At 65.3% G+C, this 55,219-nt stretch carries 56 protein-coding genes and 1 riboswitch (1 of these 57 cut by a window edge); of the genes, 29 read left to right on the top strand and 27 right to left on the bottom strand.

Features of this window, described 5'->3' with window-relative positions:
- Window positions 1-592, bottom strand: a 592-nt coding sequence (locus AO684_RS02510) for a peptidoglycan-binding protein (protein WP_161805978.1), incomplete at its 3' end; no start/stop codon positions are given.
- 87 nt (window positions 593-679) lie between these two features.
- On the opposite strand from AO684_RS02510, the gene lipB reads away from it, so the two are divergent.
- The 5 genes from lipB to AO684_RS02535 all read left to right on the top strand — a co-directional run bounded on the left by lipB (window position 680) and on the right by AO684_RS02535 (window position 4,818).
- A complete protein-coding gene (gene lipB / locus AO684_RS02515; RefSeq protein ID WP_082400678.1) occupies window positions 680-1,351 on the top strand; it encodes a lipoyl(octanoyl) transferase LipB in 672 nt (223 codons plus the stop codon).
- A gap of 138 nt (window positions 1,352-1,489) precedes the next feature.
- Complete coding sequence (locus AO684_RS02520) at window positions 1,490-1,921, top strand: cytochrome c family protein (protein ID WP_054301175.1); 432 nt, start codon at window positions 1,490-1,492, stop codon at window positions 1,919-1,921.
- Between the two features lie 142 nt (window positions 1,922-2,063).
- The gene (locus AO684_RS02525) at window positions 2,064-3,734 is read left to right on the top strand and encodes a cytochrome c oxidase subunit 1 (protein WP_054301176.1); all 1,671 of its coding nucleotides are present in this window, start codon (window positions 2,064-2,066) and stop codon (window positions 3,732-3,734) included.
- A gap of 148 nt (window positions 3,735-3,882) precedes the next feature.
- Window positions 3,883-4,368 (top strand): DUF2244 domain-containing protein, encoded by a 486-nt coding sequence (locus AO684_RS02530; protein ID WP_054301177.1) that lies wholly within the window; start codon window positions 3,883-3,885, stop codon window positions 4,366-4,368.
- Window positions 4,369-4,437: 69 nt separating this feature from the next.
- Entirely contained in the window at window positions 4,438-4,818 is a 381-nt protein-coding gene (locus AO684_RS02535; RefSeq protein ID WP_054301178.1) for a VOC family protein, read from the top strand.
- 4 nt (window positions 4,819-4,822) lie between these two features.
- On the opposite strand, the gene AO684_RS02540 is transcribed toward AO684_RS02535, so the two are convergent.
- Together AO684_RS02540 and AO684_RS02545 are read right to left on the bottom strand one after the other, a co-directional pair.
- Complete coding sequence (locus tag AO684_RS02540) at window positions 4,823-5,449, bottom strand: helix-turn-helix domain-containing protein (protein ID WP_054301179.1); 627 nt, start codon at window positions 5,447-5,449, stop codon at window positions 4,823-4,825.
- A 10-nt stretch (window positions 5,450-5,459) separates the two neighbouring features.
- Window positions 5,460-5,918 carry a GatB/YqeY domain-containing protein gene (locus AO684_RS02545; RefSeq protein ID WP_054301180.1) on the bottom strand — a complete coding sequence of 153 codons (459 nt, stop codon included), beginning with the start codon at window positions 5,916-5,918 and terminating at the stop codon, window positions 5,460-5,462.
- Between the two features lie 187 nt (window positions 5,919-6,105).
- On the opposite strand from AO684_RS02545, the gene carA reads away from it, so the two are divergent.
- Both carA and AO684_RS02555 read left to right on the top strand, forming a co-directional pair.
- Window positions 6,106-7,260 (top strand): glutamine-hydrolyzing carbamoyl-phosphate synthase small subunit, encoded by a 1,155-nt coding sequence (gene carA / locus AO684_RS02550; RefSeq protein WP_054301181.1) that lies wholly within the window; start codon window positions 6,106-6,108, stop codon window positions 7,258-7,260.
- Between the two features lie 73 nt (window positions 7,261-7,333).
- Window positions 7,334-9,187: a glycosyltransferase gene (locus tag AO684_RS02555; RefSeq protein ID WP_152968324.1), complete on the top strand. Its 1,854-nt coding sequence runs from the start codon at window positions 7,334-7,336 to the stop codon at window positions 9,185-9,187.
- Between the two features lie 2 nt (window positions 9,188-9,189).
- Here the strand turns inward: AO684_RS02555 and AO684_RS02560 are convergent, their stop codons facing one another.
- A complete protein-coding gene (locus AO684_RS02560) occupies window positions 9,190-9,825 on the bottom strand; it encodes a GntR family transcriptional regulator (RefSeq protein WP_054301182.1) in 636 nt (211 codons plus the stop codon).
- A gap of 95 nt (window positions 9,826-9,920) precedes the next feature.
- Here AO684_RS02560 and AO684_RS02565 point away from each other — a divergent pair, with 95 nt between their 5' ends.
- The 3 genes from AO684_RS02565 to AO684_RS02575 all read left to right on the top strand — a co-directional run bounded on the left by AO684_RS02565 (window position 9,921) and on the right by AO684_RS02575 (window position 12,141).
- A complete protein-coding gene (locus AO684_RS02565) occupies window positions 9,921-10,568 on the top strand; it encodes a pyrimidine 5'-nucleotidase (RefSeq protein ID WP_054301183.1) in 648 nt (215 codons plus the stop codon).
- Window positions 10,569-10,659: 91 nt separating this feature from the next.
- Entirely contained in the window at window positions 10,660-10,881 is a 222-nt protein-coding gene (locus AO684_RS02570) for a hypothetical protein (RefSeq protein WP_054301184.1), read from the top strand.
- Between the two features lie 63 nt (window positions 10,882-10,944).
- Complete coding sequence (locus tag AO684_RS02575; RefSeq protein WP_054301185.1) at window positions 10,945-12,141, top strand: UbiH/UbiF family hydroxylase; 1,197 nt, start codon at window positions 10,945-10,947, stop codon at window positions 12,139-12,141.
- Between the two features lie 68 nt (window positions 12,142-12,209).
- Here the strand turns inward: AO684_RS02575 and AO684_RS02580 are convergent, their stop codons facing one another.
- The 3 genes from AO684_RS02580 to AO684_RS02590 all read right to left on the bottom strand — a co-directional run bounded on the left by AO684_RS02580 (window position 12,210) and on the right by AO684_RS02590 (window position 14,371).
- Complete coding sequence (locus AO684_RS02580) at window positions 12,210-13,337, bottom strand: aminotransferase class V-fold PLP-dependent enzyme (protein ID WP_054301186.1); 1,128 nt, start codon at window positions 13,335-13,337, stop codon at window positions 12,210-12,212.
- Window positions 13,338-13,460: 123 nt separating this feature from the next.
- On the bottom strand, window positions 13,461-13,919 hold the full coding sequence (locus tag AO684_RS02585) for an Lrp/AsnC family transcriptional regulator (protein ID WP_054301187.1): 459 nt from the start codon (window positions 13,917-13,919) through the stop codon (window positions 13,461-13,463).
- Complete coding sequence (locus AO684_RS02590; protein ID WP_054301188.1) at window positions 13,916-14,371, bottom strand: Lrp/AsnC family transcriptional regulator; 456 nt, start codon at window positions 14,369-14,371, stop codon at window positions 13,916-13,918. The genes AO684_RS02585 and AO684_RS02590 overlap by 4 nt, the downstream gene beginning before the upstream one ends.
- A 211-nt stretch (window positions 14,372-14,582) precedes the next feature.
- Between AO684_RS02590 and AO684_RS02595 the strand changes: the two genes are divergently transcribed.
- From AO684_RS02595 to AO684_RS02605, 3 genes are all read left to right on the top strand, one after another.
- Window positions 14,583-15,749, top strand: a complete 1,167-nt coding sequence (locus tag AO684_RS02595; RefSeq protein WP_054301189.1) for a Hint domain-containing protein — start codon at window positions 14,583-14,585, stop codon at window positions 15,747-15,749.
- 135 nt (window positions 15,750-15,884) lie between these two features.
- Window positions 15,885-16,907, top strand: coding sequence for a ketol-acid reductoisomerase (gene ilvC / locus AO684_RS02600; protein WP_054301190.1), 1,023 nt, complete (start codon window positions 15,885-15,887; stop codon window positions 16,905-16,907).
- 82 nt (window positions 16,908-16,989) lie between these two features.
- Entirely contained in the window at window positions 16,990-17,379 is a 390-nt protein-coding gene (locus tag AO684_RS02605) for a hypothetical protein (protein WP_054301191.1), read from the top strand.
- Here AO684_RS02605 and glmM read toward each other — a convergent pair.
- From glmM to AO684_RS02645, 8 genes are all read right to left on the bottom strand, one after another.
- Window positions 17,376-18,719 carry a phosphoglucosamine mutase gene (gene glmM, locus AO684_RS02610; protein ID WP_054301192.1) on the bottom strand — a complete coding sequence of 448 codons (1,344 nt, stop codon included), beginning with the start codon at window positions 18,717-18,719 and terminating at the stop codon, window positions 17,376-17,378. The genes AO684_RS02605 and glmM overlap by 4 nt on opposite strands.
- Entirely contained in the window at window positions 18,716-19,729 is a 1,014-nt protein-coding gene (gene folP / locus AO684_RS02615) for a dihydropteroate synthase (protein WP_054301193.1), read from the bottom strand. Before folP ends, glmM begins: the two co-directional genes overlap by 4 nt.
- 44 nt (window positions 19,730-19,773) lie before the next feature.
- The gene (locus tag AO684_RS02620; RefSeq protein ID WP_054301194.1) at window positions 19,774-20,682 is read right to left on the bottom strand and encodes a dihydroneopterin aldolase; all 909 of its coding nucleotides are present in this window, start codon (window positions 20,680-20,682) and stop codon (window positions 19,774-19,776) included.
- 106 nt (window positions 20,683-20,788) lie between these two features.
- Window positions 20,789-21,478: a cell wall hydrolase gene (locus AO684_RS02625; protein WP_054301195.1), complete on the bottom strand. Its 690-nt coding sequence runs from the start codon at window positions 21,476-21,478 to the stop codon at window positions 20,789-20,791.
- Between the two features lie 228 nt (window positions 21,479-21,706).
- Window positions 21,707-24,247 carry a putative PEP-binding protein gene (locus AO684_RS02630; protein ID WP_054301196.1) on the bottom strand — a complete coding sequence of 847 codons (2,541 nt, stop codon included), beginning with the start codon at window positions 24,245-24,247 and terminating at the stop codon, window positions 21,707-21,709.
- 140 nt (window positions 24,248-24,387) lie between these two features.
- Complete coding sequence (gene glyS / locus AO684_RS02635; RefSeq protein WP_054301197.1) at window positions 24,388-26,472, bottom strand: glycine--tRNA ligase subunit beta; 2,085 nt, start codon at window positions 26,470-26,472, stop codon at window positions 24,388-24,390.
- A gap of 147 nt (window positions 26,473-26,619) precedes the next feature.
- On the bottom strand, window positions 26,620-27,117 hold the full coding sequence (locus AO684_RS02640) for a DUF6446 family protein (RefSeq protein ID WP_054301198.1): 498 nt from the start codon (window positions 27,115-27,117) through the stop codon (window positions 26,620-26,622).
- The gene (locus AO684_RS02645; protein ID WP_054301199.1) at window positions 27,114-28,049 is read right to left on the bottom strand and encodes a glycine--tRNA ligase subunit alpha; all 936 of its coding nucleotides are present in this window, start codon (window positions 28,047-28,049) and stop codon (window positions 27,114-27,116) included. The genes AO684_RS02640 and AO684_RS02645 overlap by 4 nt, the downstream gene beginning before the upstream one ends.
- Before the next feature lie 210 nt (window positions 28,050-28,259).
- Here AO684_RS02645 and AO684_RS02650 point away from each other — a divergent pair, with 210 nt between their 5' ends.
- Window positions 28,260-30,077 (top strand): trypsin-like peptidase domain-containing protein, encoded by a 1,818-nt coding sequence (locus tag AO684_RS02650; protein ID WP_054301200.1) that lies wholly within the window; start codon window positions 28,260-28,262, stop codon window positions 30,075-30,077.
- A 56-nt stretch (window positions 30,078-30,133) separates the two neighbouring features.
- Here the strand turns inward: AO684_RS02650 and AO684_RS02655 are convergent, their stop codons facing one another.
- From AO684_RS02655 to metZ, 4 genes are all read right to left on the bottom strand, one after another.
- Window positions 30,134-31,606 (bottom strand): TrkH family potassium uptake protein, encoded by a 1,473-nt coding sequence (locus AO684_RS02655; RefSeq protein WP_054301201.1) that lies wholly within the window; start codon window positions 31,604-31,606, stop codon window positions 30,134-30,136.
- Window positions 31,607-31,637: 31 nt separating this feature from the next.
- Window positions 31,638-33,086 (bottom strand): TrkH family potassium uptake protein, encoded by a 1,449-nt coding sequence (locus AO684_RS02660; protein WP_054301202.1) that lies wholly within the window; start codon window positions 33,084-33,086, stop codon window positions 31,638-31,640.
- A gap of 71 nt (window positions 33,087-33,157) precedes the next feature.
- Window positions 33,158-34,246, bottom strand: a complete 1,089-nt coding sequence (gene folE2 / locus AO684_RS02665) for a GTP cyclohydrolase FolE2 (RefSeq protein WP_054301203.1) — start codon at window positions 34,244-34,246, stop codon at window positions 33,158-33,160.
- A 206-nt stretch (window positions 34,247-34,452) separates the two neighbouring features.
- Window positions 34,453-35,637 (bottom strand): O-succinylhomoserine sulfhydrylase, encoded by a 1,185-nt coding sequence (gene metZ, locus AO684_RS02670; RefSeq protein ID WP_054301204.1) that lies wholly within the window; start codon window positions 35,635-35,637, stop codon window positions 34,453-34,455.
- A gap of 44 nt (window positions 35,638-35,681) precedes the next feature.
- A riboswitch (SAM riboswitch) is annotated at window positions 35,682-35,758 on the bottom strand.
- An 89-nt stretch (window positions 35,759-35,847) separates the two neighbouring features.
- Between metZ and AO684_RS02675 the strand changes: the two genes are divergently transcribed.
- Window positions 35,848-36,540 carry a glutathione S-transferase N-terminal domain-containing protein gene (locus AO684_RS02675; RefSeq protein ID WP_054301205.1) on the top strand — a complete coding sequence of 231 codons (693 nt, stop codon included), beginning with the start codon at window positions 35,848-35,850 and terminating at the stop codon, window positions 36,538-36,540.
- 14 nt (window positions 36,541-36,554) lie between these two features.
- Here AO684_RS02675 and AO684_RS02680 read toward each other — a convergent pair whose 3' ends face one another.
- From AO684_RS02680 to AO684_RS02695, 4 genes are read right to left on the bottom strand one after another with little or no spacing between them, the layout of a single operon-like run.
- Window positions 36,555-36,974, bottom strand: coding sequence for a secondary thiamine-phosphate synthase enzyme YjbQ (locus AO684_RS02680; protein WP_054301206.1), 420 nt, complete (start codon window positions 36,972-36,974; stop codon window positions 36,555-36,557).
- Window positions 36,971-37,495 (bottom strand): DUF4166 domain-containing protein, encoded by a 525-nt coding sequence (locus AO684_RS02685; RefSeq protein WP_054301207.1) that lies wholly within the window; start codon window positions 37,493-37,495, stop codon window positions 36,971-36,973. The genes AO684_RS02680 and AO684_RS02685 overlap by 4 nt, the downstream gene beginning before the upstream one ends.
- The gene (locus AO684_RS02690) at window positions 37,492-37,953 is read right to left on the bottom strand and encodes a thiol-disulfide oxidoreductase DCC family protein (RefSeq protein WP_054301208.1); all 462 of its coding nucleotides are present in this window, start codon (window positions 37,951-37,953) and stop codon (window positions 37,492-37,494) included. The genes AO684_RS02685 and AO684_RS02690 overlap by 4 nt, the downstream gene beginning before the upstream one ends.
- A gap of 41 nt (window positions 37,954-37,994) precedes the next feature.
- Window positions 37,995-39,569 carry a bifunctional ADP-dependent NAD(P)H-hydrate dehydratase/NAD(P)H-hydrate epimerase gene (locus tag AO684_RS02695; protein ID WP_054301209.1) on the bottom strand — a complete coding sequence of 525 codons (1,575 nt, stop codon included), beginning with the start codon at window positions 39,567-39,569 and terminating at the stop codon, window positions 37,995-37,997.
- A 176-nt stretch (window positions 39,570-39,745) separates the two neighbouring features.
- Here AO684_RS02695 and AO684_RS02700 point away from each other — a divergent pair, with 176 nt between their 5' ends.
- The 4 genes from AO684_RS02700 (at window position 39,746) to AO684_RS02715 (ending at window position 43,226) form a co-directional block, all read left to right on the top strand.
- Entirely contained in the window at window positions 39,746-40,084 is a 339-nt protein-coding gene (locus AO684_RS02700; protein WP_054301210.1) for a P-II family nitrogen regulator, read from the top strand.
- 93 nt (window positions 40,085-40,177) lie between these two features.
- Entirely contained in the window at window positions 40,178-41,587 is a 1,410-nt protein-coding gene (gene glnA / locus AO684_RS02705) for a type I glutamate--ammonia ligase (RefSeq protein ID WP_054301211.1), read from the top strand.
- 183 nt (window positions 41,588-41,770) lie between these two features.
- Window positions 41,771-42,607, top strand: coding sequence for a hypothetical protein (locus tag AO684_RS02710; RefSeq protein WP_152968325.1), 837 nt, complete (start codon window positions 41,771-41,773; stop codon window positions 42,605-42,607).
- 184 nt (window positions 42,608-42,791) lie between these two features.
- Entirely contained in the window at window positions 42,792-43,226 is a 435-nt protein-coding gene (locus tag AO684_RS02715) for a glyoxalase superfamily protein (protein ID WP_054301213.1), read from the top strand.
- Here AO684_RS02715 and AO684_RS02720 read toward each other — a convergent pair.
- Both AO684_RS02720 and AO684_RS02725 read right to left on the bottom strand, forming a co-directional pair.
- Window positions 43,208-43,819, bottom strand: a complete 612-nt coding sequence (locus tag AO684_RS02720; protein WP_054301214.1) for an NAD(P)H-dependent oxidoreductase — start codon at window positions 43,817-43,819, stop codon at window positions 43,208-43,210. The two genes, AO684_RS02715 and AO684_RS02720, sit on opposite strands and share 19 nt — an antisense overlap.
- The gene (locus AO684_RS02725) at window positions 43,819-44,601 is read right to left on the bottom strand and encodes a DUF3445 domain-containing protein (RefSeq protein ID WP_054301215.1); all 783 of its coding nucleotides are present in this window, start codon (window positions 44,599-44,601) and stop codon (window positions 43,819-43,821) included. The genes AO684_RS02720 and AO684_RS02725 overlap by 1 nt, the downstream gene beginning before the upstream one ends.
- 180 nt (window positions 44,602-44,781) lie before the next feature.
- On the opposite strand from AO684_RS02725, the gene AO684_RS02730 reads away from it, so the two are divergent.
- The 3 genes from AO684_RS02730 to AO684_RS21715 all read left to right on the top strand — a co-directional run bounded on the left by AO684_RS02730 (window position 44,782) and on the right by AO684_RS21715 (window position 48,102).
- Window positions 44,782-46,392 carry a phosphoethanolamine transferase gene (locus tag AO684_RS02730; protein WP_054301216.1) on the top strand — a complete coding sequence of 537 codons (1,611 nt, stop codon included), beginning with the start codon at window positions 44,782-44,784 and terminating at the stop codon, window positions 46,390-46,392.
- A gap of 92 nt (window positions 46,393-46,484) precedes the next feature.
- Window positions 46,485-47,828, top strand: coding sequence for a dimethylsulfonioproprionate lyase DddP (gene dddP / locus AO684_RS02735; RefSeq protein WP_054301227.1), 1,344 nt, complete (start codon window positions 46,485-46,487; stop codon window positions 47,826-47,828).
- Window positions 47,829-47,844: 16 nt separating this feature from the next.
- Window positions 47,845-48,102 carry a DUF333 domain-containing protein gene (locus AO684_RS21715; protein WP_054301217.1) on the top strand — a complete coding sequence of 86 codons (258 nt, stop codon included), beginning with the start codon at window positions 47,845-47,847 and terminating at the stop codon, window positions 48,100-48,102.
- A 4-nt stretch (window positions 48,103-48,106) separates the two neighbouring features.
- Here AO684_RS21715 and AO684_RS21720 read toward each other — a convergent pair whose 3' ends face one another.
- Window positions 48,107-48,679: a TetR/AcrR family transcriptional regulator gene (locus AO684_RS21720; RefSeq protein WP_161805979.1), complete on the bottom strand. Its 573-nt coding sequence runs from the start codon at window positions 48,677-48,679 to the stop codon at window positions 48,107-48,109.
- Window positions 48,680-48,757: 78 nt separating this feature from the next.
- Between AO684_RS21720 and AO684_RS21725 the strand changes: the two genes are divergently transcribed.
- The 7 genes from AO684_RS21725 (at window position 48,758) to AO684_RS02775 (ending at window position 54,546) form a co-directional block, all read left to right on the top strand.
- Window positions 48,758-49,342, top strand: a complete 585-nt coding sequence (locus AO684_RS21725; RefSeq protein WP_161805980.1) for a hypothetical protein — start codon at window positions 48,758-48,760, stop codon at window positions 49,340-49,342.
- 81 nt (window positions 49,343-49,423) lie between these two features.
- Window positions 49,424-50,728: an adenylosuccinate lyase gene (gene purB, locus AO684_RS02755; RefSeq protein ID WP_054301220.1), complete on the top strand. Its 1,305-nt coding sequence runs from the start codon at window positions 49,424-49,426 to the stop codon at window positions 50,726-50,728.
- Between the two features lie 184 nt (window positions 50,729-50,912).
- Window positions 50,913-51,437 carry a tetratricopeptide repeat protein gene (locus tag AO684_RS02760; protein WP_054301221.1) on the top strand — a complete coding sequence of 175 codons (525 nt, stop codon included), beginning with the start codon at window positions 50,913-50,915 and terminating at the stop codon, window positions 51,435-51,437.
- 10 nt (window positions 51,438-51,447) lie between these two features.
- Complete coding sequence (locus AO684_RS21730) at window positions 51,448-51,594, top strand: hypothetical protein (protein WP_158640443.1); 147 nt, start codon at window positions 51,448-51,450, stop codon at window positions 51,592-51,594.
- A 55-nt stretch (window positions 51,595-51,649) separates the two neighbouring features.
- Entirely contained in the window at window positions 51,650-52,720 is a 1,071-nt protein-coding gene (locus AO684_RS02765; RefSeq protein WP_054301222.1) for a flagellar motor switch protein FliG, read from the top strand.
- Window positions 52,721-52,792: 72 nt separating this feature from the next.
- Window positions 52,793-53,671, top strand: a complete 879-nt coding sequence (locus tag AO684_RS02770; RefSeq protein WP_054301223.1) for a DMT family transporter — start codon at window positions 52,793-52,795, stop codon at window positions 53,669-53,671.
- The gene (locus AO684_RS02775; protein WP_054301224.1) at window positions 53,668-54,546 is read left to right on the top strand and encodes a lysophospholipid acyltransferase family protein; all 879 of its coding nucleotides are present in this window, start codon (window positions 53,668-53,670) and stop codon (window positions 54,544-54,546) included. The genes AO684_RS02770 and AO684_RS02775 overlap by 4 nt, the downstream gene beginning before the upstream one ends.
- Here AO684_RS02775 and AO684_RS02780 read toward each other — a convergent pair.
- Window positions 54,543-55,219 carry the 3' portion of a thioredoxin family protein gene (locus AO684_RS02780; protein ID WP_054301228.1) on the bottom strand. It continues 31 nt past the right edge of the window, so 677 of the gene's 708 nt are visible here — the last part of the coding sequence; its start codon lies beyond the right edge, outside the window; it ends in the stop codon at window positions 54,543-54,545. The two genes, AO684_RS02775 and AO684_RS02780, sit on opposite strands and share 4 nt — an antisense overlap.

Consider the following 55,219-nt stretch of genomic DNA (forward strand, 5'->3'; position numbering starts at 1 on the left):
CCATCATCGCACCGGCCCCGGCCATCGCACCGGCAACGGCCATGCCCTGCCCCGTCATCTGGCCCGCCATCTGCGTTGGCAGACCCGCCATCTCGTCCCGTTGCAGCAGCAGCAGGCCCTTGATCCCCATGGGATGCGTGCCCATCACCTGCATGACCTGCGGACCGCCCGCGACGGCACGGTGATAGGCCGTCACCAGCAGCGTGCGTTCATAGTCGGTCAGCTGCCCGGTGGGCGGATAGCCCAGCGTCGCCTGATAGGACGAGATCGCCGACCGGCTCTTTGGCCCCAGCGAACCGTCCGGCGTACCGACCGGATAGCCGAAGTGATTGAGCGCGGTCTGCACCTCGCGGTTCTGTTCGCGCTGCGCAGCCGAGATGCCGGTGGATTTCGTTGATTTCGTGCTGGTCGACCGCCGGGTGGTCGTCGTCTGCTTGCGGCGCTGCTGATCCTTGGCAATGGCATGACCGATGATGCCGCCAATCAGTGCACCGGCAATCGCATCGCCCGCATCGGCCCGAACCGGGCTGGCAGGCGACAATGCCATGGCTGCCGCCACGGCACAGGTGGTTGCAACTGTCCTGACTTTCATCGAAAGACTCCTGAAGAAAGGCGTAAGCTATCCTGTCAGCGTAACACGCCATCGTTACATTGCGAGAAAAAACCGCGTCTGAGGAGGATGCCCATGGTCGAATGGCGCCACATGCCGGGCCTCAGCCCCTATGCCGAGACACTGGCCGCGATGGAGGCCCGCGCGGCAGCCATCGCCGCGGGCGAGGCGGAGGAGGCGATCTGGCTTCTGGAACATCCGCCGCTTTACACCGCCGGAACTTCGGCCCGGCCCGAGGATCTGGTGGAGCCGGACCGCTTCCCGGTTCATGCGGTCGGGCGCGGCGGTCAGTATACCTACCACGGCCCCGGCCAGCGCATCGTCTATGTCATGCTGGATGTGAAGAAGCGCGGCGGCGATGTGCGCTGCTTCGTGCGCCACCTGGAAAACTGGGTCATCGCCGCGCTGGCCGAATTCAACGTGAAAGGCGAAATCCGCCCCGGCCGCGTCGGCGTCTGGGTCGAACGGCCTGACCGGCCACGCAATGCCGATGGCTCGGTCGCCGAGGACAAGATCGCCGCGCTTGGCATCAAGATCCGCAAATGGGTCAGCTTCCACGGCATATCGATCAATGTGGAGCCGGACCTGAGCCACTTCGGCGGCATCGTGCCCTGCGGCATCCGCAACCATGGGGTGACCAGCCTCGTCGATCTGGGGCTGCCCGTTACCATGGCCGATCTGGATGCCGCGCTGATGGCCACCTTCGACGCCGCGCTGGAAGCGCCGTCCTGCCGGGCCTAGACATTTTGACAATTGTCAAAGCGCGACAAGCCGCCTCATGGTAAAGCCTCGTGGCACGGCACTATCCATCTGCCGAAGCCCTAGCCACCGGACGCGCCCGCCGCGCGCCGGGCCTGACGCCAGACAAGGACGATCACGATGAAACTGACACTCACCGCCGCCCTCGCCACCCTTGCGCTCGCCGCCCCGGCCTTTGCCGGAGACGCCGCCAAGGGCGAGGCCGATTTCAAGAAATGCAAGGCCTGCCACATGATCGTCGCCCCGGACGGGACCGAGATCCAGAAAGGCGGCAAGACCGGCCCGAACCTTTATGGCGTGGTCGGCCGCAAGGCGGGGTCGCTTGAGGGCTTCAATTACTCCAACGCCCTGGTCAAGCTGGGCGAGGCCGGTGAGGTCTGGACGGAAGAAGACATCGCGCATTACGTCGCCGATCCGAACAAATACGTCGATGAAAAGACCGGCGACAAGACGCTGAAGACCAAGATGACCTTCAAGCTGACCAAGGGCGGCGAGGACATGGCGGCCTATCTCGCCTCGGTCGCTCCGGCGCCCGAAGGTGCGTCGAACTGACGCACCATCTTGCGGAGTTTGCGCGGCTTTTCTTGATCTGCGTCAAAGTCTGCGATTGCCCGCAGGGCAGTGCCGCTCTAGTAATGGCTCATAATGCGGCCGGGATTCCCTTCCCGGCCGCTGGGACATAAGGGAGCAACGTATGGCAGACGCAGCCATTCATGGTCATGACCATGATACCCGCGGGTTCTTCACCCGCTGGTTCATGTCGACCAACCACAAGGACATCGGGATCCTCTACCTGTTCACCGCCGGCCTCGCCGGGCTGATCTCGGTGGGTTTCACCGTTTTCATGCGGCTCGAACTGATGGAGCCGGGCGTTCAGTACATGTGCCTCGAAGGCACCCGGCTTTTCGCGGATGCCACCCGCGAATGCACCCCGAACGGCCACCTCTGGAACGTGTCGATCACCGCGCACGGCATCCTGATGATGTTCTTCGTGGTCATTCCGGCGCTGTTCGGCGGCTTCGGCAACTACTTCATGCCGCTTCAGATCGGCGCGCCGGACATGGCGTTCCCGCGCATGAACAACCTGTCCTACTGGCTCTATGTCGCGGGCACCTCGCTCGCCGTGGCCTCGGTCTTCTCGCCGGGCGGCAATGACCAGCTGGGTTCCGGCATCGGCTGGGTGCTGTATCCGCCGCTCTCGACCTCGGAAGGCGGTTATTCGACCGACCTCGCCATTTTCGCCGTGCACCTCTCGGGCGCCTCGTCGATCCTCGGCGCGATCAACATCATCACCACCTTCCTGAACATGCGTGCCCCCGGCATGACCATGCACAAGGTGCCGCTGTTCGCCTGGTCGGTCTTCGTCACCGCCTGGCTGATCCTGCTGTCGCTGCCCGTGCTGGCTGGCGCCATCACCATGCTGCTGACCGACCGGAACTTCGGCACCACCTTCTTCCAGCCCTCGGGCGGCGGTGATCCGATCCTCTACCAGCACATCCTGTGGTTCTTCGGTCACCCGGAAGTGTATATCGTGATCGTGCCGGGCTTCGGCATCGCGTCGCAGGTCATCGCCACCTTCTCGCGCAAGCCGATCTTCGGCTATCTGCCGATGGTCTATGCGATGGTCGCCATCGGCGTGCTGGGCTTCGTCGTCTGGGCGCACCACATGTACACCGTCGGCATGTCGCTGACCCAGCAATCCTACTTCATGATGGCCACCATGGTGATCGCGGTGCCCACCGGCATCAAGATCTTCTCGTGGATCGCGACGATGTGGGGCGGCTCTATCGAGTTCAAGACGCCGATGCTGTTCGCGCTCGGTTTCCTGTTCCTGTTCACCATCGGCGGCGTGACCGGCATCGTTCTGAGCCAGGCCGGTGTGGACCGCGCCTATCACGACACCTATTATGTCGTGGCGCACTTCCACTACACCATGTCGCTGGGCGCTGCCTTCTGTATCTTCGCCGGGATCTACTTCTGGTTCGGCAAGATGTCGGGCCGCCAGTACCCGGAATGGGCGGGCAAGCTGCACTTCTTCATGTTCTTCATCGGTGCGAACCTGACCTTCTTCCCCCAGCACTTCCTCGGCCGTCAGGGGATGCCGCGCCGCTACATCGACTATCCCGTGGAATTCGCCTACTGGAACCACGTCTCGTCGATCGGCGCCTTCATCTCGTTCGCCTCGTTCCTGTTCTTCCTCGGCATCGTGTTCTACACGCTGTTCGCGGGTAAACGCGTGACCGAAAAGAACTACTGGAACGAATACGCCGACACGCTGGAATGGACGCTGCCCTCGCCGCCGCCGGAACACACCTTCGAGCAACTGCCGAAGCGTGAGGACTGGGACAAGGGCCACGCCCACTAAGCGCTGAAACCACAGAAGGCCCCGGCACCGCGCCGGGGCCTTTTGCATTCCGCCTCCCGCCCCTTCATCTGTTCGCAAATATCCCCGGGGGTGAATTGCCGCAGGCAAGAGGGGGCGGAAAGCCCCCTGTCGACAGCAGACATATCCCATGCCCTATGAATGGCTTCCCCCCTCGCCCGAAGGCGCACGGCTGCACCTCTGGCCCTATCGCTCGCTGCCGCGGCGCGGTTTCGTGTGGTTTGTCGGCGCCACTGCCGCGCTGATCGCCCTGCCGCTGATCGGGGTGCTGGGGTCGCCCGTGCTCTGGGCGCTGCTGCCCTTCCTGATCGCCGCCATCGCTGCGATCTGGTGGGCGCTGGACCGCTCATACCGCGATGCCGAGATCGTCGAGGATCTGCTTCTGACCCCGGCGCGGATGACGCTGACCCGCCACGGCCCGCGCGGCCGTCACCAGAGCTGGGAGGCGAACCCGCATTGGGTGCGGGTGGAGCGTCACGAAACCGGCGGGCCGGTGCCGCAATACCTTACCTTCTCCGGTGGTCCGCGCCCGGTGGAGATCGGCGCCTTCCTGACCCCCGAAGAGCGGCTGACGCTGGAGCATGAGCTGCGCCAGCATCTGCGCGCGCTGCGCTGAGACTGTCGCCTTTGTTCAATACGGCGGCGACCTGCATGCGCAATCTGGCCCGGTCGAAAGGAGCCAGACATGATTTTCCGCTATACGATCCTTTACGTTCAGGATGTGCCCGCCACCCTGGATTTCTATACCCGCGCCTTCGGGCTGGAGCGCAGCTTTCTGCATGACTCCGGCGATTATGGCGAGGTGCAGACCGGCGAGACTCGGCTTGCCTTCAGTTCGGTCGCGCTGATGCAACGGCTGGGCAAACGCATCGCGACCGGGGAGCCCGCCCTGCCCGCGTTCGAAATTGCCTTTGAAACCGCCGACGTCGCCGCCGCGCTGGAGAGGGCCGTCGCGGCCGGTGCCGAACAGGTGCAAGGGGTCGAGCGGATGGAGTGGGGCCAGACCACGGCCTATGTCCGCACCCCGGATGGCACGCTGGTCGAGCTTTGCACAAAAGTCGGCTGACCGCCTAAAGACCCGGCGCCAGCAGCGCCGCCATGGCCTCGGGATCGGCCAGAAGCCGGGCGGGCGGCGCGCCATGGAAGTGGCGCGCCTCGCGGGTGAAATGCGCCTGATCGGCATAGCCGGCACCGGCGGCGGCCATGGCCAGGGGCACGCCCTCGGCGGCTTCAGCCATCGCCCGGCGCAGGCGCGCCAGCCGAAGCCAGAACAGCGGCGGCTGGCCGGTTTCCGCACGGCTCAGTCGTTGCAGGCTGCGCAGGCTTTGCCCCAGTCTGCGGGCCAGCGCCCCGGCCCCGTCCGGTGGTTCCGCCAGCGCCGCAAGCATTTCGGTCAGGGCAGGATTGCCGGTGCAGATCGCACTGATCGCCGCCACCTCGTCCGGTTTCTCGGGGTCCAGCGCCGACCAGAGCGTCGCGGGCACACGAATTCCCGGCGCCAGACGAAAGCCCCGCATCGCTGTGCCGGTCAGTCCTCGCACCACCCGGACCCGAAGGTCCAGCGTGGAAACTTTCCAGACCGGCGCCTGTCCGGGCATATGTTGCCAGATCACATCCTGACAGCCATCTGGGAAGATCCGCACCGGGCCGGGACGCAACCGCGCCACCTGCCAGGTCTCAAGGACCCCCCCCGTCATGCGCGGTCCTTCAGGCCAGCTTGTCCTTCACCATCGGGCCGACTGCACCAAAATCCATCTGGCCGGTGTATTTGCCCTTCAGCACCGCCATGACCTTACCCATGTCGCGGATGCTGGTGGCGCCCGCCTCGGCAATAGCGGCCTCGATGGCGGCGGCGACTTCCGCTTCGGTCAGCTGCTTCGGCAAGAATTCGGAAATCACCGAGATTTCGGCCAGTTCCTTCTCGGCCAGTTCCAGCCGCCCGCCCTCTTCATAGGCGCGCGCGCTTTCCTGACGCTGTTTCACCATGCGGCCCAGAATGGCCAGAATGGCAGCATCATCGACCACGGCACCGTCGCTTTCGCCCCGCACCGCGATCTCGCGATCCTTGATTGCGGCGTTGATCAGCCGCAGCGTGGAGAGCCGGTCGGCCTCCTTCGCCTTCATGGCATCTTTCAGCGTGGCTTGAAGCCGGTCACGCAAGCTCATGAAACACCCATCCCCAGGTTGCCCGAAGTCGGCAGTCTAACCGTTCACGCTCTGTAACACAACCAGCCGAAAAATGTGTAAGATACTGATTTTTATGAAATAATAATTTCACGCTTCGTAAGGATCATCGGCCTTGACCCCGCCGCCTGTCGCCCTTAGGTTCCCCCCGTTTATCCGGAGAGTCGCCATGCCCCAGACGCAAGTCCCCACCGCCTGCCTCGCGCTTGCAGACGGAACGATCTTCTACGGCAAGGGTTTCGGCACCCCCGGCGAAACGGTGGCCGAACTGGTGTTCAACACCGCGATGACCGGCTATCAGGAAATCATGACCGATCCCTCCTATGCCGGGCAGATCGTCACCTTCACCTTCCCGCATATCGGCAATACCGGCGTCACCGTCGAGGATGACGAGACGGCCGAGCCTGTGGCCGCGGGCATGGTGGTGAAATGGGACCCGACGGAGCCGTCGAACTGGCGTGCCACCTCCGATCTGCAAGCGTGGATGGCGGCGAAGGGCCGTATCGGGATCGGCGGCATCGACACCCGCCGCCTGACCCGCGCAATCCGGCAGCAAGGCGCGCCGCATGTGGCGCTGGCCTTTGATCCCGAAGGCAAATTCGACCTTGAGGCGCTGGTCGCCAAGGCCCGCGCCTGGCAGGGTCTGGTCGGGCTGGATCTGGCGAAAGACGTGACCTGCGCGCAAAGCTACCGCTGGGACGAGATGCGTTGGGCCTGGCCCGAGGGTTACAGCCGCCGCGAAGGCCCCGGCCTGCGCGTGGTCGCCGTGGATTACGGCGCCAAGCGCAACATCCTGCGCTGCCTCGCCTCTGCGGGTTGCGAAGTGACCGTGCTGCCTGCCACCGCCACTGCGGAAGAGGTGCTGGCGCATGACCCCGAGGGCGTGTTCCTGTCGAACGGCCCCGGCGACCCAGCCGCGACCGGCGCCTATGCGGTGCCGATGATCCAAGAGGTGCTGAAGCGCGACCTGCCGGTGTTCGGGATCTGCCTTGGCCATCAGATGCTGGCGCTGGCGCTTGGGGCGCAGACGGTGAAGATGGGCCACGGCCATCACGGCGCCAACCATCCGGTGAAGGAGGTCGGCACCGGCAAGGTGGAAATCACCTCGATGAACCACGGCTTCACCGTGGATGCGCAGACCCTGCCCGCCGGTGTGGTGGAAACCCATGTCTCGCTGTTTGACGGCACCAATTGCGGTATCGCCGTTGAAGGCAAGCCGGTGTTCTCGGTCCAGCATCACCCCGAGGCCAGCCCCGGCCCGCAGGACAGCTTCTATCTGTTCGACCGTTTCGCCGAGGCGATGCGTGCCCGTCGCGCCGGCTGAGCCAGACCTCCGGCCGTTAACCCCGCGTTAACGGCTTTCCGCCGATCCTGCCGCCGGATAGCACGGGATCGGCATGACGGCACACAGACCCGAGTTGCGGCAGGACCGGACCGCGCCCGTTGCGGGCGGCGGCGGGCTTGGTGTTGCCCTGCTGCGCGAGGGTCTGGTTCCGCCGCATGAGATCGTCACAGCGCTTGCCGATGTTCAGGCCACGCAACACGACCTCGCCGATGCTCTGCGGGGCGGCGGGCCGCAGCGTCCCGCGGTTTACGACAGTATGGCACGGCACTGGCGCGTCGATATCGCCAACCTGTCGCGCCAGCCGCCCGATCCGCGCCTGATCGACCGGCTGGGCATTGCCGCCTGCCTGCGGGACCGGCTGGTGCCCTGGCGACAAAGCGGGGCGCTGACCATCATTGCCGTGTCTCACCCCGATGTCTTTCATCGCCAGCAATTCTCGCTGGAGGCGGTCTTCGGGCGGGTAGGCATGGCCATCGCCCCGCCTGAGGAGATCGAGGCTGCCCTGATCGCCGTGCGCGGGCCGCAGATGGATCGTGCCGCCCGGTTCAAGGTTGCGGCAGAGGAAAGCTGCCGTGACTGGGGCGGGCACCGCCATGCCAGTGTCGCCCGCACTGCGCTGGTTCTGGCAATCATCTGGCTGACGCTCGCGCCGGTCAGCCTCGCGGCGGCTCTCGCCTTCTGGGCAGTGCTGACGCTGCTGTTCGCGACGCTGATGAAGGCCGCCGCCATCCTTGCCGCGCTGCGCAAACCGCCACCGGAGCCACCCCTGCCGCATATCGCCCGTCAGCCTGTCATCTCGATCATGGTGGCACTTTACCGCGAGGCCGATATCGCCCCGCGTCTGGTGCGGCGGCTGGGCCGTCTGGATTATCCGCGGGACTGTCTTGAAATCCTGCTGGTGGTCGAAGAGGAGGACAGCCTGACCCGCGCCGCGCTGGCCAGCGCCCGCCTGCCCGACTGGATGCGCGTTGTCGTGGTGCCGGATGGACCGCTGAAAACCAAGCCACGCGCGCTGAACCACGCGCTGAGGGCCTGCCGGGGCACCATTATCGGCGTCTATGACGCAGAAGACTCGCCGGAGCCTGACCAGCTGCGCCGCGTGGTCGAGCGTTTCCATCGCCGCGGCCCCGAGGTCGCCTGTCTGCAAGGAGTGCTGGATTTCTACAACCCGCAGACCAACTGGCTCAGCCGCTGTTTCACCATGGAATATGCCACATGGTTCCGCATCATCCTGCCGGGACTGGAGCGGCTGCGGTTGGCCATCCCGCTGGGCGGCACAACCCTGTTCTTCCGCCGCGATGCGCTGGAGCGGCTGGGCGGCTGGGATGCCTATAATGTGACCGAGGACGCCGATCTGGGCATCCGCCTCGCCCGCCACGGCTTTCGCACCGAGCTGTTGCCGACCACCACCTTCGAGGAGGCGAACTGCCGCGCCCTGCCCTGGATCAGACAGCGCTCGCGCTGGCTGAAGGGCTACATGATGACCTATGCGGTGCATATGCGGTCACCCCGCCTGCTGCTGCGGCAGTTGGGCTGGTGGAAATTCGCGGGCTTTCAGGTCTTCTTCCTGACCACATTGTCGCAATTCCTGCTGGCGCCGGTGATGTGGTCGTTCTGGCTTGTGCCGCTGGGTGTGCCGCACCCGCTGGTCACCGCCATGCCCGGCTGGCTTTATGCGCTGACCGCCGGGATTTTCATGTTTACCGAGGTCATGCTGCTGGTCGTCACCCTGGTTTCACTGCGACTGACCCCGAACCGGATCAACCCACTCTGGGCGCCGGTGCTGCATTTCTATTTCCCGCTCGGGGCGCTGGCCTCCTACAAGGCAGCGTGGGAGCTGGTGACGCGCCCGTTCTGGTGGGACAAGACGCATCACGGTCTGTTCGACCCGCTGAACGACGGCTGAACTCAGCGCAGCCGCAACTCGCCCGCATCAACCCGCAGCCGGGTTTCGAATGCCTTGGAAATATGTGCCTTCAGCGCCGCATAGGCGGCATCGCCGTCCCGCGCGGCAATCGCCTGCACGATTTCGTCATGTTCGCAGATCGCCACCTCGTCGCGCCCTTCGGCCGCGAAAGAGGTATTGGCCATCAGCGCCATCGAGCGATGCACGAGATCGAGCTGCTGCACAAGAAAACGGTTGTGCGACGCAAGATGAATCTGCTTGTGGAACCGCTTGTTCGCCCGGCTCAGCGCACGAGGGTCGCCCCCCAGCAGCGCACGGTCTTCCTCGACCATCGAGCGCAGCACGCGGATTTCCTCATCCGTGGCATGGCGGGCGGCGAGCCGCGCGGCCAGCCCCTCCAGTTCCGTCCGCACGGTATAAAGCTCAGCCAGCTGGTTGTGATCCAGCGTCGCCACAATCAGGCTGCGGCCATCGCGGGTCAGCATCGACTGGGTCTCCAGACGCTGCAAGGCCTCGCGCACCGGGGTGCGGGATACGCCCAACCGCTCGGCCAGTTCGGATTCGACCAGCCGCGAGCCGGGCTTGTAATCCCCCGCCTCGATCGCTTCGAGGATCAGCGTATAGGCGTCTTTCTGCAAGGGGCACTCCTTTCGCATCGCGCGACACTAAGCCGGGCGCATCGCCCGGTGCAAGCGCCATTGCCGCCAGAAGCCCGATGCGATAGCTCTGGGACATGGTAGCCCAATCCTTCTCGCATGTCCGTCACTGGGTCTTCGACCTCGACAATACGCTTTACCCGCCCGAGGCGCGGCTGTTCGACCAGATCGAGCGCCGGATGACCGCCTGGGTGATGCAGGAGTTGAAGGTGGACCAGCCGGAGGCCGACCGGCTGCGCCGCCACTACTGGCAGCTTTACGGGACCACCCTAGCCGGGCTGATGGCAGAACACGGCATCGACCCGCATGGCTACATGCACGAGGTCCATGACATCGACTTCACGGTGCTGACGCCGGACGCCGGTCTGGCCGGACGCATCCGTGACCTGCCGGGGCGGCGGATCGTCTATACCAATGGCAGCGCGCCTTACGCAGAAAAAGTCCTGGCCGCGCGGGGGCTTGCCGGGGTGTTCGACGCCATCTACGGGGTGGAGCATGCCGGTTTTCGCCCGAAGCCGGAGCGCGCGGCCTTCGAGACGGTCTTTGGCCGCGACGGGATCGTGCCGGAAACCGGCGCCATGTTCGAGGATGATCCGCGCAACCTTGCCGCCCCGCATGACATGGGGATGCGCACGGTGCATGTGGCCCCCGCCCCTGCCCCGGCACCGCATATCCACCACCATACCGACGATCTGAGCGGTTTTCTCGCCCGGCTGCTGCCCTGACGGCCTGCGACAGCCTGTCGCGCGTCAAGTTGTATTCTGGAAACACCTTTGAGCGGCGGCGATAAACCGGCCACGCAAACAGGAGAGTTCCATGACCGCGCTTCCCGCCACCGGCCTTGGCCGTCTGCCGCTGATCGGCTTCATCGCCCGCGATATTGCCCGTGACATCAACGTCATTTTCTACATGCTGACCATTGTGGTGACGATGATCACGCTGGCGGTGATGACATGGGGCGTCGTCGCACTCGCCATGGTGGCGCTCGCCATGGTGCCGGTGATGTTCTGCATCCTCATCGCCATCACGCGGGGCTGACGCTTCGCCGCGTGGACGGCCCCTGCCTTCTGGTCTATCTGACAGGGGAACGGAGGGCTGGCCATGCGTGAGACGACCGACATCCTGATTTCCGGCGGCGGCGTGGCGGGGCTGGCGGCAGCCTGTGCCTTCGGCAGCGCGGGTTTTTCGGTGATCTGCGTAGAGCCGAACCCGCCGGTGACCGAGGCGGAGGCCGATGGCTCGGACCTGCGCACCACCGCCTTCCTGCATCCGTCAATTCCGGTGCTGGAGGCGGCGGGGCTGTGGCAGCGGCTGGAAGCCCATGCCGCTGCGCTTCAGATCATGCGGATCGTCGATGCGGGTGGCGAAAAACCCGAGCCGCGCGTCATCAAGGATTTCGACGCCGCCGACCTGTCGGACAAGCCCTTTGGCTGGAACCTGCCCAACTGGCTTTTGCGACGCGAGATGCTGGCCCGGATCGGGGAATTGCCTAGTGTGCGCTTCCTGCCCGGCGTCGGCACCGCCAGCGTGCTGACCCGCGAGACCGAGGCGCTTGTCGGCCTCAGCGACGGGCGGCGCATCGCGGCGCGGTTGCTGATCGGCGCCGACGGGCGCAACAGCACGGTCCGGCAGGCGCTGGACATCCCGGTGAAAACCCTGCGCTACGGCCAGAAGGCGCTGGCCTTCGCGGTCAGCCACCCGATACCGCATGGCAATATCTCGACCGAGATTCACCGCTCCGGCGGGCCCTTCACCTTCGTGCCCCTGCCTGACCGCGACGGGCTGCCGCGATCTGCCGTGGTCTGGATGGACCACTCGGCCGAAATCGACCGCCGCATGGCGCTGTCCGTGGCCGGTTTCGAGGCCGAGATGATGGAGCGCTCCTGCGGGCTGCTGGGGCCGCTGACGCTGGTAAGCCGCCTGACAAGCTGGCCGATCATCGCTCAGATCGCCGCCCGCATGTCGGGCGAGCGCGTGGCGCTGATGGCCGAGGCTGCGCATGTGATGCCACCCATCGGGGCGCAGGGCCTGAACATGAGCCTCGCCGACCTGACCGCACTGCTGGATCTGGCGCAGGCCGATCCCGCACATCTGGGAGACGCCGCAATGCTGGACGCCTATCACCGCAAGCGGCATCTGGATGTGGAAGCACGGGTGCGCGGCATCGACCTGTTGAACCGCGCCTCGCAGATCGGGGCGCAGCCGCTGCGTGATCTGCGGGCGGCAACGCTGGATGCGCTCTATTCCGTGGCGCCGGTCCGGCGCGGGCTGATGCGGGCGGGGATCGGGGTCCGGTAAGATACGGCTGAACCGGGGTCTGCCCCCGGTTCGCCACCCTATTTTCGGCAGAGTGAATGCTCTGCCCGTCAAAGCACCTTGTCGAGCACGGCTTTCAGGCGGGCCACGGTGCCATCCACATCCTTCAGCTTGTCGAGACCGAACAGACCGAGGCGGAAGGTGCGGAACTCCGGCCCTTCTCCCACCTGCAAGGGCACGCCCGCCGCGATCTGCATGCCTTCGGCGAGGAACTTCTTGCCATTCTGAATGTCGGGATCGTCGGTATAGCTGACCACCACGCCCGGCGCACCAAAGCCTTCAGCAGCCACCGATTGAACGCCCTTTTCCGCCAGCAGCGCGCGAACGGCGCGGCCCAGTTGCCATTGTGCGGCCTTTGCCGCCTCGAACCCCAGCGCGCGGGTTTCGGCCATGGCATCCCGGAAGCCGATCAGCGCGTCGGTCGGCATGGTGGCGTGGTAGGCATGGCCGCCACCCTCATAGGCCGCCATGATCGCGCGCCATTTCTTCAGGTCCAGCGCGAAGCTGCTGGAAGTTGTCGCCTCCAGCCGTTCCACCGCGCGCGGCGACAGCATCACAAGGCCGGCCGAGGGAGAGGCCGACCAGCCCTTTTGCGGCGCCGAAATCAGCACATCGACGCCGGTCGCCGCCATATCGACCCAGATCGTGCCCGAGGCGATGCAGTCGAGCACCATCAGCGCGCCGACCTCATGCGCGGCCTCCGCCATCGCGCGGATATAATCGTCGGGCAGGATCAGCCCCGCCGCGGTTTCCACATGCGGGGCAAAGACCACATCGGGGCGGGTGTCGCGGATCTTCGCCACCACCTCGTCAATCGGCGGCGGCGCAAAGGGGGCGCGGGCGCCATTGCCGGATTGCCGCGCCATGACGACCGTCGTGTCCGCGGCAAAACCGCCTGCCTCGAAAATCTGGCTCCAGCGGTAGGAGAACCAGCCGTTGCGCACGATCAGCGCATGGGCGCCGCTGGCGAACTGGCGCGCGACCGCCTCCATCGCATAGGTGCCGCCCCCGGGCACCAGCGCCACGGCGGCGGCGCCATAGACCTCGCGCAGGAGGCCGGAGATATCGCGCATCGCCTGTTGAAAACGGTGCGACATATGGTTCAGCGAGCGATCGGTGAAGACCACCGAAAATTCCTGCAAGCCTTCCGGGTCCACTTCGGGGCGCAATCCGGGCATGACGATCTCCTCTCATTCTTCCGGGGAACCCTAGCGCGAGATGGCACGGCTGCGCCCGCGAAATCCGACATGAATTCCGTCGGATTGCGCGAAAGCACTTGTTTCGGTTTGCGAAAGCCGCCCTCAGCCCAGCGGGCCGGGGCGCGGTTCTTCGGACAGGACCACATTCGCCTCGACCTGCCCCACCCCGGGCAGGGTCATGATCCGCCGCCGCAGCACGCGTTCGAAATCCGAAATGTCGCGGGCGACAACGCGCAGGCGGTAGTCGAACAGGCCAAGGACATGCTGCACCACCTGCACCTCGGGAATGGCGGTCACGGCGCGTTCGAAGTCCTCAAGACTGACGCGGCCCTTGGTGGCCAGCTTCACACCCAGAAACACCGTCACCCCGAAGCCAAGCGCCGCGCGATCCACCAGCACGCGCTGGCCCTTCAGCACACCGGCATCAGTCAGCCGCTTCACCCGACGCCAGGCGGCAGGCTGGCTCAGGCCATGCCGGCGGCCCAGTTCGCCTGCCGACAGCGTGCCGTCACGGGCAAGGTCGCGCAGCAGCGCACGGTCGGTGTCGTCCAGGTCGATCACAGCGGCAGCCCCGCGCTGTCCTTGATGGTGGCCACCAGCATCAGCGCCTCGATGTCATTGATATGCGGCAGGGTCAGGATGCGTTCGCGGTAGATCTGCTGATAATGCTGCAGATCGCGCGCGATCACGTTCAGACGCACGTCGACGCGGCCCAGAAAGGTTTCGAAACCAATGACCTCGGGCACCTCGCGCGCCGCTTGCAGGAATTCATCGAAAGCGCGGGGGTGGGTCTTGTCGAGCGTGAAGCGCAGCGAGACTTCCACCTCATACCCCAGCGCATGCCAGTCGATCACCGCCTGCCGGGCCTGAATGACCCCGCTGTCGGCCAGCCGCTCCAGCCGGCGCCAGCAGGTCGCGGTGGTCAGGCCCGCACGCTCTGCCAGAGTGGCGGTCGGCAGGCCCGGCTCGGCCAGCAGATGCCGCAAAAGCCGCCTGTCGCTGTCATCAAGCATGATGCTCACATGAATCCTCTATTTCGCGAATGAGATTTTCGCAGAAACCCTGTTCCGGGTCAAACCGGCGCCAGCCACCTTTCTGCCACAGTGCCGGATAAACCGCTGCCCCACCGCCGAATTCCGGCAACATCATGCAGCCGTGCGGGTAAGCTTGGCCAAAGCAGTGCGCCCTGCAACGACAGGGTACGAGAAGAACAGGCCCCATCGGATGACCGAACGCACCATCTATGTCTTCGCCAAAAGCGGGGTCTCGATCACCCGTATCAACGGCGCCGCCACCAACCAGAATGACATCATCGGCAATGCGCTGAACGGAGATGCCTTCAGCTGGGAAGTGCCTTATGATCTTGCGCTGACCTTCTCGGGGCCGACCACCGCCATTCATTTCGATGACAGCGACGGCTATCTGACGGATGATCCATTCTCCGGCGCCACCGTGATCGACCAACGACTGACGCAATCGTTGAACATCAACGGCACCACCTACAATCCGTCGAATGAAACGATCCGCTGGAAATACCCGCCGCCGGTGGGCGTGGAAAACGAATATGAGGTCACGCTTTACGATGCGGCGGGGCACAGCTACCGCATGGTGGGCGTGTCGATCACCCAGGGCTATACGACCCAGGTTGTCGGCGTCATGTTCGAGGGGGATCAGCCCCCCGCAGGCACCAAGCTTTATTACCTGCAGCGGATCTCCAGCTATTCGGGCTATGGCCAGTCCACGCCGATCATCGACCCGGTCACCTGTTTCCTCGCCGGAACCCGGATCGAAACCGGGGATGGTCCGCGCCCGATCGAAAGCCTGCGCGCGGGCGATATGGTGCGGACCCTGCATCACGGCATGCAGCCGCTGCGCTGGATCGGGCACAGCACCGTGCGCGGCATCGGGCTGAATGCGCCGGTGCAGATTGCCGCCGGGATCATGGGCAATACCGAGGCCCTGAGCGTTTCGCCCAATCACCGCATCCTGCTGCGCTGCGCCGAGGCCGAGCTGTTCTTTGGCAGCACCGAGGTACTGGTGCCCGCAAAATTCCTGATCGATGGCCAGAGCGTGCGCAGCATGCCCGCAAGGCAGGTCGATTACCTGCATATGCTGCTGGACCGGCACGAAACCGTGTTTTCCAACAACGTGGCAACCGAAAGCCTGTTTGCCGGTCAGGTGGCTCTGGATTCGCTCGATACCGCCGCGGTGGACGAGTTGCGTGACCTGATGCCCGGTCTGGATCTGCGGCACCACCGGCTCAGCCACCGCAGCCTGAACCGGGGAGAGGCAGCATTGCTGCTGTCGCATCTGCGGGCCGGTGGCACAGGGATGCGGCTGCCCGGGATCGTGCTGTCAGCCCCCCCCGCCCGCCCGCGCAAAGCGGCATGATGAATTGAAATCTGACTAATAGCTCATCTGGCGCATGATTTTTGCGGCGGACCGGATCAATCAGAGAATTTTGCACAGAACCGCGCAGGAATTTCCCTATTCTGCCCATCATCAAGGCAAGGAAAGGACCGCCTCATGCGCGTGTATTACGACCGCGATTGCGACATCAACCTGATCAAGGACAAGAAAGTGGCCATCCTGGGCTATGGCTCGCAAGGCCACGCCCATGCGCTGAACCTGCGCGACTCGGGTGCCAAGAACGTGGTCGTCGCGCTGCGCGCCGGTTCGGCCTCGGCCAAGAAAGCCGAAGGCGAAGGCCTGAAGGTCATGGAAATCGCGGAAGCCGCCGCCTGGTGTGACGTGATCATGTTCACCATGCCCGATGAGCTGCAAGCCGAAACCTACAAGAAATACGTCCGTGACAACCTCAAGCCCGGCTCGGCCATCGCCTTCGCCCACGGCCTGAACGTGCATTTCGGCCTGATCGAGGCGCCGGAAGGCGTGGACGTCATCATGATGGCGCCGAAAGGCCCGGGCCACACCGTGCGCGGTGAATACGTCAAAGGCGGCGGCGTGCCCTGCCTCGTGGCTGTCCATCAGGACGCGACCGGCAAAGCGCTGGAAATCGGCCTGAGCTACTGCTCTGCCATCGGTGGCGGCCGCTCGGGCATCATCGAGACCAACTTCCGCGAAGAATGCGAAACCGACCTGTTCGGCGAACAGGCCGTGCTGTGCGGCGGTCTGGTCGAGCTGATCCGCATGGGCTTCGAAACCCTGGTCGAAGCCGGTTACGCCCCGGAAATGGCCTATTTCGAGTGCCTGCACGAAGTGAAGCTGATCGTGGACCTGATCTACGAAGGCGGCATCGCCAACATGAACTACTCGATCTCGAACACCGCCGAATATGGCGAGTATGTCTCGGGCCCGCGCATCCTGCCGTATGAGCAGACCAAGAAAGCCATGAAGGAAGTCCTGACCGACATCCAGACCGGCAAGTTCGTGCGCGATTTCATGCAGGAAAACGCCGTGGGCCAGCCCTTCTTCAAGGGCACCCGCCGCCTGAACGACGAGCACCAGATCGAGCAGGTCGGCGAAAAGCTGCGCGCGATGATGCCCTGGATCTCCAAAGGCAAGATGGTCGACCGTTCGCGCAACTGAGCCGCGACCATTCGCACCAGAGGGGGCGCCTTGCGGGGCGCCCCTTTTTCGTTCAGGGTCAAGGCGTTGAAAGAGGTGCCCCATGCCCGATCTGCCACCTGACAAGATTGACGCCATTCTGGCGGAACGCGCGCGGTTCTTCACCGCCGGCTGGTTCCGCGAGTTGCTGGCGGGGCGGATGACGCCGGGCGAAACCTTTTGGGCGGGCACCTATGGGCCGCTGCTGTTTCTGGTGCCGGGGCTGGTGCTGCTGGCCATGCTGCTGGCGATCTTCGCGCCGGCCGCCAGCACGCCGGTGATGGCGCTGAGTTCGATCTTTTTCGGCATCTACCTGCTGGTGCTGCTGCGGGCGCTCGTCCGCAGCACGGCACGCGCGACGGGGCCAAAGGCCTGGCCCCGCGTCGGGATCATTGTCACGCTGCTGAATGCGGTGGCCAGTATCGGCACAGGCGTGGTGCTGCTTGTGGCCTAGACCGCCGCCTCCACCGCCGCGACGATGCCCTCGACCTCGGCACGCAGCAGCGCCTCGTCCTCGCATTCGGCCATGACGCGGATCAGCGGTTCGGTGCCAGACTTGCGGATCAGCACGCGGCCCCGGCCGGTCATCCGGGCCTCGGCCTCGGCGATGCGGGCTTTCACGGCATCGTCGGAAAGCGGTTCTTTTCCAGCTTCATAGCGGACGTTCTTCAGAAGCTGCGGCACGGTTTCGAACGTGTGCAGCAGGTCCGAGGCCGGACGCTCGGTACGGGCCATCTCGGCCAGGAATTGCAGTCCGGCCACCAGCCCGTCACCAGTGGTGGCGTAATCGGTCATCACGATATGGCCAGATTGCTCGCCGCCCAGGTTGAAACCACCGCGACGCATCGCCTCGACCACATAGCGGTCGCCAACGGCGGTGCGTTCCAGCCGCAGCCCGCGCCCTTGCAGAAAACGTTCCAGCCCGAGGTTCGACATCACCGTTGCGACCAGCGTGCCGCCGCGCAGCCGTCCCTCCTCGGCCCAGCGGGCAGCGAGAAGCGCCATGATCTGATCGCCGTCCGCCGTACGGCCGTTCTGATCGAGGATCATCACCCGGTCGGCATCGCCATCCAGCGCGATACCGACATGGGCGCCATGCGCCACCACGGCCTCGGCAGCGGTCTGGGTATGGGTCGAGCCGCACCTTTCGTTGATATTGGTACCGTTCGGGGACACGCCGATCGGGATGACCTCGGCCCCCAGCTCCCACAGCACCTCCGGCGCGGCCTTGTAGGCGGCCCCATTCGCGCAGTCGATCACCACTTTCAGCCCGTCCAGTCGCAGGCCCGCCGGGAAGGTGGTTTTGACGAATTCCTGATAGCGCCCGCGCCCGTCTTCGATCCGCCGGGCGCGGCCGATGTTCTGCGGCTGGGCGGGCGCAATTTCGCCCTCAAGGATCGCCTCGATCTCGGCCTCGGCCTCGTCGGACAGCTTGAACCCGTCGGGACCGAAAAACTTGATCCCGTTATCATGGTGCGGATTGTGGCTGGCCGAAATCATCACGCCCAGATCGGCGCGCATGCTGCGGGTCAGGAACCCGACCGCCGGTGTCGGCACCGGCCCCAGCAGCAACACATTCATGCCGGTCGAGGTCAGCCCGGCCGTCAGCGCGTTTTCCAGCATGTAGCCGGAAAGCCGGGTATCCTTGCCAATCACCACGCGATGCGCCGAACCGCCGTCACGGCGGAAGAACCGCCCGGCGGCTGCGCCAAGGCGCAGCGCCATCTCGGCAGTCATCGGATAGGTATTGGCGCGGCCCCGAACCCCGTCGGTGCCGAAAAGCTTGCGGCTCATGCCACATCTCCTGTCGTGACGGAGCGCCACAGGGTCAGGGCCTGCCGCGTCTCCCATACATCATGGACACGCAGAACCTGCGCGCCCTGCGCCACCCCGGCCAGCGCCACGGCAACCGAGCCGGGCGCCCGGCGCGCGGCTTCAGCCTCGCCGCCCAGCGTGCCGATGAACTTCTTGCGGCTGACCCCCAGCAAAATCGGACAGCCAAGGCCGTGAAACAGGCTCAGCCCCCGGATCAGCGTCAGGTTATGATCCAGCGTCTTGCCAAAGCCGATACCGGGATCGACCATGATCCGCGCGCGGGGAATGCCCGCAGCTTCCGCCTCGGCCACCTTGGCGGCGAGGAAGTCATAGACATCCAGCAGCACGTCATCATAGCACGGGTCCAGTTGCATGGTCTGCGGCGTGCCCTGCGCATGCATGAGGCAAACCGGCGCACCGGCATCAGCCGTCACCTGCTTCAGCGCCGGGTCATAAGTGAAGGCGGAAACATCGTTGACGAAGCTCGCCCCCGCCGCCAGCGCCGCCGAAGCCACGGCACCCTTGCGCGTGTCGATGGAAATGGCCGCCTCGATCCCGCCGGCGCGCAGGGCGGCGATCACCGGGGCAGTGCGCGCGGTTTCCTCCGCCACCGGCACCTCGACCGCACCGGGCCGCGTGCTTTCGCCCCCGATGTCGATGATATCGGCCCCCGCCCCGGCCATCATCTGCCCCTGGCTCAGGGCCGCTTCCGGCGCAAGGAACTGGCCGCCGTCGGAAAAGCTGTCGGGCGTGACGTTCAGGATACCCATGAGGCGCGGGCGGTCCATCGAAAGCCCGGCGAAATCGGCGCGCGGCGCCGTCAGTCGCGCGCGTGCCTCTTCCGGCAGGTCCGCAGCGGCGATGAGATGTGACGGGCGGTCGCGCTCCCGCACTTCGACGCGGTCAAACCACAGCCAGCCACCGGCCAGCGTCAGGGCGCCGTCGGGACGGCAGGGATCGGAGGAGGTGACAGGTCTGTAATATCGCATGCCTTCGGATAGGCCCTTGCTGCGATACAGGCAAGCCGCCCGTGTCAGCCGCGCTCCAGCCGCACGCGGCTTCCCGCCGGAACTGTTACATCGCCGTGAACGATCAGCGCCTCGGCCGCGGTCAGTTCCGCCAGCCAAAGCGCCAGCGCCTCGGGGGCGCGGGAATGCGGGCCATCGACAGCATCCAGCACCAGTTTCGAGGGTGCCCAGACAATCGTTTGCCCGTGCTTCATCGCCCAGTCGATTTCGGTACGGGTGGACACCACCACACAGCGGTCATCGCGCGCGGCAAGTGTCCAGGCGTTCTGTTCGATGGCCAGAAGGTCGATCCGGCGTTGCGTCGGCTTGTGGCCGGTCACCGGGCGCGGGAAATCGGGCAGACCTACCGTCAGGATCAGCGGCAGGCCCCGTGCCTGCCAGGCATCAAGGCGCTGCGGCAGATCGGGCGCCGCGATGGCGGCATTGTCGAGATGGATCACCAGCGGATGCAGCGCCTGCATCGCGCCTTCGCTGTCCAGCGCCTGTACCGGCGCCTCGGCCCGGCTGCGCACGATTTCCACCCCCAGCGCACCGGGGCCACGGTCCAGCTTTTCGACCCGCACGAAAACCCGCATCGCCTGCGGCTCGGCCAGCACGCGCTCCGCCACCTTTTCGGCCAGCGTTTCCAGCAGGTTCAGCCGCTCTTCCGCCAGTTCGGCGGCTATCGCCTCGGTGATCCGGTCGTAGGACAGGATGCGGTCGACATCATCTTCCAGCGGGGCAGGATGTGGGCGCACCTCGACCACCACATTGAAGCGCAGGCGCTGCTTGTGGCCACGTTCCTGCTGGAAGGCGCCAATATCGGCCTCAACCACATGGTCACGCAGGGAAATGCGATCCCGCGGGGCGGCCCCGGCCGATGCAAGGCTGCGCTCTTCCGGGTGGGCAAAGGCGAGACGGGTGTCGCTGGTCATATCGCCCTCCGGCGTTCGGGTCTTTCTGCGGGCAGTTTAGAGGCCCGAGACGGCTATGCCCTGCCCGCCAGCGGCAGGCAAGGCCCAAGACCCGACATCAACGCGGTTATTGCCGGTAGAAAAGATGCGCACCGATCGCGGCGGTCCGCTCGAAGCGGCGCGACCAGGACGGGCGGATATTGACCGTATGGAAATGCGTCGCCCCCGCTGTCAGCGCACGAGGCGCCCCATCCAGCATCAGCCGCGCGATCTTGCCGGCGCGATTCCACGCGCCCTTCTCGTTCGCGCGGTCGGATTTGCCATCACAGGTATAGGAGAACTGACACCCCTGATTGACGACACCGCAGATCGTTCCGGGATAAGAGGCACTGTCGACCCTGTTCAGAATGACCTCGGCCACTGCGAACTGGCCCCGGATCGTTTCGCCACGCGCCTCGTGATAAAGCGCGGTGGTCAGGCACTGCCATTGCTGATCGCCCGAGGTAACCGGCAGCGCATCAAGGAAACTGTTGTCATACCGGATGAGGTTTGGCGTCGAAATCTCTGGCAGGCCAGACTTTTTCGCCACGCGCTTCACCACCGGACGCTTGACCTGCACCCCGTCTGCCAGCGCAGCAAGCCGGGCGGGCGCCACCTGGCCCATGGCCGTGCGCTCCATACCCAGCAGCGACGTCATCTGACCTCCCAGCGTGATTGAGGGGTCATTCGACTGGCTCACCGTCACATCGGCGAAGGCCGCTCCACTGAGGACGACAGTAGCCGAAACGGCCATCGTCCAACCTTGTAGCAAGCGCATTAACTCTGTTCCCGGTCCTGTTCCAGCGCCGCGCGCAGCTGAGAAAATTTGTAAACAACGCGCAACAAGGGGCGCCCTTAGCCCAGGACAGCGGTCCGAGTCTACCCTAGTGGCAAAAAAACCACACAGAATCAGCGAATTTTGCGCAATTTGTTGCCGAAGCTCTTTTTGAAACCGCAAGAGGAAACAGCGGAAGCATCGCCGTTTCCGCTTGTTTTTCCACAGTTTTCATTGCTTCGGATCGGTCAGCGCCAGATGTGCCGCCGCAAGTCGCGCCAGAGGAACGCGGTAAGGCGAACAACTGACATAATCGAAGCCCGCCTTGCGGCAGAAGGCGATTGATTCGGGGTTTCCGCCATGTTCGCCGCAAATCGAAAGGGTGAGATTCGGCCGGGTCTGACGGCCCCGCTCCGCCCCGATCAGCAGCAGTTCCCCTACGCCATCCACATCGAGAATGTGGAACGGATCTTCGCTGAACACCCCCTCCTGCACATAGGTATTCATGAAGCGTCCGGCGTCATCGCGGCTGAGCCCGTAGGTCATCTGCGTCAGGTCATTGGTGCCGAAGGACAGGAAGGCCGCGTGCTGCGCGATCTCGCCCGCCCGCAGCGCGGCGCGCGGGGTTTCCACCATTACACCCAGCCGGTAGTCGAAGCTGACCCCGGTTTTCGTCCGCACCAGCGCCGCCACCGCGTCGATCCGGGTTTTCACCAGTTCGACCTCGCGCCGCGCCGATACGAGGGGGATCATGATTTCCGGCACCACCGGCTCGCCCGCGCGCACGGTTTCCACTGTCGCCTCGAAAATGGCACGCGCCTGCATGTCATAGATTTCGGGCAAGACAACGCCCAGCCGGACGCCCCGCATCCCCAGCATCGGGTTGAACTCGGCCAGCGCCTCGGCCCGACGCGTGACCTCGGAAAGCGGGCGATCCAGCGCCTCGGCCAGTTCGCGCATACCTTCGCGGGAATGCGGCAGGAACTCATGCAGCGGCGGGTCGAACAGGCGGATGCAGACTGGCAAACCCTTCATGATTTCAAAGAGTTGCACAAAGTCCGCACGCTGCATCGGCAAAAGCCGTGCCAGCGCCGCAGCCCGGTCGGGGGCGGTATCGGCGAAGATCATTTCGCGCATGGCCACCAGCCGCGCCTCTTCAAAGAACATGTGTTCCGTCCGGCACAGCCCGATGCCCTGCGCCATGAAGTCGCGCGCGGTCTGGGCATCCGACGGCGTGTCGGCATTGGCGCGGATGCCGATGTCGCGCAGCTCGTCCGCCCAGGCCAGAAGCTGCCGGAACGACTCCCCCTGCGCCGAGGGCAGCATGTCCGCCGCCCCCACCAGCGCCTCGCCCGAGGTGCCGTCGATGGTGATGATATCCCCCTCACGGAACACCCGGCCATCGCGGGCGGTCAGCTTGCGGTCTCGGGTATCCAGCCGGATATCGGAGGCGCCCACGATACAGGGCAGGCCAAGGCCGCGCCCGATCACCGCCGCGTGGCTGGTCATGCCGCCACGTTCCGTCAGCACGGCCGCCGCCGAATGCATGCCGCGAATGTCTTCCGGCGCGGTTTCCCGGCGCACGAGGATACAGGCCTCGCCCCGCGCGGCGCTGGCCTGTGCCGCCTGCGAGGAAAACACGATGCGCCCGGTTGCGGCACCGGGGCTGGCGGCGATGCCACGGGCGAAAACGTCGCGCGGCCCGCGCGGATCGACCTGCGGGTGCAGCAGTTCGGATAGCGCGCGGGGTTCGACCCGCAGCACCGCCTCGGCGGGGGTGATCACACCGTCGCGCGCCAGCGCCACGGCGATCTTGAGCCCTGCACGGGCCGACCGCTGCACCTTCACCGCATCCAGCACAGCCAGCTTGCCATCCTCGATGGTGAATTCGATCTGCATTTCCTCACGCAGACGCTGGCGGCAGATCGCGCCCTCGCGGATCAGCTCGGCGAAGATTTCAGGCGCCAGTTCCTCCAGCGAGGGGCCGCGCGGGTCACGGGTCAGATACAGCGCCTCGCCCTTTTTCAGCGCGTCGCGGCCCTGGCTTTGCCCCAGATAACGGCCGATCACCTTGGGATTGCCCGTCACCGGATCGACGAACTGTATCACGCCCGAGCCAGAGATCCCCTGCCCGATGCCTTGCGCCATCTGTTGCACCACCAGCCCCAGCGCCGCCTCCGCCGGGGCGCCCTTGGCCTGCCGCAACAGCCGCGCGGTCGTTCCCTCCCACGCACGCGCCATCGACCGCAGCACATCGGCCAGTTGCCGGGCCGGATCTTCGGGGAAAGGCTCGTCCATCTCGCGTTCAAAGGCGCGCAGGGCCTCGTTCAGCCCGCGTGCGCCGGGTTCCAGCCCCTCGAACATATCGGGGTCAAGGCGGGCGACGTGCACGGCATAGCCCTGAACGAAGCGCAGATACAGCGCATCGGCCGCCGCCTGTCCATGGCTTTTGGCCAGCAGATCATGGCGCGCTGCGTTGAACCCGATGTTGAGGATGGTGGCAGGCCCGCCCCAATCGGGATTTTCCGGGCTTGGGCGCACCGAAATCAGCGGGCTGTCGCCGAAATGGCCCAGCACCGCCGGGCAATCCAGCATCTGCCCGGCCGCAATGGCCCGCACGGTCGAGGCGGGCAGCGTTACCGTTTTCGGGACGGGCAGTTCCAGCCGGATCAGCCGTTGCAGGCATTTCGCCCGCCAGCCATGGCGCGGGGTCGAGACCTCGGCCGAGGGGGTGATGACGGTGAAATCGGTAAGAAGTTCGGTTTTCTGCACTGCGGCGCCCTTTCGGTTCGCGGGCAGAATACGCCGTTCGGGGCGTGGCGCAAGCGGCGCCGGCAAAAGGGGGGCTTTCCGCCCCCCTCGCCCGTTCCGGGCCCACCCCCCGGAGGATATTTTGGCCAAGATGAAGGGGATCAGCCCTCGACCTTGGTGAAGTCGGCCACCTGCGCCACCAGCGCGCGGATGCGGTGGAGGAGGTTCAGACGGTTGCGCCGCACAATGGCGTTGTCGGTATTGATCTGAACGGCGGTGAAGAAAGCGTCGATGGGGGCGCGCAGTTTGGCCATGGCGGCCATGGCGGCGGCGAAATCTTCCTGCACCATGGCCGGAGCAATGGCAGCCTCGCCCGCGTCGAGCGCGGCGAACAGGGCGCGTTCCTCGTCGGTTTCGGCGAATTTGGGATCGGCGCCGAAGGAGTATTCCACCCCGTCCTTCTGTTCGGCCTGGGTCAGGATGTTGTTCGCCCGCTTGAAGCCTTGCAGCAGGTTGGTGCCATCGTCAGAGCCAAGAAAGGCTTGCAGCGCCTCGGCGCGTTTCACCAGCAGGGTGAGGTCGTCATTGCCGGGCATGGCAAGGCAGGCGTCGATGACGTCGTGGCGAATGCCCTGATCGCGGAGGAAGACCTTGAGGCGGTCGTGGAAGAAGGAGAGGAGGTCATTCTCTGCTTCCTTGTAGTATCGCTGCGTCTCTTTGTGGCGATGCAGACCTGCCTCCAACAGAGCGCGCAGCCCAGCCCGTATCTCATTCCCCAGCACCAGCCGGATCACCCCCAGTGCGGCGCGGCGCAGGGCAAAGGGATCTTTGCTGCCCGTGGGTTTCTCGTCAATCGCCCAGAACCCGGTCAGCGTGTCGATCTTGTCGGCCAGCGCCACCGCCACCGAAACCGGCTCTGACGGCACAGCATCAGAAGGCCCCAGTGGCGAGTAATGGTCGCGGGCGGCGTTGGCGATGGCTTCGGGTTCGCCCGCCTCCAGCGCGTAATAGCGGCCCATCGTGCCTTGCAGTTCGGGGAATTCGCCGACCATGGCGCTGCGTAGGTCAAGTTTCGCCAGACCGGCGGCGCGGGCGGCCTGATCCGGGTCAGCCCCCACCAGCGGCGCGATCTCGCGCGCGAGTGCGGCGATACGGGCGATGCGGTCGGCCTGACTGCCTAGCTTGTTGTGGAAGGTCACGGCCTTCAGCCCCTCGGCCCAGTCGGTCATGCCGGCCTTGGCCACGCGCAGGTCGTTTTCCCAGAAGAAGCGGGCGTCGGACAGGCGGGCGGACAGCACCTTCAGGTTGCCCTTCAGGATGGTCGCGCCGTTGTCGGCGGTTTCGCGGTTAGCGACGGTCACGAAGCCCTCGATCCGGCCCGATTTTGGGTTTCTGACCGAGAAGAATTTCTGATGCTCGCGCATCGAGGTTTGCAGCACCTCGGGCGGCAGGTGCAGGAATTCGGCGCCGATGGCGCCCATCAGCACCACGGGCCATTCCACCAGCCCCGCCACCTCGGTCAGCAATCCCGCATCAGGGACAAGTTCAAGACCGCGCGCAAAGGCCTGATTTTGCGCATCATTCCAGATATGCGCCTCACGTTCGGCGCTGTCGAGCATCACGAAGGCGCGGCGCAATTTCGCGGTATAGTCGTCAAAGGACGAAACCGCGAACCGCGCGGGCGCCATGAAACGGTGGCCCCCGGTGGTATTGCCCGCGACGATCCCGTCAACCGACATCGGCACGACCTCGGCCCCGCCCTCGTCGCCCAGAAGGCAGAGGATGGAGTGCAGCGGCCGCACCCAGCGCAGGCTGCCCGAGCCCCAGCGCATCGACTTCGGCCAGGGGAACGTGCGGATGGTGCGTTCCAGCACCTCGGCGATGATTTCGGCGGCCTTGCGGCCGGGTTTCTCGATGACGGCGAAATAGACCTCGGCCTTCTTGTCGGCGCGCTTTTCCAACTGGTCCAGCGTCAACCCGGTGGAGCGCAGGAAGCCGTCCAGCGCGGCCTGCGGCGCGTCGGTGCGGGGGCCTTTGCGTTCCTCGCGCACGGGTTTGCTTTCGGGCGTCAGCCCCTGCACCGTCAGCACCAGACGGCGCGGCGTGGAAAAGGCCCCGGCGCTTTCATAGGTCAGACCCGCCTCGACCAGACCGTCCGTCACCAGCTTCTTCAGGTTCTCGCGCGCGGCGGCTTGCATCCGCGCAGGGATTTCCTCGGAAAACAGTTCGATCAGCAGGTCGGACATGGAGATCTTCTTTCAGCTTCGCGGATCATCCGGGCGCGGCCGCGCCCTGCCTGCGGCATACAGGCCCGGCCGTCGCCACGCAAGCGGACCGGGGCGATTTTGCGGCACATCCCGAGGACGAAACGGCACCGCCCCCGGCCCTGCCGCTTACTTCAGGATGCCCTTGGTCGGGTCTTCCTTCAGCTTGTCGTTCAACTGGTGCCAGGCATAGGCATTGCCGTTCGGAAAGACCGCGACAACCCGATCCACGCCCGGCACGATGTCATGGACCGACAGGAAGGCGATGGCTTCGCCGGTTTCCAGCGCCTCGCCGATCTTTTCGGCATTGAAGCAATCGAACCACGGCGGGCCGACCAGCGGTTCGGCCTGATCATAGACCCTGTAGGTCTCGGTCAGCATGGCCTGGCTCATCGGGGTATGGAAACAGGCCCGGAAGCGCAGCGGCGAGGAGGTGGCGTCAATGCCCTCCACATTCTCGGCCAGAATCGCCTCGGGCGCATCCCCAAGGATCGGGGTCAGCTGGATTTCCGCCCCCGGCTGAAAGGTGGCGGGTTCATAGAAGGCGTAGACCTGCAACCAGTAGATTGCGATTCCTGCGATTGCGGCGATCAAGACGATTCCCCCCGCGATGAGCTTGCCACTCACGCCGCCGTCTCCACCGAGGCGCCCGCCTCGGTCTGGACGAAGGCATCGGCGCATTTCTTCGCCAGCGCGCGCACCCGGCCGATATAGGCCTGCCGTTCGGTGACCGAGATCACGCCGCGCGCGTCGAGCAGGTTGAACAGATGGCTGGCCTTGATGCACTGGTCATAGGCGGGATGCGCCATGATGATGCGCTTGCCGCTGTTCGGATCTTGCGGATCAAAGGTCAGCAGGCGTTCGCATTCAGCCTCGGCATCCTCGAAATGGCGCAGCAGCATCTCGGTCGTGGCGCCGTCGAAATTGTGGCGGCTGTATTCTTCCTCCGTCTGGCGGAAGATGTCGCCGTATTTCAGCGGGATCGGGCTGTCGGGGTCGTTGAAGGGCATGTCCATGACGTGATCAATGCCCAGCACATACATCGCCAGACGTTCCAGACCATAGGTCAGCTCGCCCGAGACCGGCTTGCAGTCATGCCCGCCAACTTGCTGGAAATAGGTGAACTGGCTGACTTCCATGCCGTCGCACCAGACCTCCCAGCCCAGCCCCCAGGCGCCCAGTGTCGGGCTTTCCCAGTCATCTTCCACAAAGCGGATGTCATGCAGGCTGGTGTCGATGCCGATGGCGTTCAGGCTGCCCAGATACAGCTCCTGCAGATCGGGCGGCGAGGGTTTGATCAGCACCTGATACTGATAGTAGTGCTGAAGCCGGTTCGGGTTCTCGCCGTAACGGCCATCGGTCGGGCGGCGCGAGGGCTGCACATAGGCGGCGGCCCAGGGTTTGTTGCCAAGGCTGCGCAGCGTCGTCGCCGGGTGGAAGGTGCCCGCGCCCACCTCCATGTCATAAGGTTGCAGCACGGCACAGCCCCTTGAACCCCAGTAGGTCATCAGGCGCAGGATGATTTCCTGAAAGCTGCGGGGCGTATCGGTGGCGGACATGGCGGACCTCAGGGAAGACGGGGCCGGACGGCGGCAATTCCCCGTCTGCATAGGCAGAAGGGCCGCGAGGGTCAATGGGATGCCGCCCCCGCTTCGCGGCGGCGCGCCTGCTCGCGGAACTGTCAGATTTCAGGGATGCACAGCGTTTGCATGCGGCGTCGGGCGCGTGTAACGCTCGGGTGAGGTGGACGTGACGGGATTACAGTGGGAATGAGACATATTCTTTATCTGCTTGGCCTTGTGGTGCTGCTGGCACTGCCGCAGGGAGCACGGGCGCAACAGCAATACTGGCTTCAGATCGAGGCGCAGCCGACCCTGCGCGAGGCCGAGGATCGGGCGCGCGCCTGGTCGGCGCTGTTTCCCGATGTGGCGGGCTTCACCCTGGGGGCGGGCTGGTATGCGCTGACGCTGGGTCCGCATCTGGATCGCGACTCTGCGCAGGAACGGCTGGTGCAACTGAAACGCGAGGGGCTGATCCCGCGGGACAGCTATGTGACCGACAACCGCGCGCTGCGCGAGCCCTTCTGGCCCACCGGCATGAATCTGGCTCCGGCCCCCGCCGAGCCCGAGGCACAGCCCGTTACCGTACCCGAAGTGCAGACCCTGGCCCTGCCCGACGCCGGAACCGGCACCGACCCGGCCCCCGCACCGGAACCGGAGGCGCAGGCGGCGCCCCCCGAGCCTTCGCCCCCGGCGATCATCGAGGAAAGCCCGGCCGAAGCCCGCGCCTCGGAAGCCCTGCTGAGCCGGGATCAGCGGATGGAATTGCAGGCCGCCCTGCAATGGTATGGCTTCTACAATGCCAGCATCGATGGCGCCTTCGGACCCGGCACCCGCAAGAGCATGGCAGACTGGCAGACCGCGAACGGGCTGGAACCGACCGGCATCCTGACCACGATGCAGCGCGACACGCTGGTCGCGGCGCACCAGCAGGCGCAGGCGGAACTCGGCCTGCAAACCGTAACCGAACAGGAGGCGGGGATTGAAATCACCCTCCCGACCGCGCTGGTGGAATTTGACCACTACGAACCGCCCTTCGCGCATTTCCGCGAAAAGAACGGCTCGGGCGTGCGGGTCATCCTGATTTCGGAACCGGGCGATCAGTCGACGCTCTACGGGCTTTACGACGTGCTGCAAACGCTTGAGGTCGTGCCTCTGTCGGGCGAGCGCAGCCGTGCCGAACGCAGCTTCACCATCGACGGGCGCAACGGCACGGTGGCAAGCCATACTTATGCCGAACTGTCGAAGGGACTGATCAAGGGTTACATGCTGATCTGGAACCCGGCGCAGGACGAGCGCATGGGCCGCGTGCTGGCAGCGATGCAGTCGAGCTTCCGTTCGGTCGGGGACAAGGCGCTGGACCCGGGTCTTGTGCCGCTGTCCGACGACAGCCGCCGCAGCCTGATGGCCGGGCTGGAAGTGCGCCGCCCTGAACTGTCGCGCACCGGCTTTTATGTCGATGGCAGTGGCGCCGTGCTGACCACCCGCGAGGCGGTGGAAGGCTGCAACCGTATCACGCTGGACCTGCGCACCGACGCCACCGTCACCTTCTCGGATGCCGCGACCGGGCTGGCGCTGCTGAAGCCCGCGCAACAATTGTCCCCCCCCGCCGTCGCCGAACTGCTGACCGGGCCGGCGCGTCCCGGACAGGAAGTGGCCGTCTCGGGCTACAGCTATGAAGACACCCTGCCCGCCCCGACCCTGACCTTCGGCACGCTGGAGGAAATGAAGGGGCTGGACGGTGAGGCGGGCATCGCGCGTCTGTCGCTTCAGGCGCTGCCCGGCGATGCCGGTGGCCCGGTGCTGGACGGCGCGGGCACCGTCATCGGTATGCTCATGCCGCGCGACACCGCAGGCAGCCGCAAGCTGCCCGACAGCGTGACCTATGCCGCGCAGGCCGCCACCATCGCTACAAGGCTGACCGAAGCGGGGATCACCCCGCATGCCTCGGCGCGCAGCGGCGCCATGGCGCCCGAGGATCTGAGCCGGATGGCGCGAGGCATGACCGTTCTGGTCTCCTGCTGGTAAGCCACCGGAGCCCGCAGACAAAAAGGGGCCGCCACGCGCGCGGCCCCTTTTGCATGTCAGTCGCGCCAGAACCGCGCCATGAACAGCACATAGACCGACAGCAGCTCCAGCCGCCCCAGGATCATCCCGGCAATCAGCAGCCATTTGGAGGCGGTCGGAAAACCATCCACCGCGCCCGTACGCCCGACCTCGGGCCCCCAGACCGGCCCGATATTGGCAAGCGAAGTCCAGGCCCCGGTCAGCGCCGCGCTGTCCGACAGGCCGCTGAGCGACAGCGCCACCACCAGTAGGCCGAAGGTCAGCACGAACAGCGTGAAGAACATGATGACCGAATCCAGCACATCATCGCTGACCGGATGCCCGCCATAGCGCATCTGCACCGCCGCACTGGGATGGCGCAGACGACGCAATTGCACCTTCACCGCCTCGAACAGGATCAGATAGCGGAACACCTTGACCGAACAGACGGTGGAGGAGGTGCAGCCGCCGATCAGCCCCACGGTCAGCAGCACTGTAAAGGCGAAAGCCCCCCAGAGCGTGACATCAACCGAGGCATAGCCGGTGCCGGTGAACACAGTAACGACGTTGAACAGCACATCCGTCGCAATACGCTCCGGCGCGATCTCGTGCTGCCACCAAGCGATGAACAGGATCAGCCCTACCGCGACCGCATTCCAGCGCAGGAAGGCCCGCACCTGAATATCGCGGAACAGCGGCGCCACATCGCCCCGCATCACCTGCACATAGCGGATGAACGGCAACGAGGCCATGAGCATGAACAACACCGCCACCAGCTTCGATGCCTCGGGGAAGGCCGCGAAGCTCAGATCGCGGGTCGAGAAGCCGCCGGTAGAAACGCAGGTCAGCGCATGCATCACCGCCTCGAACCCCGACATGCCCAGCGCCCGGAAGGCCAGCGCACAGGCCACGGTGATCAGCGCGTAGATCTGGATCAGCCCGACCGAGATTTCAAAGGCGCGGGGCAGGATCTTGCCCAGCGTGTCAAACCCTTCCGAGCGGAAGAACTGCATCCCGCCGACTTTCATCACCGGCAGAAAGATCAGTGCCACGATGACGATCCCCAGCCCGCCCAGCCATTGCAGCATGCCGCGCCAGAGGTTCGTGCCCATCGGCAGCAGGTCAAGCCCCGGCGCGCCGGTTTCGGCATCGGGGCCGATGATGGTGGTTCCGGTGGTCGTCATGCCCGAAACCGCCTCGAAATAGGCATCCGTCGCGCTCAGCCCCGGTTCGCCCAGCATGAAAGGCAGGGCACCGAAGGCGGGCAGGATGGTCCACACGGCCGTGGTCAGCACGAAGGCCTGTTTCACGGTCAGCCCCGTCCCCGTCGCATTGGAACAGGTCAGGGCCATCACGGCGCCGGTCACAGTGGTCACCGTCGCCGCCGAGAGGAAGGCCAGCCAGTTGCCATGCCCGGTGATGCGGTCCAGCCCCAGCGGCAGCAGCATCAGCCCGCCCAGCACAACCAGCAAGAGGCCAAGGATATAGACGATCGGTCGCAGATCAATCATGCACAGAACCTCGCCCCGCAGCAGCCAGCTGTCAATCGCGCCAGAAACGCGGCATCAGGACCACCAGAAAGGCCAGCAGCGACAGGCGGCCCAGCAGCATTGCGGCGATGAGAATCCACTTCGCCGCCGTCGGAAATTCGATGAAGGTTCCGGTGCCCGCAACCAGCGGGCCGATGCCGTAGCCGATATTGCCGATCGAGGTCCAGACCGCGAACAGCGCACTTTGCATGTCGACGCCGGTGAAGGTCAGCGCAGCACTCAGCACGCCGATGATCAGGATATAGGAGGTGACGAACATCATCACGCCATTCATCGTCTCGTTATCCACCCGCCGACCGTCATAGCGCACAGCGGCAATCCGGTCCGGCATGTCTATCTGACGCAGTTGCGCGATGACGGCCCGCACCGAAAGCTGCACCCGGAAGACCGTCAGCGCGCCCGAGCTGGAGCCGGAGCAGCCGCCGATGACCCCAAGGATAAAGGCCGCCACCAGCACGAAGCCTCCCCAGTTGGAGAAGGTTCCGGCAAAGAAGCCGGTGCCCGTCATGATCGAAGTGGCATTGAACAGCACGTCACGGAAAATCGGCTCGGGGTCGCCGCCTTCGGTCAGCACCCGCCAGAGCGTCAGGATCAGCACCGCCACTGCCAGCCAGATGACGAAGGCGCGCGCCTGCGGGTCACGCCACAAAGCGCCATGGCGGCCGGTGACCATCTGGACGTAGCGGATATAGGGCAAGGCGGCCAGCACCATGAACAGCGCCCCCGCATATTCGGGCAGGCCCGGATAGGCACCGAAAGAGGCATCCTGCGGGGAAAACCCCCCGGTGGCGATGGTGGCGAAAGCATGCACCACCGCATCCAGCGGTGCCATGCCGACCCCCAGATAGACCACCAGACAGGCCAGCGTCAGCCCGGCATAGACCCCCAGCAGCGAAAGCGCGATATCGCTTGCCCGCGGCAAGACCTTGCCCAGCGTGTCAAAGCCTTCGGTCTTGAAGAACTGCATGCCGCCGACCCGCATCACCGGCAGGAAGATCATGGCGATGAAGGCGATGCCCAGACCGCCCAGCCAGTTCAGCATGCCGCGCCAGAGATTCAGACCCTGCGGCTGATCCGCCAGCCCGATGATCACGCTCGATCCGGTGGTGGTGATGCCCGAGACCGCCTCGAAATAAGCGTCCGTAAAGCTCAGCCCCGGTGCGCCGGTCATCATCGGCAGCGCCGCGAACATAGGCAGGACCACCCAGATACCAAGGGTCAGCAGAAAGGCTGACCGGGTATCAAAACCCCGGTTCAGCCCGGCCCGCGTTGCCATGGCGACCAGCATGCCGGTTCCTGCGGTTATAATGGCCGCCTCGACAAAGGCCCCGGCATTGCCGTTGTCCATTGCCCCGTCGAGCAGCGCCGGGATCAGCATGAGACTGCCCAAGATGAACAGCAGTCGTCCAAGGATACTCGCGGCGGGGGTCAGGTCGATCATGATGCGCAAGACCTCGACCGCCCGCAGGCGTTTGTCAAGCGTGGCCCTGCGACAGGGCCGCGCGCCCCGGATCAGCCGACGTGGAACAGCGTGCCGAACAGGCGGGGATCAAGGCTTGCCTGCGCGAAGGTCGGGCCTTCGGTCAGCACGCTGACGGCATCATGGCTGTGCAGGCTTTCCTGATGGCTGGCCACGATACGGAAATCGCCCACCCGCGGATTGGCCTGCAACTGCGCACAGAACAGCCGCGCGGCATCCTCAACGAAGATCGGATTGGCGGCATTCAGTTCCGCAAAAGCCTGTTCATCCTCGCGCTTCACCATCACCTGAGTCTCGGTCGGCACGGCGCGGCGGCACAGTTCGATCAGATCCTCGAACCACAGCGCAGGGCCCGGATTGGCCACGACCGAAATGCGCGCCACCGACCGCTGCGAATGCGGCGTGGCCAGTTGCCCGCGCGTGCGGCGGGCATGTTCGCTGAGTTCCAGCGAGCACGGGCAGGTCGAGGAGTAAACATAGTCGAGGTGCATGATCTTCAGCCGCTCACCCGCGCGGTCCACCAGTTCCAGCGCGATGTCGTAATATTGCCAGCCCGACAGCCCTGACCGCAGCGACGGCACCTTCACGGGGAAGGAAAACCGCATCTGGATACGCGCATCGAAGCTTTCCAGATCGCGTTTGTAGTCACTCAGCGCATGTTCAATGACATCGAAGCTGAAATCCCGCTCGGCATGGGTATAGAAGGACCGCATGATGCGGCTCATGTTGATGCCCTTCTTTTCCGCCTCAAGGCTCACCGTGCCGGTGACGCTGGTTTCCAGCAGCACCTCGCCCGCATCGCGGGTGCGGTAACGGATCGGCAGGCGGAAATTGGAAATCCCGACATGCTGGATCTGCGTCTTCGCCCCCCGGATCAGGCTGGCCGGGCCGTTCTGCAAATCGGGCAGCGTCGCCTTGTAGGCGGCATCGGCACGGAATTCAGCCGGATAGATGGTGGACAGGTCGGGATAGCCGTCGCCGATCAGTGCCCGCGCGGCGGGATCAAGCGCCAGCATCTCCGTGTCGGAAGCCTTGGAGGCCCATTGACGGATCAGCGCCAGCGCCGCCTCCACCTCTTCAGGCCCAGGCTTGCGATCCAGTTCGGGGGTGCGGATGTTCATTGGCGGTCCTTTCGGTTCCGGCGCAGGAGAGACAGGTTCCTTGTCCGCGCCTTCAATGTCAGCAGGATATACGAAGGGCCGCGCCCCCCGGATCACTCACGCCCCGGTCTCCCGGAGCGCAGGGTCAACATAGGCATGGCCAGGGATCATTGTAAGGCCGGAGGCGACGCGAAAAAGCGCATTTGCGCCGCCTGCCGGTGCCGGGATCAGACCGCCGCCAGCGCGTTCTTCAGGTCTGCCACCAGATCGCCCGCATCTTCCAGGCCGACCGAGAACCGGATCAGGCCAGGCGTGATGCCCAGCAGGTCTTTCTGATCCTGCGGCAGTCGCTGGTGGGTGGTGGTCGCGGGATGGGTGGCGATGGATTTCGCATCACCCAGATTGTTGGAAATCTTGATGATTTCCAGCGCGTTCATGAAGCGGAACGCTGCCTCTTTCCCGCCCTTGATGTCGAAGGCCACCATGGTACCGCCCGAGCCCATCTGCTCCATCGCCAGCGCGTGCTGCGGGTGGCTGGCAAGGCCGGGGAAGATCACCCGCGACAGCCGCGCATCACCTTCCAGCGCCTGCGCTACCGTCAGCGCACTGTCCGCCATGGCGCGACAGCGCAGGTCCAGCGTCGCCATGCCGTTCAGCATGATCCAGGCGGTGAAGGGGCTCATCGAGCCGCCGGTGTGCTTCATGTAGGGTTCAACCGTCTTGCGGATGAACTCGGTCGTTCCACAGATTACCCCGCCCAGCGCGCGGCCCTGCCCGTCGATGTGCTTGGTCGTCGAATAGATCACCGCGTCTGCACCCAGTTCCACCGCCCGGCTGAAGATCGGGGTCGAGAACACGTTGTCCACAATGACCAGCGCGCCCGCCGCATGGGCGATATCCGCCACGCCCCTGATGTCCACCAGTTCCAGCGTCGGGTTCGACATGCTTTCAAAGAACACCGCCTTCGTCACGCCGGGCCGCACCGCTGCGCGCCATTGGTCCAGATCGGCGCCATCGACGAAGGTGACCTTCACCCCGTAGCGGCCCAGCACCTCTTCAAGGATGTAAAGGCACGATCCGAACAGCGCCCGCGCCGAGACCACATGATCCCCCGCCCGCAGTGCCGAGACCAGCGCCCCGTTCACCGCCGCCATGCCGCTGGCGGTGGCGAAGGCATCCTCGGTGCCTTCCAGCGCCGCGATGCGTTCCTCGAACATCCGCGTCGTCGGGTTGCCGTAGCGGGCATAGATGAACTCGTCGCCCTCGATTTTCAGGAACCGCGCCTCGGCTGCCTCGGCCGTCGGATAGGCAAAACCCTGCGTCAGAAAGATCGCCTCGGCCATCTCGCCATACTGGCTGCGGCGGCTGCCCTCATGCACCAGCGTGGTGCGCGTTTTCCAGTCTTTGCTCATCTCTGCCTCCGGCAAAACAAAACCCCGAAGACCGTCCGGCTTCGGGGTCAGAGCCCTTCACCTTTTAGCGGTTTGTTTAACGTGGCCCGCAATCCGGTCACAAAGCGCCACAAGGCCCGCCATACGCCCGGCGCACGAAAAGGTCAACGCCACGCGGGTTGCGCGCAACCCGGCTTTGCGTTTTTGTGAGCGCAAACAGGAGATGCCGCCATGACCATCGCACTTTACTACTGGCCCACGCCGAACGGCCACAAGATCACCATCGCGCTTGAAGAACTGGACCTGCCCTATGAGGTGAAGCTGGTGAACATCGGCAAGGGTGACCAGTTCGCCCCCGATTTCCTGAAGATCGCGCCGAACAACCGGATGCCCGCCATCGTCGATCCCGACGGGCCGGATGGTGCGTCGATCCCGATCTTTGAAAGCGGCGCGATCCTGCAATACCTCGCCCGCAAGACCGGCAAGCTTTACGGCCGGACCGAGCGGGAGCGCGTGGCGGTGGATCAGTGGCTGATGTGGCAGATGGGCGGCGTCGGGCCGATGGCCGGTCAGGCGCATCACTTCCTGAAATACGCGCCGCAGATGGACCCGCCGCAGGTGCTGCCCTATGCGCAGGAGCGTTACCGTAAAGAGGTTGGCCGCCTTTATGGTGTGCTGGACCGGCAGTTGCAGGGGCGCGAATTCGTCGCGGGGGACAGCCTGAGCATTGCCGATATTGCCATCTGGCCCTGGGCGATGGGCTGGGAAGGCCAGCAGCAGACGCTTGACGACAAGCCCGATCTCGCCCGCTGGCTGAAGGCTCTGGGCGCGCGTCCCGCCTTCCAGAAGGGTCGCGCCGTCGCCGCCGAAGCCCGCCTGCCCACGATGGACAAGCAGGCGATGGAGACGCTTTTCAAACGCTAGACCGCGCCGCGCGGTCAGGCGCTCAGCAGCGCTGCGACCTCACGCCGGTGCGGGCGCTGCCGGTGTTCCATCACATAGACGCCCTGCCAGCGCCCCAGCGCCAGCCGCCCGCCGATCAGCGGGATGGTCAGGCTGACCGGCAGCAGTGCCGCCTTGATATGGGCGGGCATGTCATCCGGCCCCTCATAGGTATGGGTCAGCCAGCGCATCGAGGGATGGGTGGCCGGCGGCACGAGCCGGTCCATCCAGCCGGTCAGATCGCCCTGCACCTCCGGGTCGGCATTCTCCTGGATCAGCAGACTGGCCGAGGTATGGCGGATGAACAGTGTCACCACGCCTTCGGTGCGCCCTGCACCTTCGGCCCAGTTGCGCAATTCGCGGGTAAACTCATAAAGGCCGGGGCCCTGGGTTGGGATCGTGAACAGCGTATTCATGGTGCCTCCGGTGTCAGGGTGCCGCGATAGCGGATCAGCAACCCGCCCCACGGCAGACAAGCCGCCACGTCGAAGGCCACGCCCGTTTCTGTTCCCGTCTCGGCCACCTCCGCCCGTGGCAGGCAAAAGCGTGGCACCGGCAGACCCAGAACGCGTCCGCCGGTGACATGCAGACGAAATCCGCCGGGGATGGGCTCGGGGCGCATCATCAGCACGAAGGGGCCAAAGCGCTCCACCACCCTGCCCGCCCGGAAGCTGAGTATTGACGGCGTGCACCGGCCCCCAAAGTCACGCAGCCAATGCACCATTGCCCCTTCGCGCGGCGTGGTCAGGTGCAGGTCAACCGTGCCCGCAGCGGGAAACCGGCCCAGCCACAGCAAAAGCCCGGCCACGATGCCGCTGCCGCGCTCCACCCGGCACGGGCCGGACCAGCGCCGTGGTGCCGCCGTCGGGCTGTGCAAAGCGCGCAGGCAGACCGGCAGGTCAACGGCCCCCAGCGCTCGCAGGAACGGGTCGCTCATCCCCCGAAACCGCCGGGCAGAAAGCGGCTGCGCACCTCTGGCCCCGGCATCAGACAGGTCTCGGTCCGCCCGAACAGGCGATAGCGGTTGCGCGCAATCAGGTGATAGGCCGGATCTTTCATCACCCCCGGCAGAAAGCGCAGCAGGCCAGCCAGCGCCCAAGGCCCGCCCAGCCGCCGCATCGCCGCCGAAAAGGCATCGAGCCGCTGGTGGATCTGTCCGTCCACCACCACCAGATTGGTCTCAAATTCGGTCAATGGCAGGTCCAGCGCGGCATAAAGCGCCTGCCCCAGCGGGCTTTGCGCGGTGGCAAAGCTGAAATGTCGCTGCCGATCCCTGCGCAGCATGAAGCGGAAGAATCCGGAACACAGCACACAGACCCCGTCAAACACGATCAGGTCGCGGCCCGACAGACGGGCTTGCAGATCGGCGGGCAGACTGGAAACCGGGACAGGCATGATCCGGGTGTAGGCCGCAGGCCCGCATGGGTCAATGCGGGCTAAAGGCGCATCCCGCGAAACACTTTGGGCAGTTCGCCGGGCAGATCCTCGGCGATCAGGCCGGGGCCGAAGCTGCGCGCGGCCTCGACATGCAGCCAGGCGCCGGTCGCGGCCGCATCGAAAGCGCCGAGGCCACGCGCCAGAAGGCCCGTGATGATCCCCGCCAGCACATCCCCCGCCCCGGCGGTGGCGAGCCATGGCGCCGCACGGTCGTAAACCGCCGCATTGATGCGGCAAGCCCCGGAAGGCGCGGCGATCACCGTATCCGCCCCCTTGAACAGCAGCACGCAGCCCGCCCGCGCCGCCGCCGCCCGCGCGGCATCCACCCTGGAAAAGGCCGGGCCGCGGGTCGCGGGCTCTGCCAACCGGGCGGCGATGTCGGGGAACAGCCGGGTGAACTCGCCTGCATGCGGCGTCAGCACGCAATCCGCGTGCAGCATCGCAAACAGCCCCGCATCCCGCGCAAGCAGTGTCAGCGCGTCGGCATCCAGCACCAGCGCGCGGCGGCTGTCCAGCGCCTCCGCCACATGCCGCGCCTGCAAGGCCCCGAGGCCAAATCCCGGCCCCAGGCACAGCGCATTGATCCGCCGGTCCGCCAATACCGGCGCCAGCCCCGCGCCACCGACCTGCCGCAGCATGATGGCATCCAGTCGCGCCGCATTCTCGGCCATTGCATCAGGCGGACAGCCCAGCGTCACCAGTCCCGCCCCCACCCGCAGCGCCGCACGCGCCGAAAGCCGCGCCGCGCCACCGCGTCCCTGCCCGCCCGACAGGATCAGCGCATGACCGTGATCGAACTTGTGCTGCCCGCTGCCCTTGCCCAGCTGCGCGTGTGCCCCCGCCAGCGTCACATCCTCCCCGGCGGTTCGTCCCAGCCCGATATCGACCAGCCGCAACGCACCACAATGCAACGGACCTTCCGACAGCACATGACCCAGCTTCCGTGCATGGAAAGTGACGGTCAGCGCGGCGGAAGCCGCCGCCGCCCCCAGCACGCGGCCGCTGTCCATGCACAGGCCGGATGGCGCATCAACCGCGACCAGCCGCCCTGCGGGAAGCCCCGTCATCACTGCCGCAACCTCGGGCGGGAGCGGCCGGGTCAGCCCGGTGCCGAAAACCGCATCGACGATCACATCCGGCACCTTGGCCCCGGCCTGCCCGATGATCGCCGCAGCCTCCCACTGCGCAAACTCACCCATCACGCGCCAGAGGTCGTAATTCACCCGCGCATCAGGCGGCAACTTTGCCGCATCGCCGTAGAGGAAAACCGCAACCTCCCAGCCCCGCTCCCGCAAAAGCCGCGCCACGACGAAACCATCCCCGCCGTTGTTGCCCGGCCCGCACAGCACCAGCGCCCGGCGCGCCTCAGTTTCTGTCCGCAAAAAGGCCGGGGTCCGGGGCAGAACCCCGGGCGTGGCCCCGCGCCCCTCGGCCAGTTCCGGCCATTCCGCCAGCAAGGCCGCCACCACGCCGATGCCCGCACGTTCCATCAGCTCCAGCCCTGTCACTTCACCAGAGGCGATGGCGGCCTGTTCGATGGCGCGCATTTGGGCAGCACTCAACAATTCGGTCATCTTTGAGGCTCTTATTGATTCAACTTTGCCGCCAATCGGGGCGATATGCACAAATATTGTGCAAATACGGCGATTTTGCCGGTTCATATCCGACACCGAAAGGCTAGCCGATTGTCCCCCCCGCCGGGAAGTGGTCACTGACCGTCAAGACGCAATTGCCAGCGGGGAGTCGGCCCATGAAGAAGATCGAGGCGATCATCAAGCCCTTCAAGCTCGACGAAGTGAAAGAAGCACTTCAGGAAGCGGGCATTCAGGGCCTGTCGGTCACCGAGGTCAAGGGCTTCGGTCGCCAGAAAGGCCATACCGAACTCTATCGCGGCGCCGAATATGTCGTCGACTTCCTGCCGAAGGTGAAGATCGAGGTCGTGCTGTCCGATGACATGGTGGACACCGCCGTCGAGGCCATCATCTCGGCCGCGCGCACCGACAAGATCGGTGACGGCAAGATCTTCATCTCGCCGGTGGAACAGGCCATCCGCATCCGCACCGGCGAAACCGGCGACGACGCCGTCTAAGGCTTTCACCGACCCCGGCACGCCCGGGGTCCGGCCCCGCCCATACCGGGCCCGCAAGGCCCGCCCCCGACAACCCAACCGAAAGGCAGACTCATGAGCGCAGTCGCTAAGGCTCTGAAACTGATCAAGGACGAAGAGATCGAATATGTCGACGTCCGTTTCACCGATCCGAAAGGCAAACTCCAGCACGTCACGCTGATCGTCGACCTGATCGACGAAGACTTCTTTGAAGAAGGCTTCATGTTCGACGGCTCGTCCATCGCGGGCTGGAAGTCGATTGACCAGTCGGACATGAAACTGATCCCCGATGCGACTTCGGTCTACATCGACCCTTTCTATGCCGAGAAGACGCTGTGCGTGCACTGCGACGTGGTCGAGCCGGACACCGGCGAAGCCTATGACCGCTGCCCGCGCCAGATCGCCAAGAAGGCCGAAGCCTACATGAAGTCCTCGGGCATCGGCGACACTGCCTATTTCGGCCCGGAAGCCGAATTCTTCATCTTCGACGACGTGCGCTACTCGGTCACGCCGCAGAAGGTTGCCTTCTCCATCGACGCGGAGGCCGCGGCATGGAACACCGATGCGGCCATCGAGGGTGGCAACCTCGCCCACCGCGCCGGTCACAAAGGCGGCTACTTCCCGGTCAACCCGATCGACGAAGCCCAGGACCTGCGCGGCGAGATGCTCTCGACCATGAAGCGCATGGGCATGAAGGTCGACAAGCACCACCACGAGGTCGCGACCTGCCAGCACGAACTGGGCATGATCTTCGGTGGTCTGGTCGAACAGGCCGACAACATCCAGAAGTACAAATACGTCATCCACAACGTCGCGGCTGCCTATGGCAAAACCGTGACCTTCATGCCGAAGCCCATGAAGGGCGACAACGGCTCGGGGATGCACGTCAACATGTCGATCTGGAAAGACGGCAAGCCGCTGTTCGCAGGCGACAAATACGCTGACCTGTCGCAGGAGGCGCTGTATTTCATCGGCGGCATCCTGAAGCATGCGAAAGCACTGAACGCCCTGACCAACCCCTCGACCAACAGCTACAAGCGTCTGATCCCGGGCTTCGAGGCTCCGGTGCTGCGGGCCTTCTCGGCGCGCAACCGTTCGGGTTGCGTCCGTATTCCGTGGACCGAATCGCCGAAAGCCAAGCGTGTGGAAGCCCGCTTCCCCGATCCGGCGGCGAACCCCTATCTGGCTTTCGCTGCCCTGCTGATGGCTGGTCTTGACGGCATCAAGAACAAGATCGATCCGGGCCCGGCTTCGGACAAGGATCTTTACGATCTGCCGCCGGAAGAGCTGGCCGAAATCCCGACCGTCTGCGGTTCGCTGCGCGAGGCGCTGGAGGAGCTGGAGAAGGACATGGACTTCCTGCTGGCCGGCGACGTGTTCACCAAGCCGCAGCTTGAGGCCTATATCGGCCTGAAGTGGGAAGAGGTCTATGCCTACGAGCACACCCCCCACCCGGTCGAATATCAGATGTACTACTCCTGCTGATCCCTTTCGGATCGCAGTCGAAGGGCGCCTCCGGGCGCCCTTTGCTTTTGGGCCTCCGGCGCAATTATGGCAAGGATAGGGCATTCCTGCGCAACAATTCCCTGATTTGACCATGCTTCCCCCGCGAGCACGGCACAATCCAGAGGTTAGCTGCCCTCAGAACACGCCTGTTGGAGGTATGCCATGTGGTCACGACCCGACAGTATGATTGCCCAGATTCTGTACACCGGCGGCCCCGTGCCGAACTTTGCCGCGCTCGTCAGCATGATTGACCGGCACCTGACACGCCACTTTCCGGCCGGGCACAGCCTGACCTGGGACCATGATGACATCGCCAGTTTCGACGCAGGCGCACTGCGCCTGCTGCTGGCGAAAAACGAGCCGGCGCCAAGCGGTTACACGGCAAGCCTGACACTTGCTGCCGGTCCGCGTCCTGACCTGGAGGATGGCACCCTGCCGCTGCTGAGCCAGGAAAACCTGTCGCGGGTGCTGACCCAGATTGTCGAAGGCACCCTGCGCCAGCATCCGGCGGAAACCGTTCTGTGGCAACACCGGCCGGAGCCGCTGGATTCCGATCTGGCCGATGCCGTGGCGCTTGGCCTGCCGGCACGCGAGGAGGTCGACTATCTTTCCAACGGCGAATCGGCCAATTTCACGACTGTCCCAACAGTGTGGAGCCCGCATCCCGTACCACAGCCCTCGCCGCAACCCCGACCCGAGATGCGGCACGAAGATGGCCATGACCGTGCCGCCATGGCGCGGGTCAGGGATGCGCTTTATGGCGAGATGCCCGCGGCAGTGACGCCGCAGCCCAAGGCCGAAGCCTCACCGCAGATGCGGCTGGCCGTCCATGCGATGAACTGCACCCTGATCGCCGTGGCGCTGCCTGTCGGCACCGCGATGATGGCTTACAGTTTCCGCAAGGGCGAAAACCTCGCCGCCAGTGCGCGTGCGCTTGCGCTGACTGGCATGGGGCTGGCGCTCTGGCACAATGTGGCATCCTTGCCACTGCCGGTCTGACCCCCTCTTGCGCAAGGTCCGGGCGGGTTCCATATGAACGGCACGGGGCGTCAGGCCCCCGCCGTCCGCAGGGTAAGTGCCCATGGTGAAGCCTGACCCGTGACCCTTTCCTCAAGGTCATCCGGCAAGGCCAATGCGGACAGCTTTGAACGCCCGCTGCATGACCATGCGAAAGGGTTACACCATGACGACGACGATCCCCGCGACCACCGCGATGAAAGCGCAGGCCCGCAGGCTGCGCAGCGCCCTTGGCGCACGCGGCCAGACCCTCAGCCACTCTGCCGCGCTGGAGCTGGTGGCACAGACCCACGGCCTTGCCGACTGGAACACCGCTGCGGCGCTGTCGCCTGCCGGGCAGGCACTGCAACCGCATACGGTGGGCGAGCCGGTGCGCGGCCACTACCTCGGCCAGCCCTTCACCGGACGGGTGCATGCCCTGCGCCGCAAGGGTGCCGCGCATATGGAAATCGAGATCCAGCTGGACCAGCCGGTGAACGTATCCCGCTCGGCCCTGTTCGAGGCGCCCCGGCGACGCATCCGTGCCACCATCGGCCCCGAGGGCCGGTCGATCGGCGCCACCTCGGACGGGGTGCCGCATCTTCAGATTGCGGCGGCCTGATCCATCAGCCGCTCGAGCGCGCGGAGCGCCTGCGCCTCGAATGCCGCAAGCCGCGCCGGGGTCACAGTCTCGGCGCGGTAAAGCGCGGCAAAGCCGAAACGGGCTTTGGGCGCGCAGACCTTCAGCACCCCCCAGCGCAGCACGCGCCGCACCGGGCGCCGCATCACCAGCCAGTCGGCCCAGGCCGGGCCGCCCAGCGTGGTGACGGCAAGCAGGCCGCGCAACCCCGTCAGCCTGCCAGAAATCGGGCCAAGATCGCTGGCGTGGTCATAGGCGTGACCCGGCACCCAGACCCGGTCGATCCAGCCCTTCAGCATCGCGGGCAGACCATACCACCAGGTCGGGAACACCAGCACCACCAGATCGGCGCGTTCAAGCTGCGCCACCTCGGCCGCGACCGCGCGGATATCGTAGGTTTCCGCATAGGTGGACCGCCGCTCTGCCGCCGTCAGCACCGGCGAAAAGCCCGCTGCGTAAAGATCCAGCCGCTCCACCACCGCACCGCGCGCCGTGATCCGATCCGCAAGCAGACGAACCAGATGCCCGGTCAGGCTGTCCTGCAGGGGATGTGCGCTGACCAGAAGAACCCGCATCACAGTCCCGCCGCTGCCATTCCGGCGCGGGCTTCCGGCTCCAGATCCTCCAGCCGCACCAGATAGGTGTGGATAGTGAAGACCACAGCCCGCGTGTCCGGCAGGCGCAGCAGGCATTGCCGCTCGCAGCGCATGTACAGCCGTTCGACCGGCGGCGGGCGGCGGGCACCTTCGGGACGCGGCTGGAACAGCGCCGGATCATCATAGACCAGCGCATTCATCCGCCACAAAGCCTGTTCCGGCCGGATCGCATCAAACAGACGCTGCACCCGGCGGGCCACATCGTCGGTGTAGTGATCGACCGGCACATGGATGCGTGTCATCGCCCGGCCGATCTTTTCGGCCAGGGTCCAGCTTGCCGGAAAGCATAGAACCGCGCCGGTCAGAACATGTTCGGTGCCATCATGCTGAAGAAGGCACAGATCCTCCTGCACCAGACGCCCGGCGGTCATCAGCGGGCGGCTGCGGTCCAGCGGTACGATTACGCCATCGGGGCGCGTCACGGCATCAGCACCGCCCCGGTAACCCGGCACCTTTGCGACCTTCGCCAGCACGGCGGACAGCAGTTCCTCCGCCGCCGCCCTGGCCTGCGGCAGCAGGGCGTGAACCAGAGCCGGATCACTGGCCAGACGCGCGTCACGTTCAGCCATCTGGCCCGCGAAAGCATCATCGGCGCGCAGCCAGTCATCGCCCTCGACCGGCAGGATACCGGGCAGGCGCGCGGTGCGCGGGTCCATCCAGGGAGCGAACGGCAGGCGGGATTGCAGGATCGGCTGTGTCATGGAGCAGAGGCTAGCCTGCCACAAGCACAACCGGAAGGGGGAAGTCCTTGAAAAAACATCTGCAACTCAGGTTGCAGATGACGATATAGCATGTCGGGTACGATTGACCGCCCGTCCTCGTCAGCCCAGATGCCGACCCAGCCCTGCGAGCCTTCAGGCCGCTTAGCCACGGACCCGCGAATGACCCTTCCCCGCCCCAAACCGCTCAGCGCCGCGATGCTCGTCGCGCTGACCTGCCTGTTCATCATGGCCACGGCCAATGCCACGCATTTCCGCAACGGCGCCCGCATCTTCGAAGGCGCCCCCCTGGCCTTCGTGACGCTGGAGGCGGCGCTGTTCTTCCTGTTCTACGCGCTGATCCTGCCGTTCAGCCAGCGCTGGATCGTGAAGCCCGTTCTGGTGTTCCTGCTGCTCGTCTCGGCCTCGGCCTCGCATTTTCTGGAAACCTACGGCACGATCATCGACCGCGAGATGATCCAGAACGTCATGAACACCACCACGACCGAAGCCGGACATCTGATCACATTCGGCTTCATCCGTGACATGCTGATCTTCGGTGTCCTGCCTTCGGCTGTCGTGCTCTGGGTGCCGCTGAAGGATGAGCGCTTCCTGCCGAAGCTGCTGCGCACGGCGGTCATCGCCGTGGTCAGCTTCGCGCTGTGCCTCGGCCTGCTGCTGACTGACTACAGCCGCTTCGCCGCGATCTTCCGCGAACAGAAGGAACTTATGGCGACCTGGAACCCCGGCGCGCCAATCACCGGGACCATCCGCTATGCCAAGCTGATCATGCGCAGCCAGAACATCGTGGTGGCCCCCCTTGGCACCGATGCGAAGGCGGGCCCCTACCTGTCGCAGCCCGGCAAGCCGGTGCTGGCGGTGATCGTGGTGGGCGAGACCGGCCGCGCTGCCAACTGGTCACTGAACGGCTACAGCCGCGACACCAACCCTGAACTGGCGAAACGCGACATCACCTATTTCACCGATGTGACCTCCTGCGGCACCTCCACCGCGGTTTCGGTGCCCTGCATGTTCTCGGCCCTGCCGCGCGAGGATTACACCTACACCAGGGGGCTGTCGCAGGAAAATCTGGTCGATGTGCTGGTCCGCGCCGGGTTTGATGTGAAATGGTGGGACAACAACACCGGCTCGCAGCATGTCGCCAAGCGCATCGGCGAGCAGGAATATGACAAGGAGAAAGATCCGGTGGCCTGCGCGCTGGGGGAATGCGATGACCGTATCCTGCTGAAACAGCTTGCCGCCGAACTGCCGAAGATCACAAAGAATACCGCCATCATCCTGCATACGGTGGGCAGCCACGGCCCGTCCTATTACCTGCGCTACGATCCGGCGACGGCGCCCTTTGCGCCAACCTGCCAGACCGGCGAGCTGGGCAAGTGCAGCAGCGAGCAGATCGTGAACACCTATGACAATACCATCGCTTTCACCGACCGCATTCTGGCCGAAACGGTCGACATGCTGGCGGGGGCGCCGAATGTGGTGTCGGTGATGTATTACGTCTCGGATCATGGCGAGAGTCTGGGTGAGAACGGCCTCTACCTCCATGCGGCGCCCTGGTTCATGGCGCCGCCGGAACAGACCCATGTGCCGATGGTCACCTGGGTCTCGCCCGAGGCCGAAAGCCGGCTGGGCCTGACGAAAGCCTGTCTGGATGCCCGCAAGGCAGATACCCTGTCACACGACAACATGTTTGCGACGGTGCTGGGGATGCTGGACATCCAGACCGAGGCGCGTGACCCGGCGCTGGACCTGACCGCCGACTGCCGCAACTGAGGCTGAGGTCAAGAACGACAGGCGCGCGTCGCATCCCGGCGCGCGCCTTTCCCATGCTGCGGCCCAGTCTGAACCCGGACACGGAGGCCGCCATGCAAAGCTATGCCGATACCCGCCGCAAGATCGACCCGAGCCGGGGTGACCGGCTGGGCGATGGCACCCCCAACGACAATGACCGCGTAGAGATCGGGCCGACCCAGCTTGCCTTTGCCGAATGGGCGGCGGCGGGGCTGGAATTGCCGGACCTCGACCGCATGCGCCATTACCGCTGGGACCGGCTGGTCAGGGCGCTGGTGGCGCGCGATGTGGGCGGCCTTCTGATGTTCGACCCGCTGAACATCCGCTATGCCACCGACACCACCAACATGCAGCTCTGGAACAGCCACAACCCGTTCCGTGCCTGCCTGATCTGCGCTGACGGGCATATGGTGGTATGGGAATACAAGAACTCGCCCTTCCTCGTGACCTTCAACCCGCTGGTGAAGGAACTGCGCTCGGGCGCGAGCTTCTTCTACAACGTCTGCGGCGACCGCACCGCGCAGGACGCCGGTTCATTCGCCGCGCAGGTGGACGAAGTGATGCGCGCCCATGCCGGGGCAAACCGGCGGCTGGCGGTGGACAAGATCATGGTCCACGGCTTGCGCGCGCTGGAAGCGGCGGGGTTCGAGGTGCTGGAGGGCGAAATCATCACGGAACGCACCCGCGCCATCAAGGGCCCGGACGAGATTCTGGCCATGCGCTGCGCCCACCACGCCTGCGAATCCGCCATTGCCGGGATGGAAGCGTTCACACGGGAAAACGTGCCGAAGGGCGGCGTGTCCGAGGATGACATCTGGGCCGAACTGCACAAGGGCAACATCCGCCGGGGCGGCGAATGGATCGAGACGCGGCTTCTCGCCTCCGGTCCCCGCACGAACCCATGGTTTCAGGAATGCGGGCCGCGAATCGTTCAGAACAATGAAATCGTCGCCTTCGACACCGATCTGATCGGCAGCTACGGCATCTGTATCGACATCAGCCGCAGCTGGTGGATCGGCGACGCACGGCCCTCGAATGCGATGATTTCCGCGATGAACCATGGGCTTGACCATATCCGCGACCATCAGGCCCGGCTGAAACCCGGTGTCACTATCCGCGAACTGACCTTCGGCGGGCATCAGCTGGAAGATCGCTACTGGAAGCAGAAATACTCCTGCAAGATGCACGGGGTCGGGCTGTGCGACGAATGGCCCTTCGTGCCCTACCCCGATGGCTGGGTGGATGGCGCTTTCGAGGTCGCACTGGAACCGGGCATGGTGCTTTGCACCGAGGCGCTGATCAGCCCGGAGGGCGGAGACTTCTCGATCAAGCTTGAAGATCAGGTGCTGATTACGGAGAATGGCTGCGAGAACCTGACCCGCTATCCCTTCGACCCGCGCCTGACGGGCGAAGCCTGACCGACGGAGCCCGCCAATGCCCTTCCGCCCCGCCCTTGCCTTTGCCGCTCTGGCCCTTTGCGCGGGATGCGGTGGCGGGGGTGGCCGGCAGGCGGCCGAAGCGTCGAACAGCCGCTGGGCCAGCATGTCGAACCCCGCCTCGCAATATTGCGCAGAACTGGGCGGGCGACTGGAGATGCGGCAGGAACAGGCGGGCGAGGCGGGCTATTGCCATATGCCCGACGGCACCGTGGTCGAGGAGTGGCAGCTTTATCGCGGCAAGAACGCGCTCTGACCCGTCAGGGCAGCAGCGCATCCAGTTGCACCTCCAGCCCCGCACGCATATCGGCGCCTGTGGTCAGGCGCAGCTCCATCAGCCCCAGCGTCGCGGCATAGAAGAGCCGCGCCGCCTGTGCCGGATCATCGTGACGGGCTTGCGAGAAAAAGCCTTCCAGCACCGCCAGCCGCCGCGCATCCATCGCCGCCACCGCCTGCGCGACCTGTGGTTCGGTCCGCGCCCAGCCACGCAGCGCGGGCTCGACACCGGCGCCACCGTAAGCTGCGGGCGGTGCAACGGAAATCCGCCCGATCAGCGCCTGTAGCGCCGCCCGCCCCTCGGCCCCGCTGGCCAGCACTGTGGTGGTGATCTCTTCTTCCGCCAGCCGCTGCCACAGTGCGACCATCTGCACCTTCAGTGCCGCCAGATCAGCGAAATGCCAGTAGAACGAGCCCTTGCTGGTTCCAAGACCACGCGCCAGCGGCTCCACCCGCAGCGCGGGGGCGCCGCCGTTCACCAGCGCCCTGAATCCCGCCGCAATCCAGTCGCGAGGGGTCAGGCGGGTGCGGTCTGTCTGCAAGGCAGGTATGGTCATGCGCGAACCATACGATAGCGTATGGACTCGGGGCAAGCAGCCATGCCACAAACCATACGCAACCGTATGGAATCGGCCATGTCCCTGCATCGCCTCACGGCCCTGGCACTGGCCGCCTTCCTGATCAGCCACCTTGCGCATCACCTGGCGGGGCTGATCGCCGGACCGGCGGTGCATCTGGCGCTCTCGGCCCCCTTCCGCGCCTTCTGGCGGCAGCCGGTTGTCGAGGTCTTGCTGCTGACCGCCTTCGCGGTGCAGATCACCACTGGCCTGCGCCTGTTGTGGCGTGGAAGGGCCTGGCGCTGGCGCGGCCTGCGCCGCTGGCAGGCACTGTCCGGCGTCACCCTCGTGGGGTTCCTCTGTATCCACATCGGCGCGGTGCTGGCCGCCCGCGCCACGGGCACTGACACCAACCTGCATTTCGCCGCCGCCGGGATGCAATCCGGCCTCTGGGCGCTGTTCTTCGCGCCCTATTACACCGCCGCCGTGACCGCGCTTGGCGTGCATACCGGCATCGCGCTGAGGCGCCGCACCGGGCAGCACTGGGCCTTCCCCCTGCTGACCGCCGCCGGGCTGGCGCTGGGGATCGGCCTTGTTCTGCTGATGGCGGGCCTGATTCATGATTACACTGTGCCGCAGGAATGGCGCGCCGCTTTCGGATAATGCACCGCCGCCACCTTGCCAGCCCGGCCCTTGCGGATTAAGGGGGCGCAACCCCGCATCCCCGTCAGGAAAGGCCCGCCGATGATCCCGCGCTACTCCCGCCCCGAGATGGTCGCCATCTGGTCGCCCGAGACCAAGTTCCGCATCTGGTATGAGATCGAGGCGCATGCCTGCGACGCGCAGGCCCAGCTTGGCGTGATCCCCAAGGCCAATGCCGAGGCCGTCTGGCGCGCGAAGGATGTGGAATTCGACGTGGCCCGCATCGACGAAATCGAGGCGGTGACCAAGCATGACGTCATCGCCTTCCTGACCCACCTGGCCGAACATATCGGCTCGGAAGACGCGCGTTTTGTCCATCAGGGCATGACCTCGTCGGATGTGCTGGACACCACGCTGAACATCCAGCTTGTCCGCGCCGCCGACATCCTGCTGGCCGATATGGACCGGGTTCTGGCCGCGTTGAAGACCCGCGCGTTTGAGCACAAGGATACCGTGCGCATCGGGCGCAGCCATGGCATCCATGCCGAACCGACCACCATGGGCCTGACCTTCGCGCGGTTCTATGCTGAAATGGATCGCGGCCGTGCCCGTCTGGTCGCCGCGCGCGAGGAAATCCGCACCGGCGCGATTTCAGGCGCCGTCGGCACCTTCGCCAATATCGACCCTTTCGTGGAGGAATATGTCTGCGAAAAGCTGGGTCTGGTGCCGGAGCCCGTCTCGACCCAGGTCATCCCGCGTGACCGCCACGCCATGTTCTTCGCCACGCTGGGCGTCATCGCCTCGTCGATCGAGAATATCGCCATCGAGATCCGCCACATGCAGCGCACCGAGGTGCTGGAGGCGGAAGAATTCTTCAGCCCTGGCCAGAAGGGTTCGTCGGCCATGCCGCACAAGCGCAACCCGGTGCTGACCGAAAACCTGACCGGCCTCGCGCGGCTGGTGCGCATGTCGGTGGTGCCGGCGATGGAGAATGTGGCGCTCTGGCATGAACGCGACATCAGCCATTCCAGCGTCGAACGCGCCATCGGCCCGGATACGACCGTGACGCTCGACTTCGCGCTGAACCGTCTGGCGGGGGTGATCGAGAAGCTGGTGATCTACCCCGAGAACATGCTGAAGAACATGAACAAGTTCAAAGGGCTGGTCATGTCGCAGCGCGTGCTTCTGGCGCTGACTCAGGCAGGGGTAAGCCGCGAGGATGCCTACCGTCTGGTGCAGCGCAATGCGATGAAGGTCTGGGAAAAAGGCGCCGATTTCAAGACCGAACTGCTGGCTGACCCGGAAGTGACCGCCGCCCTGTCGCCCGCCGAGATCGAGGAGAAATTCGATCTGGGCTATCACACCAAACATGTGGATACGATCTTCGCCCGGGTGTTCCGCGCGTAACAGCGCCGGGCGCAGGAGGGTGGCATTTCAGTGGGGCGGGCCGTTGGGCCTGCCCCTTTTTTCATCGAAAGGCCCCGTTTCCCTTGAAAGATCCGGCGGGTATCGGACCAAGGTCCGGCCCATGCAGGTTCCACACCCTGAAAGGCCGGAAACGTGGTATCCTTTCCCAAACCGGAGAACCGCCATGCGCCTGATCCCTGCACTACTGCTTGCCGTCACGCCCTTCGCCGCCTTCGCCGCCGGGTCTGATGACACCGAGCCGCCGAAACCCACCGAAACATCGCAGACCTGCAAGAACGGTCAGGTCTGGGACGACAAGACCAGGGCCTGCGTGAACCCCGAGGAATCGCGGCTGGACGACGACGCCCGCTTCCGTGCCGTACGCGAACTGGCCTGGGCCGGACGCCCCGCCGACGCGCGCCGGGTGCTGGCTGCCATGCACGAAGGCGACAGCGACCGCGTGATGACCTATGACGCCTTCACCCTGCGGATTTCCGGCCGGATCGAGGAAGGGCTGGCCCGTTATGAACAGGCGATTTCGGCCAATCCCGCCAATATCCTCGCCCGCAGCTATTACGGGCAGGCTCTTGTTCTGCAAGGTGAATACGGCATGGCCCGTGAACAGCTCGCCGCCATCGACAACCGTGCAAGCTGGGCCTGGCGTGCCCTGAGCCATGCCATCGAGACCGGAGAAACCGCCAACTATTAAGGAGGGAACCATGCGCCTCAGAATTGCTGTTCTTGTCTGCCTCGCCCTGCCTGCCCCCGTGCTGGCCGAAGGCTGCCACCAGCAAACCGCCATGAACTGCGCCGAAGGGATGCAGTGGAACGCAGGCACCAAATCCTGCGAACCCATCTCCAGCTAAGCGCCCGTTAACCGGCGCCTGTCAGCCTGACCCCGGAAGAATCACCGGAGGCGACATGGCGCAGGCGCTTGCTCGGATCAAACCTGTCCAGATTGCCGTGCCCCGGCCACCGGGCACGGCGCTGCATTTGTCACGGCGGCAGAAGGCGGCAATCATCGTGCGGCTGATGCTGGCCGAAGGCTCACCCCTGCCGCTGTCCTCGTTGCCCGAGGCGATGCAGACCGAACTCGCACAGCAGATCGGCGAAATGCGGCTGGTGGATCGCGGCACGGTGGCGGCGGTGGTTGCGGAATTTCTGGAGGAACTGGAACAGGTCGGGCTCAGCTTCCCCGGCGGTCTGGAGGGCGCATTGTCCCTGATGGACGGGCATATTTCCGGCGCGGCGGCGGCGCGGCTGCGCCGGATGGTGGGGCTGCGCCCCGATGCCGACCCATGGGACCGGATCACCGCCCTGCCCCCCGATCTGCTGCGCCCGATGCTGGAGGTTGAAAGTACCGAAATCGCTGCCATCATGCTGTCAAAACTGCCCGTGACGAAGGCGGCGGCGCTGCTGGGCAAGCTGCCCGGCGACAAGGCGCGGCGCGTCGCCTATGCCATGTCACGCACCGCCAATGTCGATCCGGGCACGGTGCGGCGGATCGGGATGTCGCTGCTGACCCAGCTCGACAACCAGCCCGCCAAGGCCTTTGATGCGGGGCCGGTGGAACGGGTGGGGGCGATCCTCAATGTCTCCCCCGCCGTCACGCGAGAGGAGGTCTTGCAAGGGCTGGACGAAACCGATCAGGGCTTTGCCGAACAGGTGCGCAAGGCGATTTTCACCTTCGTGCACCTGCCGCAACGTGTGGCCCCGCGCGATGTGCCGCGCCTGACCCGCGCGGTGGACCAGCCGACGCTGGTCACCGCACTGGCAGGCGCCCGCAGCCCCGATCAGCAGGCGGCGGCAGAATTTATCCTCTCGAACCTCTCGCAACGTATGGCGCAAACCCTGCGTGAGGAAATCGCCGAACGCGGCAAGGTGCGGGACCGTGACGCCGAAGCCGCCATGACCAGCGTGATCGAGGCGGTTCGCGGCATGGAACGTGAGGGCGAACTGACGCTTATCCGCAGTGAGGAAGAGGAGGAATGACCCTGCCCACCGCGTCTTGCCCTTCCCGCGCCCCGCCCCTAGGGTCTGCCGGACCCAGACAGGCGAAGGCAGATGCACCAGACCGAAACCACCCGTGGCATCCTGCTGATGCTGATCGCCATTGCGACCTTCACCAGCATGGATGCACTGGCCAAGACCATGGTGGCCGATTACCCGGCACTTCAGGTGGTCTGGGCACGCTATACAGGGCAGACCGTTATCGTGACGCTGGTCTTCCTGCCGCGTCTGCACCAGCTCTTGCGCACGCGGCATCCGGGCCTTCAGGCGCTGCGCTCGCTGTTCCAGTTCGGCGCGACGGCCTTTTTCTTCCTCAGCCTCGGGCATATTGGCCTCGCGGAGGCGACCGCGATCACCGATCTGAATCCGGTTCTGATCACACTGGGCGCGGCACTGTTCCTGGGCGAGAGGCTGGGCCCGCGCCGGCTGGTCGGGATTGGCCTTTCGCTCGTGGGGGCGATGATCATCATTCGCCCCGGTCTGGGCGTATTCCAGCCCGCCGCCCTGCTGCCGCTGGCATGCGCCTGCTGCTATGCCGCCTTCGCGCTGGCGACCCGCTATGTTGGCCGCAGCGAGGGGTCATCGACCGCACTGCTGTACTCCGCGCTGTTCGGCACATTTGCCACCAGCGTTATGATGCCGGGTATCTGGCAACCCATTGCCAGTGCCGACCTCTGGAAATTCCTGCTGATCGGCGCGCTGGGGTCGGTGGCGCAATTCTTTCTGATCCGCGCCTTCACGGTGGCGGAAGCCTCGGCCATCGCTCCTTTCGGCTATGTCGGGATCATCTTCGCGACAGGCTGGGGCGTGCTGCTGTTCGACGAATGGCCCGATCTCTGGACTGTCGTCGGCGCCCTTGTGATCGTGGGGGCGGGCCTCTATGTCTGGCATCGCGAAACGCGGGATCGCCCGCGCCACCCGAGACCGGAATGAAACCATCGGAAAAGCCGCGATTCCGCCTGGATCACTGGCTTCAGAACCTCGTCCTGCGTGGCCTGATCGGGACGCTGCTGACCCTGCCCTATCGCTGGCGGGTGCCGCTTTGCGGCTGGATCTTCGCGCGGGTCATCGCCCCGCTGGCAGGCTATGACCGGCGCATCCGTGACAATCTGGCCCGGATCTTCCCCGACATGCCCGAGCCCGAGGTCCGCCGCATGTTGCGCGCGGTGCCTGACAATGTGGGGCGCACGGTGATCGAACTGTATTCGGGCGCCCCTTTCATCGAACGGGCACTGGCCGCGCCGATGCACGGCCCCGGACTTGCCGCGCTGGAAGAGGCGCGGGCGGCGAACCGCCCCGTGGTGCTGGTGACCGGGCATTTCGGCAATTACGATGCCAGCCGCGCCGCGCTGATCGCACGGGGATTCCGCGTTGGCGGCCTTTATCGCCCGATGACCAACCGCTATTTCAACGCGCATTACGTCGCCGCCATATCGCGCATTGGCACGCCGCTGTTCGCGCGCGGGCGGCAGGGCATGGCCGGGATGATCCGCTTCCTGCGCGAAGGCGGGATTCTGGGCATTGTGCAGGACCAGCACATGAACTTGGGCGTGAAGCTGAAATTCTTCGGCCATGACGCGATGACAGCGCTGTCGGCGGCTGAACTGGCCCTGAAATATCACGCGCTGGTGGTGCCGACCTATGCAATCCGGCAGGAAAACGGGCTGGATTTCGACATTCTGGTCGACGCGCCGATCCCTCATACGACAGCAGAACAGATGACCCAGGCACTAAACGACCATCTGGAGGCGCATGTGCGCGACCATCTGGATCAGTGGTTCTGGATACACAAACGCTGGAAGGTTTAGTTCACGCGTTGCGCGGCCAGAATCTCTGCCGGACCGGCGCGCTGGATCAGAACCACCGCAGGTTCATCCCCCGCCAGCGGCAGCGTGAGGTCAAGCGGCGGCTGGCCCGGCCATTCGGCCACCGGCTGCCAGTCGGTGACGATGTTGCGGTAGGTCACAGTACGGCCCGCATTCTCGCCGCGTTCAATATTCACGGTTTCCTCGGGGCGATACCGGACAAGCTGAATTTTCATCGGCAGGCCCGGCCCCTCGGCCGATTGCGCGCGGACGCGGATCTGCCCGCCCTCGTGCTGCACCTCCAGTGTCACCGGCGACCCGGCCCCCCGCGCGCTGCGAATGGCCTCCAGCACGGCTTCGGGGTCATTGCCTTCCACCCGCGTGCCGCCATTCACGATCATCTGCGGGGTATAGATCGTGCGGCTGCGCACGGCGCGGGCATAGGCTTTCTGGCGGGCGGTAAAGCCGGGCTGGGCCAGATGGTCCTCCCAGCCGATGTAGTCCCAGTAATCGACATGCAGGGCCAGCGGGATAACGGCGGGATCGGCGGCCAGCGTCGCCAGCAGGTCATCGGCGGGCGGACAGGACGAACAGCCCTGCGAGGTATAAAGCTCCACCACCACCGGCCGGTCGGCTGCCGTTTGCGCCTGCCCGGCCACGGCAAAAGCAAGCCAGA

Origin of the sequence: Gemmobacter sp. LW-1, assembly GCF_001303875.1 — a bacterium.
Classification (GTDB): Bacteria; Pseudomonadota; Alphaproteobacteria; order Rhodobacterales; family Rhodobacteraceae; genus Gemmobacter; species Gemmobacter caeni.

Excerpts from the sequence above, each read along its gene's own strand:
- lipB (WP_082400678.1), top strand. The coding sequence starts at position 680 with ATGCCCATGGTCGAATGGCGCCACATGCCGGGCCTCAGCCCCTATGCC.
- AO684_RS02520 (WP_054301175.1), top strand. The coding sequence starts at position 1,490 with ATGAAACTGACACTCACCGCCGCCCTCGCCACCCTTGCGCTCGCCGCC.
- AO684_RS02525 (WP_054301176.1), top strand. The coding sequence starts at position 2,064 with ATGGCAGACGCAGCCATTCATGGTCATGACCATGATACCCGCGGGTTC.
- AO684_RS02530 (WP_054301177.1), top strand. The coding sequence starts at position 3,883 with ATGCCCTATGAATGGCTTCCCCCCTCGCCCGAAGGCGCACGGCTGCAC.
- AO684_RS02535 (WP_054301178.1), top strand. The coding sequence starts at position 4,438 with ATGATTTTCCGCTATACGATCCTTTACGTTCAGGATGTGCCCGCCACC.
- AO684_RS02540 (WP_054301179.1), bottom strand. The coding sequence starts at position 5,449 with ATGACGGGGGGGGTCCTTGAGACCTGGCAGGTGGCGCGGTTGCGTCCC.
- AO684_RS02545 (WP_054301180.1), bottom strand. The coding sequence starts at position 5,918 with ATGAGCTTGCGTGACCGGCTTCAAGCCACGCTGAAAGATGCCATGAAG.
- carA (WP_054301181.1), top strand. The coding sequence starts at position 6,106 with ATGCCCCAGACGCAAGTCCCCACCGCCTGCCTCGCGCTTGCAGACGGA.
- AO684_RS02555 (WP_152968324.1), top strand. The coding sequence starts at position 7,334 with ATGACGGCACACAGACCCGAGTTGCGGCAGGACCGGACCGCGCCCGTT.
- AO684_RS02565 (WP_054301183.1), top strand. The coding sequence starts at position 9,921 with ATGGTAGCCCAATCCTTCTCGCATGTCCGTCACTGGGTCTTCGACCTC.
- AO684_RS02570 (WP_054301184.1), top strand. The coding sequence starts at position 10,660 with ATGACCGCGCTTCCCGCCACCGGCCTTGGCCGTCTGCCGCTGATCGGC.
- AO684_RS02575 (WP_054301185.1), top strand. The coding sequence starts at position 10,945 with ATGCGTGAGACGACCGACATCCTGATTTCCGGCGGCGGCGTGGCGGGG.
- AO684_RS02580 (WP_054301186.1), bottom strand. The coding sequence starts at position 13,337 with ATGCCCGGATTGCGCCCCGAAGTGGACCCGGAAGGCTTGCAGGAATTT.
- AO684_RS02590 (WP_054301188.1), bottom strand. The coding sequence starts at position 14,371 with ATGCTTGATGACAGCGACAGGCGGCTTTTGCGGCATCTGCTGGCCGAG.
- AO684_RS02595 (WP_054301189.1), top strand. The coding sequence starts at position 14,583 with ATGACCGAACGCACCATCTATGTCTTCGCCAAAAGCGGGGTCTCGATC.
- ilvC (WP_054301190.1), top strand. The coding sequence starts at position 15,885 with ATGCGCGTGTATTACGACCGCGATTGCGACATCAACCTGATCAAGGAC.
- AO684_RS02605 (WP_054301191.1), top strand. The coding sequence starts at position 16,990 with ATGCCCGATCTGCCACCTGACAAGATTGACGCCATTCTGGCGGAACGC.
- glmM (WP_054301192.1), bottom strand. The coding sequence starts at position 18,719 with ATGAGCCGCAAGCTTTTCGGCACCGACGGGGTTCGGGGCCGCGCCAAT.
- folP (WP_054301193.1), bottom strand. The coding sequence starts at position 19,729 with ATGCGATATTACAGACCTGTCACCTCCTCCGATCCCTGCCGTCCCGAC.
- AO684_RS02620 (WP_054301194.1), bottom strand. The coding sequence starts at position 20,682 with ATGACCAGCGACACCCGTCTCGCCTTTGCCCACCCGGAAGAGCGCAGC.
- AO684_RS02625 (WP_054301195.1), bottom strand. The coding sequence starts at position 21,478 with ATGCGCTTGCTACAAGGTTGGACGATGGCCGTTTCGGCTACTGTCGTC.
- glyS (WP_054301197.1), bottom strand. The coding sequence starts at position 26,472 with ATGTCCGACCTGCTGATCGAACTGTTTTCCGAGGAAATCCCTGCGCGG.
- AO684_RS02645 (WP_054301199.1), bottom strand. The coding sequence starts at position 28,049 with ATGTCCGCCACCGATACGCCCCGCAGCTTTCAGGAAATCATCCTGCGC.
- AO684_RS02650 (WP_054301200.1), top strand. The coding sequence starts at position 28,260 with ATGAGACATATTCTTTATCTGCTTGGCCTTGTGGTGCTGCTGGCACTG.
- AO684_RS02655 (WP_054301201.1), bottom strand. The coding sequence starts at position 31,606 with ATGATTGATCTGCGACCGATCGTCTATATCCTTGGCCTCTTGCTGGTT.
- AO684_RS02660 (WP_054301202.1), bottom strand. The coding sequence starts at position 33,086 with ATGATCGACCTGACCCCCGCCGCGAGTATCCTTGGACGACTGCTGTTC.
- folE2 (WP_054301203.1), bottom strand. The coding sequence starts at position 34,246 with ATGAACATCCGCACCCCCGAACTGGATCGCAAGCCTGGGCCTGAAGAG.
- metZ (WP_054301204.1), bottom strand. The coding sequence starts at position 35,637 with ATGAGCAAAGACTGGAAAACGCGCACCACGCTGGTGCATGAGGGCAGC.
- AO684_RS02675 (WP_054301205.1), top strand. The coding sequence starts at position 35,848 with ATGACCATCGCACTTTACTACTGGCCCACGCCGAACGGCCACAAGATC.
- AO684_RS02680 (WP_054301206.1), bottom strand. The coding sequence starts at position 36,974 with ATGAATACGCTGTTCACGATCCCAACCCAGGGCCCCGGCCTTTATGAG.
- AO684_RS02685 (WP_054301207.1), bottom strand. The coding sequence starts at position 37,495 with ATGAGCGACCCGTTCCTGCGAGCGCTGGGGGCCGTTGACCTGCCGGTC.
- AO684_RS02690 (WP_054301208.1), bottom strand. The coding sequence starts at position 37,953 with ATGCCTGTCCCGGTTTCCAGTCTGCCCGCCGATCTGCAAGCCCGTCTG.
- AO684_RS02695 (WP_054301209.1), bottom strand. The coding sequence starts at position 39,569 with ATGACCGAATTGTTGAGTGCTGCCCAAATGCGCGCCATCGAACAGGCC.
- AO684_RS02700 (WP_054301210.1), top strand. The coding sequence starts at position 39,746 with ATGAAGAAGATCGAGGCGATCATCAAGCCCTTCAAGCTCGACGAAGTG.
- glnA (WP_054301211.1), top strand. The coding sequence starts at position 40,178 with ATGAGCGCAGTCGCTAAGGCTCTGAAACTGATCAAGGACGAAGAGATC.
- AO684_RS02710 (WP_152968325.1), top strand. The coding sequence starts at position 41,771 with ATGTGGTCACGACCCGACAGTATGATTGCCCAGATTCTGTACACCGGC.
- AO684_RS02715 (WP_054301213.1), top strand. The coding sequence starts at position 42,792 with ATGACGACGACGATCCCCGCGACCACCGCGATGAAAGCGCAGGCCCGC.
- AO684_RS02720 (WP_054301214.1), bottom strand. The coding sequence starts at position 43,819 with ATGCGGGTTCTTCTGGTCAGCGCACATCCCCTGCAGGACAGCCTGACC.
- AO684_RS02725 (WP_054301215.1), bottom strand. The coding sequence starts at position 44,601 with ATGACACAGCCGATCCTGCAATCCCGCCTGCCGTTCGCTCCCTGGATG.
- AO684_RS02730 (WP_054301216.1), top strand. The coding sequence starts at position 44,782 with ATGACCCTTCCCCGCCCCAAACCGCTCAGCGCCGCGATGCTCGTCGCG.
- dddP (WP_054301227.1), top strand. The coding sequence starts at position 46,485 with ATGCAAAGCTATGCCGATACCCGCCGCAAGATCGACCCGAGCCGGGGT.
- AO684_RS21715 (WP_054301217.1), top strand. The coding sequence starts at position 47,845 with ATGCCCTTCCGCCCCGCCCTTGCCTTTGCCGCTCTGGCCCTTTGCGCG.
- AO684_RS21720 (WP_161805979.1), bottom strand. The coding sequence starts at position 48,679 with ATGACCATACCTGCCTTGCAGACAGACCGCACCCGCCTGACCCCTCGC.
- AO684_RS21725 (WP_161805980.1), top strand. The coding sequence starts at position 48,758 with ATGTCCCTGCATCGCCTCACGGCCCTGGCACTGGCCGCCTTCCTGATC.
- purB (WP_054301220.1), top strand. The coding sequence starts at position 49,424 with ATGATCCCGCGCTACTCCCGCCCCGAGATGGTCGCCATCTGGTCGCCC.
- AO684_RS02760 (WP_054301221.1), top strand. The coding sequence starts at position 50,913 with ATGCGCCTGATCCCTGCACTACTGCTTGCCGTCACGCCCTTCGCCGCC.
- AO684_RS21730 (WP_158640443.1), top strand. The coding sequence starts at position 51,448 with ATGCGCCTCAGAATTGCTGTTCTTGTCTGCCTCGCCCTGCCTGCCCCC.
- AO684_RS02765 (WP_054301222.1), top strand. The coding sequence starts at position 51,650 with ATGGCGCAGGCGCTTGCTCGGATCAAACCTGTCCAGATTGCCGTGCCC.
- AO684_RS02770 (WP_054301223.1), top strand. The coding sequence starts at position 52,793 with ATGCACCAGACCGAAACCACCCGTGGCATCCTGCTGATGCTGATCGCC.
- AO684_RS02775 (WP_054301224.1), top strand. The coding sequence starts at position 53,668 with ATGAAACCATCGGAAAAGCCGCGATTCCGCCTGGATCACTGGCTTCAG.